Origin of the sequence: Paraburkholderia guartelaensis (assembly GCF_004353905.1) — a bacterium.
Lineage (GTDB): Bacteria > Pseudomonadota > Gammaproteobacteria > Burkholderiales > Burkholderiaceae > Paraburkholderia > Paraburkholderia guartelaensis.
Genome location: NZ_SMOD01000045.1, coordinates 1 through 55063, shown reverse-complemented (window position 1 = coordinate 55063; position 55063 = coordinate 1). Strand labels below are relative to the sequence as shown.

At 61.2% G+C, this 55063-nt stretch carries 56 protein-coding genes and 2 pseudogenes (1 of these 58 cut by a window edge); 32 read left to right on the top strand and 26 right to left on the bottom strand.

Features of this window, described 5'->3' with window-relative positions:
- Nucleotides 1-227 carry the beginning of an SDR family NAD(P)-dependent oxidoreductase gene (locus E1N52_RS36200; RefSeq protein WP_133188866.1) on the bottom strand. It extends 508 nt beyond the left edge of the window, so the window shows 227 of its 735 coding nt (coding positions 1-227); its start codon is at nt 225-227; the stop codon falls past the left edge of the window.
- A gap of 103 nt (nt 228-330) precedes the next feature.
- Between E1N52_RS36200 and E1N52_RS36195 the strand changes: the two genes are divergently transcribed.
- Entirely contained in the window at nt 331-1296 is a 966-nt protein-coding gene (locus E1N52_RS36195; RefSeq protein WP_133188864.1) for a LysR family transcriptional regulator, read from the top strand.
- Between the two features lie 102 nt (nt 1297-1398).
- Here the strand turns inward: E1N52_RS36195 and E1N52_RS36190 are convergent, their stop codons facing one another.
- The 8 genes from E1N52_RS36190 to E1N52_RS36155 form a co-directional block, all read right to left on the bottom strand.
- Nucleotides 1399-1686 carry a BON domain-containing protein gene (locus E1N52_RS36190; protein WP_246089370.1) on the bottom strand — a complete coding sequence of 96 codons (288 nt, stop codon included), beginning with the start codon at nt 1684-1686 and terminating at the stop codon, nt 1399-1401.
- Between the two features lie 205 nt (nt 1687-1891).
- Nucleotides 1892-2284 (bottom strand): YybH family protein, encoded by a 393-nt coding sequence (locus tag E1N52_RS36185; protein WP_133188862.1) that lies wholly within the window; start codon nt 2282-2284, stop codon nt 1892-1894.
- Between the two features lie 15 nt (nt 2285-2299).
- Complete coding sequence (locus E1N52_RS36180) at nt 2300-2869, bottom strand: YdeI/OmpD-associated family protein (RefSeq protein ID WP_133188860.1); 570 nt, start codon at nt 2867-2869, stop codon at nt 2300-2302.
- A gap of 146 nt (nt 2870-3015) precedes the next feature.
- On the bottom strand, nt 3016-3732 hold the full coding sequence (locus E1N52_RS36175) for an O-methyltransferase (RefSeq protein ID WP_133188858.1): 717 nt from the start codon (nt 3730-3732) through the stop codon (nt 3016-3018).
- Nucleotides 3733-3800: 68 nt separating this feature from the next.
- Entirely contained in the window at nt 3801-4097 is a 297-nt protein-coding gene (locus E1N52_RS36170; RefSeq protein WP_133188856.1) for a 4Fe-4S dicluster domain-containing protein, read from the bottom strand.
- A gap of 2 nt (nt 4098-4099) precedes the next feature.
- Complete coding sequence (locus tag E1N52_RS36165; protein WP_133188854.1) at nt 4100-4408, bottom strand: hypothetical protein; 309 nt, start codon at nt 4406-4408, stop codon at nt 4100-4102.
- Nucleotides 4409-4420: 12 nt separating this feature from the next.
- The gene (locus E1N52_RS36160) at nt 4421-5002 is read right to left on the bottom strand and encodes an RNA polymerase sigma factor (RefSeq protein WP_205965725.1); all 582 of its coding nucleotides are present in this window, start codon (nt 5000-5002) and stop codon (nt 4421-4423) included.
- Nucleotides 5003-5174: 172 nt separating this feature from the next.
- Nucleotides 5175-6590 carry an alpha/beta hydrolase family protein gene (locus E1N52_RS36155; RefSeq protein WP_133188852.1) on the bottom strand — a complete coding sequence of 472 codons (1416 nt, stop codon included), beginning with the start codon at nt 6588-6590 and terminating at the stop codon, nt 5175-5177.
- 281 nt (nt 6591-6871) lie between these two features.
- Between E1N52_RS36155 and E1N52_RS36150 the strand changes: the two genes are divergently transcribed.
- Together E1N52_RS36150 and E1N52_RS36145 are read left to right on the top strand one after the other, a co-directional pair.
- Nucleotides 6872-8338 carry an NAD(P)/FAD-dependent oxidoreductase gene (locus tag E1N52_RS36150; RefSeq protein ID WP_165979526.1) on the top strand — a complete coding sequence of 489 codons (1467 nt, stop codon included), beginning with the start codon at nt 6872-6874 and terminating at the stop codon, nt 8336-8338.
- On the top strand, nt 8335-9309 hold the full coding sequence (locus E1N52_RS36145; RefSeq protein WP_133188848.1) for an alpha/beta fold hydrolase: 975 nt from the start codon (nt 8335-8337) through the stop codon (nt 9307-9309). The genes E1N52_RS36150 and E1N52_RS36145 overlap by 4 nt, the downstream gene beginning before the upstream one ends.
- 256 nt (nt 9310-9565) lie before the next feature.
- Here the strand turns inward: E1N52_RS36145 and E1N52_RS36140 are convergent, their stop codons facing one another.
- The gene (locus E1N52_RS36140) at nt 9566-11407 is read right to left on the bottom strand and encodes a cytochrome P450 (RefSeq protein ID WP_246089366.1); all 1842 of its coding nucleotides are present in this window, start codon (nt 11405-11407) and stop codon (nt 9566-9568) included.
- A gap of 400 nt (nt 11408-11807) precedes the next feature.
- On the opposite strand from E1N52_RS36140, the gene E1N52_RS36135 reads away from it, so the two are divergent.
- On the top strand, nt 11808-12566 hold the full coding sequence (locus E1N52_RS36135) for an SDR family NAD(P)-dependent oxidoreductase (protein WP_133188890.1): 759 nt from the start codon (nt 11808-11810) through the stop codon (nt 12564-12566).
- Between the two features lie 152 nt (nt 12567-12718).
- On the opposite strand, the gene E1N52_RS36130 is transcribed toward E1N52_RS36135, so the two are convergent.
- Nucleotides 12719-13003 carry a DUF3303 domain-containing protein gene (locus tag E1N52_RS36130; RefSeq protein WP_133188846.1) on the bottom strand — a complete coding sequence of 95 codons (285 nt, stop codon included), beginning with the start codon at nt 13001-13003 and terminating at the stop codon, nt 12719-12721.
- A 231-nt stretch (nt 13004-13234) separates the two neighbouring features.
- Complete coding sequence (locus tag E1N52_RS36125; protein ID WP_133188844.1) at nt 13235-14095, bottom strand: ion transporter; 861 nt, start codon at nt 14093-14095, stop codon at nt 13235-13237.
- 415 nt (nt 14096-14510) lie between these two features.
- Between E1N52_RS36125 and E1N52_RS36120 the strand changes: the two genes are divergently transcribed.
- Both E1N52_RS36120 and E1N52_RS36115 read left to right on the top strand, forming a co-directional pair.
- Entirely contained in the window at nt 14511-15275 is a 765-nt protein-coding gene (locus E1N52_RS36120) for a TerC family protein (protein ID WP_133188842.1), read from the top strand.
- A 167-nt stretch (nt 15276-15442) separates the two neighbouring features.
- Entirely contained in the window at nt 15443-17314 is a 1872-nt protein-coding gene (locus E1N52_RS36115) for a sensor domain-containing diguanylate cyclase (RefSeq protein ID WP_133188840.1), read from the top strand.
- Between the two features lie 49 nt (nt 17315-17363).
- Here the strand turns inward: E1N52_RS36115 and E1N52_RS36110 are convergent, their stop codons facing one another.
- The 4 genes from E1N52_RS36110 to E1N52_RS36095 form a co-directional block, all read right to left on the bottom strand.
- Entirely contained in the window at nt 17364-18008 is a 645-nt protein-coding gene (locus E1N52_RS36110; protein WP_133188838.1) for a hypothetical protein, read from the bottom strand.
- A gap of 397 nt (nt 18009-18405) precedes the next feature.
- Complete coding sequence (locus tag E1N52_RS36105; protein ID WP_133188836.1) at nt 18406-18948, bottom strand: hypothetical protein; 543 nt, start codon at nt 18946-18948, stop codon at nt 18406-18408.
- Nucleotides 18949-18993: 45 nt separating this feature from the next.
- Nucleotides 18994-19416 (bottom strand): RidA family protein, encoded by a 423-nt coding sequence (locus tag E1N52_RS36100; RefSeq protein ID WP_133188834.1) that lies wholly within the window; start codon nt 19414-19416, stop codon nt 18994-18996.
- 131 nt (nt 19417-19547) lie between these two features.
- A complete protein-coding gene (locus E1N52_RS36095) occupies nt 19548-22487 on the bottom strand; it encodes a GH92 family glycosyl hydrolase (protein WP_246089365.1) in 2940 nt (979 codons plus the stop codon).
- Between the two features lie 410 nt (nt 22488-22897).
- On the opposite strand from E1N52_RS36095, the gene E1N52_RS36090 reads away from it, so the two are divergent.
- Entirely contained in the window at nt 22898-23242 is a 345-nt protein-coding gene (locus tag E1N52_RS36090) for a cupin domain-containing protein (protein WP_133188832.1), read from the top strand.
- A 109-nt stretch (nt 23243-23351) separates the two neighbouring features.
- On the opposite strand, the gene E1N52_RS36085 is transcribed toward E1N52_RS36090, so the two are convergent.
- Nucleotides 23352-24998: an AMP-binding protein gene (locus tag E1N52_RS36085; protein ID WP_133188830.1), complete on the bottom strand. Its 1647-nt coding sequence runs from the start codon at nt 24996-24998 to the stop codon at nt 23352-23354.
- 51 nt (nt 24999-25049) lie between these two features.
- Here E1N52_RS36085 and E1N52_RS36080 point away from each other — a divergent pair, with 51 nt between their 5' ends.
- A complete protein-coding gene (locus E1N52_RS36080; RefSeq protein ID WP_133188828.1) occupies nt 25050-25625 on the top strand; it encodes a PadR family transcriptional regulator in 576 nt (191 codons plus the stop codon).
- Nucleotides 25626-25682: 57 nt separating this feature from the next.
- Here the strand turns inward: E1N52_RS36080 and E1N52_RS36075 are convergent, their stop codons facing one another.
- On the bottom strand, nt 25683-26603 hold the full coding sequence (locus tag E1N52_RS36075; RefSeq protein WP_133188826.1) for a LysR family transcriptional regulator: 921 nt from the start codon (nt 26601-26603) through the stop codon (nt 25683-25685).
- A gap of 140 nt (nt 26604-26743) precedes the next feature.
- Here E1N52_RS36075 and E1N52_RS36070 point away from each other — a divergent pair, with 140 nt between their 5' ends.
- The 4 genes from E1N52_RS36070 to E1N52_RS44650 all read left to right on the top strand — a co-directional run bounded on the left by E1N52_RS36070 (nt 26744) and on the right by E1N52_RS44650 (nt 29644).
- Nucleotides 26744-27508, top strand: coding sequence for an SDR family oxidoreductase (locus E1N52_RS36070; RefSeq protein ID WP_133188824.1), 765 nt, complete (start codon nt 26744-26746; stop codon nt 27506-27508).
- Between the two features lie 74 nt (nt 27509-27582).
- Complete coding sequence (locus tag E1N52_RS36065) at nt 27583-28374, top strand: SDR family NAD(P)-dependent oxidoreductase (RefSeq protein ID WP_133188822.1); 792 nt, start codon at nt 27583-27585, stop codon at nt 28372-28374.
- A gap of 91 nt (nt 28375-28465) precedes the next feature.
- Entirely contained in the window at nt 28466-28816 is a 351-nt protein-coding gene (locus tag E1N52_RS44655) for an acyl-CoA dehydrogenase family protein (protein WP_205965724.1), read from the top strand.
- Between the two features lie 162 nt (nt 28817-28978).
- Nucleotides 28979-29644: an acyl-CoA dehydrogenase family protein gene (locus tag E1N52_RS44650; RefSeq protein WP_205965723.1), complete on the top strand. Its 666-nt coding sequence runs from the start codon at nt 28979-28981 to the stop codon at nt 29642-29644.
- Between the two features lie 86 nt (nt 29645-29730).
- On the opposite strand, the gene E1N52_RS36055 is transcribed toward E1N52_RS44650, so the two are convergent.
- Nucleotides 29731-30165 (bottom strand): winged helix-turn-helix transcriptional regulator, encoded by a 435-nt coding sequence (locus E1N52_RS36055; protein WP_133188820.1) that lies wholly within the window; start codon nt 30163-30165, stop codon nt 29731-29733.
- A gap of 109 nt (nt 30166-30274) precedes the next feature.
- On the opposite strand from E1N52_RS36055, the gene E1N52_RS36050 reads away from it, so the two are divergent.
- Nucleotides 30275-30895, top strand: a complete 621-nt coding sequence (locus E1N52_RS36050; protein ID WP_133188818.1) for an FMN-dependent NADH-azoreductase — start codon at nt 30275-30277, stop codon at nt 30893-30895.
- 164 nt (nt 30896-31059) lie between these two features.
- Here E1N52_RS36050 and E1N52_RS36045 read toward each other — a convergent pair whose 3' ends face one another.
- Together E1N52_RS36045 and E1N52_RS36040 are read right to left on the bottom strand one after the other, a co-directional pair.
- Nucleotides 31060-31494 (bottom strand): PaaI family thioesterase, encoded by a 435-nt coding sequence (locus E1N52_RS36045; protein WP_133188816.1) that lies wholly within the window; start codon nt 31492-31494, stop codon nt 31060-31062.
- 19 nt (nt 31495-31513) lie between these two features.
- Complete coding sequence (locus tag E1N52_RS36040; RefSeq protein ID WP_133188814.1) at nt 31514-32131, bottom strand: TetR/AcrR family transcriptional regulator; 618 nt, start codon at nt 32129-32131, stop codon at nt 31514-31516.
- A gap of 337 nt (nt 32132-32468) precedes the next feature.
- Between E1N52_RS36040 and E1N52_RS36035 the strand changes: the two genes are divergently transcribed.
- Together E1N52_RS36035 and E1N52_RS36030 are read left to right on the top strand one after the other, a co-directional pair.
- Complete coding sequence (locus tag E1N52_RS36035; RefSeq protein ID WP_133188812.1) at nt 32469-33578, top strand: alkene reductase; 1110 nt, start codon at nt 32469-32471, stop codon at nt 33576-33578.
- Nucleotides 33579-33664: 86 nt separating this feature from the next.
- Nucleotides 33665-34315, top strand: a complete 651-nt coding sequence (locus tag E1N52_RS36030) for an NAD(P)-dependent oxidoreductase (protein ID WP_133188810.1) — start codon at nt 33665-33667, stop codon at nt 34313-34315.
- Between the two features lie 126 nt (nt 34316-34441).
- On the opposite strand, the gene E1N52_RS36025 is transcribed toward E1N52_RS36030, so the two are convergent.
- Complete coding sequence (locus E1N52_RS36025) at nt 34442-35035, bottom strand: TetR/AcrR family transcriptional regulator (protein WP_133188808.1); 594 nt, start codon at nt 35033-35035, stop codon at nt 34442-34444.
- Nucleotides 35036-35157: 122 nt separating this feature from the next.
- Here E1N52_RS36025 and E1N52_RS36020 point away from each other — a divergent pair, with 122 nt between their 5' ends.
- Both E1N52_RS36020 and E1N52_RS36015 read left to right on the top strand, forming a co-directional pair.
- Nucleotides 35158-35583 (top strand): tautomerase family protein, encoded by a 426-nt coding sequence (locus E1N52_RS36020; protein WP_133188806.1) that lies wholly within the window; start codon nt 35158-35160, stop codon nt 35581-35583.
- Nucleotides 35584-35718: 135 nt separating this feature from the next.
- Nucleotides 35719-36018 carry a DUF4148 domain-containing protein gene (locus tag E1N52_RS36015; protein ID WP_133188804.1) on the top strand — a complete coding sequence of 100 codons (300 nt, stop codon included), beginning with the start codon at nt 35719-35721 and terminating at the stop codon, nt 36016-36018.
- A gap of 24 nt (nt 36019-36042) precedes the next feature.
- Here E1N52_RS36015 and E1N52_RS36010 read toward each other — a convergent pair whose 3' ends face one another.
- The gene (locus E1N52_RS36010) at nt 36043-36876 is read right to left on the bottom strand and encodes an oxidoreductase (RefSeq protein ID WP_133188802.1); all 834 of its coding nucleotides are present in this window, start codon (nt 36874-36876) and stop codon (nt 36043-36045) included.
- Between the two features lie 93 nt (nt 36877-36969).
- Between E1N52_RS36010 and E1N52_RS36005 the strand changes: the two genes are divergently transcribed.
- Nucleotides 36970-37941 (top strand): AraC family transcriptional regulator, encoded by a 972-nt coding sequence (locus E1N52_RS36005; protein WP_133188800.1) that lies wholly within the window; start codon nt 36970-36972, stop codon nt 37939-37941.
- 33 nt (nt 37942-37974) lie between these two features.
- Here E1N52_RS36005 and E1N52_RS36000 read toward each other — a convergent pair whose 3' ends face one another.
- The gene (locus E1N52_RS36000; protein WP_133188798.1) at nt 37975-39306 is read right to left on the bottom strand and encodes an aminotransferase-like domain-containing protein; all 1332 of its coding nucleotides are present in this window, start codon (nt 39304-39306) and stop codon (nt 37975-37977) included.
- Between the two features lie 90 nt (nt 39307-39396).
- Here E1N52_RS36000 and E1N52_RS35995 point away from each other — a divergent pair.
- Together E1N52_RS35995 and E1N52_RS35990 are read left to right on the top strand one after the other, a co-directional pair.
- Nucleotides 39397-39993, top strand: a pseudogene (locus E1N52_RS35995) (DJ-1/PfpI family protein).
- A gap of 102 nt (nt 39994-40095) precedes the next feature.
- Nucleotides 40096-40530, top strand: a complete 435-nt coding sequence (locus E1N52_RS35990) for a MarR family winged helix-turn-helix transcriptional regulator (RefSeq protein ID WP_133188796.1) — start codon at nt 40096-40098, stop codon at nt 40528-40530.
- A 45-nt stretch (nt 40531-40575) separates the two neighbouring features.
- On the opposite strand, the gene E1N52_RS35985 is transcribed toward E1N52_RS35990, so the two are convergent.
- Entirely contained in the window at nt 40576-41352 is a 777-nt protein-coding gene (locus tag E1N52_RS35985; protein WP_133188794.1) for an enoyl-CoA hydratase-related protein, read from the bottom strand.
- A 780-nt stretch (nt 41353-42132) separates the two neighbouring features.
- Between E1N52_RS35985 and E1N52_RS35980 the strand changes: the two genes are divergently transcribed.
- The 12 genes and pseudogenes from E1N52_RS35980 to E1N52_RS35925 all read left to right on the top strand — a co-directional run.
- The gene (locus E1N52_RS35980) at nt 42133-43221 is read left to right on the top strand and encodes an ABC transporter ATP-binding protein (protein ID WP_205965722.1); all 1089 of its coding nucleotides are present in this window, start codon (nt 42133-42135) and stop codon (nt 43219-43221) included.
- Complete coding sequence (locus E1N52_RS35975) at nt 43211-44137, top strand: carbohydrate ABC transporter permease (protein ID WP_133188790.1); 927 nt, start codon at nt 43211-43213, stop codon at nt 44135-44137. The genes E1N52_RS35980 and E1N52_RS35975 overlap by 11 nt, the downstream gene beginning before the upstream one ends.
- On the top strand, nt 44134-44997 hold the full coding sequence (locus E1N52_RS35970; RefSeq protein WP_133188788.1) for a carbohydrate ABC transporter permease: 864 nt from the start codon (nt 44134-44136) through the stop codon (nt 44995-44997). Before E1N52_RS35975 ends, E1N52_RS35970 begins: the two co-directional genes overlap by 4 nt.
- Before the next feature lie 114 nt (nt 44998-45111).
- Complete coding sequence (locus E1N52_RS35965; RefSeq protein ID WP_133188786.1) at nt 45112-46443, top strand: extracellular solute-binding protein; 1332 nt, start codon at nt 45112-45114, stop codon at nt 46441-46443.
- A 74-nt stretch (nt 46444-46517) separates the two neighbouring features.
- A complete protein-coding gene (arfA, locus tag E1N52_RS35960; RefSeq protein ID WP_133188784.1) occupies nt 46518-48029 on the top strand; it encodes an arabinosylfuranosidase ArfA in 1512 nt (503 codons plus the stop codon).
- Between the two features lie 17 nt (nt 48030-48046).
- The gene (locus tag E1N52_RS35955; protein WP_246089364.1) at nt 48047-48811 is read left to right on the top strand and encodes a FadR/GntR family transcriptional regulator; all 765 of its coding nucleotides are present in this window, start codon (nt 48047-48049) and stop codon (nt 48809-48811) included.
- A gap of 318 nt (nt 48812-49129) precedes the next feature.
- Nucleotides 49130-50263: a branched-chain amino acid ABC transporter substrate-binding protein gene (locus tag E1N52_RS35950; protein WP_133188782.1), complete on the top strand. Its 1134-nt coding sequence runs from the start codon at nt 49130-49132 to the stop codon at nt 50261-50263.
- Nucleotides 50264-50500: 237 nt separating this feature from the next.
- Nucleotides 50501-51385, top strand: a complete 885-nt coding sequence (locus E1N52_RS35945) for a hypothetical protein (RefSeq protein WP_246089363.1) — start codon at nt 50501-50503, stop codon at nt 51383-51385.
- Between the two features lie 392 nt (nt 51386-51777).
- Complete coding sequence (locus E1N52_RS35940; protein WP_133188780.1) at nt 51778-51963, top strand: hypothetical protein; 186 nt, start codon at nt 51778-51780, stop codon at nt 51961-51963.
- Nucleotides 51960-52205: a DUF6726 family protein gene (locus E1N52_RS35935; protein WP_133188778.1), complete on the top strand. Its 246-nt coding sequence runs from the start codon at nt 51960-51962 to the stop codon at nt 52203-52205. Before E1N52_RS35940 ends, E1N52_RS35935 begins: the two co-directional genes overlap by 4 nt.
- Nucleotides 52206-52219: 14 nt before the next feature.
- Nucleotides 52220-53050, top strand: coding sequence for a hypothetical protein (locus E1N52_RS35930; RefSeq protein WP_133188776.1), 831 nt, complete (start codon nt 52220-52222; stop codon nt 53048-53050).
- Nucleotides 53051-53206: 156 nt separating this feature from the next.
- A pseudogene (locus E1N52_RS35925) lies at nt 53207-53680 on the top strand (flagellar basal body L-ring protein FlgH); the annotation flags it as partial.
- Between the two features lie 69 nt (nt 53681-53749).
- On the opposite strand, the gene E1N52_RS35920 reads toward E1N52_RS35925, so the two are convergent.
- The gene (locus tag E1N52_RS35920) at nt 53750-55009 is read right to left on the bottom strand and encodes an IS256 family transposase (RefSeq protein ID WP_133188772.1); all 1260 of its coding nucleotides are present in this window, start codon (nt 55007-55009) and stop codon (nt 53750-53752) included.
- Nucleotides 55010-55063 lie beyond the last annotated feature (54 nt).

Sequence of the window (55063 nt, the reverse complement as noted above, 5' to 3'; positions counted from 1 at the left end):
GCCTTCACCTCAGCGTAGAGTCTGTCGAGGTCGGCCGGAACGGAGACCGAGCCCTTCACCGCACGGGCATGGGTCCCGAGGTCGGCTACAGCGGCGTCGAGCGCGTCCTGCCGGCGGCCGAAGATGAATACGAAGGCACCCTCCTCGATGAAGCGCTTTGCTGCGGCGCGGCCAATGCCGGTCGCGCCACCGGTTACCACGGCGGTCTTTCCATTCAGTCTGTTCATGCCATGCATCCTTCAAAAAAAAGACAGACTCGATTTTGAAGCGCTTGATTCATGAAGCCAATTGACTAAATATCTATAGGTGCCATCTACTTTTTAGATATGTATGCTCGACAACGTCACCATCAATCAACTGCGGGCCTTCGTCGCCGTGTGTGACCAAGGAAGCTTTTCAGGGGCTGCACGGGAGCTGAGGCGTGCACAGTCGGCGATCAGTCACTCCATCAACGCGCTCGAGAGTGCGTTTGATGTGTTGCTGTTCGAGCGCAACACGCGCAAAGCGACGCTTACGGCCGCGGGCCGCAGTCTCCTGCCGGATGCTCGTGGGGTGATCTCACGCACCGAGGAAATGAAGATGCGCGCGGTTTCGATTGCTGAAGCCGGGGTCCCACAGGTCTCGATTGCCGTCGATACCTATTTTCCGCGTACGCACCTGATCGAATGCCTGCGCACCCTGCAGGCGGACTTTCCGACGGTTGCAATCAATCTGCGCATGACGACCATGCAGGGCGGCGAGCGTTTGGTTCTCGAAGGCACGTGCGCATTGGCAGTGACGATCACGGACGTGCCGGAACTGAGCCCCAACACCATAGAAAGGCAGCATTTATGTGAAGCACAAATGGTGACCGTCTGTGCGCCATCGCATCCGCTGGCCGCAATCAAGGGGTCGATCCCGCGGGAGGAATTTGGCCGGCACATCCAGCTCGTCGTAACCGACAATCAGCCCGATGCGGACAAGACACAACTGGGGGTCGCCAGTGAACGCCAGTGGTTGGTGAATGACCTGGGCGCGAAGCACGATCTGCTCAGAGGAAGCTTGTGCTGGGGACACATGCCGCATCATCTGGTCGCGGAAGACCTCGCGAATGGAACACTTGTCGAACTCCAACGGCGCGCATGGCACATGCGCCCCCTCACGTTCATGATCTCGCAGCGGCGCGGTTACGCGTTTTCCGAATGCGAGACACGGCTGGTCGAGCTACTCGGCAATCCTCATCGCATCTCGAAGGGTGCCAGCAAGCGCTCCGTCTCACGCAAAGGCAAGACAAGCGTGAAGGCTCGCCACGCGTGAGCAACAGTCAGCAAGGCTTGCCGCATCGGACGGTATTCGGCCACGAGCGGTCATCGCGTGACCTACCCGTGATGTACTCACTTCATTTTCTCGAGTCACTGGCTAACGGCTGTTCCGCAAGATCAACTGATTCGTCACCGACCTGACTCCGCGCACCGATCTTGCCGTGTTGCCGGCGAGCGCGATCTGCCTGCGCTCAGGCACCCATCCCGTGAGCGTCACGACGCCGAGGCGCGCCCTGACCCGAATCCCTGAAGCATCCAGGCGTGGCGCTCGCCAAAGGGCGCTACGGACGTCACGAATCACGGCACTATCCGGCCTGTTCTGAAGCCGCGACGTCGAGTACGCCACCCGTTGCGCTGTCGCGCCGGCACCCGTGTTCTCACCCATGTGCGCGCCAGCGTGGATCGAGGCACAACTCATGGGGACCATCACCAGGATCGCGCAGATTTTTACGCTCGCACTACTCACGTTCATGCTCCCGTTCAGCAAAAGCTGATAGACCCACAAGTCCGATCTTCGTATAGGTTCGTCGTTATCGGTGAATGACTCAAGGGGCTATGCCTTCTGCATGGAGCGAGGCGATTCCTGCGCCTCAGCTTGCCACCGGGGACAGCGTGTTGGCGTCTCGGGCCAGAAGCCAGCGGCCGTCGGGCTGTTTGCGGTATATGGTGACCCGATGACCAGCCAGCGCCGTTGCTTCTCCGCCAGCGCGTGGTGTCACAGACAACGAGTCCCGGCACAACGTGTAGGCGACTTCGCCGGCTATCACGATCTCATCCAGTTCGCTGATGCAACGGATCTGGAATTGTTGGTGCGCGGCCGAGAAGCCGGCGGGAAATCCCTCCCGGCCGAGCGGCGCTCGACCCGGATTCAAAAACACGACATCGTCCGCCATCAAGGTGAGCAAGCGGACAAGATCGCCCGCGTTGACTGCTTCAATCCACGTTGTGTGCACCTCACGAATGGCTCGTTCATCGGATCCCATCTGCAACCTCCTGGTTTAGGGATAAATGGTTTCGCCCCGATTCAGCATGCCGATGAACTCCTCGATCTTGCGCACCCGTGTTGCGGGCCTTTTGGCATTCTGTATCCGAAACAGGATGGCGTAACGGTTTCGGCCGCTCAGCGTCGCAAAGAACGCGCTGGCCTTGGGATTGGCATCCAGTGCGGCCCGCAGGTCGTCCGGCACGACCGAGTTGCTGGCGGACGTATAGGCAGCCTCCCAGCGTCCATCCTCTTTGGCTTTCTCGACCTCTCGCATGCCCGAAGGAAGCATTCTGCCTGCGGCGATCAGCGCTTCGGCGCGGTCTTTGTTGAGCCTGGACCAAATACTTTTTGCAGAGCGTCGAGTGAAGCGTTGCAACCAGTATTCCGCACTTTCCGTCTGTTTTTGACCGTCGATCCAGCCATGACAAAGGGCACTTTCCAGCGCTTGTTCGTAAGTCAAGGTTGGCTGCCCGGCGCCCTTCTTGGCAAGGCGCAGCCATATCCCGGTCGAGGAACCGCCGTTTTGCGTCAACCAGTTTTCCCATTCATTCTGGTCAAGGAATGTCAGACGAGGCTCAGTCATGGAAGATCCGAACGGTTGCATTCAGGCATCGAGGCTTTTTCATTCACTGATACCTCGCAGATTACCGATTTGCGCGGATTTTCGCGAATTTGCGAATACTCGATTTATCGACAGTTCAGCGCGGCGACGCAACTGACACACTGCGCTCACGAAACGACGACGGTAAATTCGACCCCTGATTCAAAGTCCAGCGTCGTGGTCGAAAAGCGTGGATCGTTGTCGAGGTAGCGCTTATATGGCCGAACAGCGTCCTCGGCTGTGTACATGTTGTCGGCGAGCACAATCGATCCCGCGTGTAGCAAGCGCTCAGTCTGCTTGAATAGATTCAGATAGGTGTTGGCCCATACGTCGATAAACACCATGTCGAAAGTGCCGTCCAGCTCAGAAATGGTCTGGAATACATCGCCCTCCCGCAGGTCAACATAAGCGTCTAAGCCCGCCATTCTGACGTGAGACCGAAGATGCGCGCACTTGCCAGCATCGAGTTCAGTCGCCACGACCATGCCGCTGCCTAACATGCGAAGCGCATCGGCAAAATACAGCGTGGACACACCACACGAACTGCCGAGTTCGAGGATTCGAGCCGGTTTGTGTGCAAGCACCATGTTGTGCAGAAACCTTCCCGTTTCCTCCGAGACAGCCAACGATAGCGGTGTGCCTTGCGAGGACTCGAAATCTTCGCTGGATAGCCCTAGCGTTTCGAGAAACCTTCCGCGCAGTCGCGGCGCGAGCGCTTCGTATTCATCCGCGAGCGTCAGAAACTCCTCACTCGATCCATGGAACTGCGCGCGTGCGCGGGCTATCACTTCTCTCTGGCTCTGCTCGTGAAGCTGCCGCAGAAGAACTGTAGTTGATGATGCCATGTGCGCTCCCTGACGAAATCGATAGTTCTGCTGACGCGTATGACCGCCACCAGCAAAGCCGTGTCATGCTATGCGGATCTAGCGAGCTTGATCGCGTGCTCAGGGCATGCCGTCACGCATAGCCCGCACGAGCGGCAAGCGTGCGCGTTCGGCGTATAGGCGACTTTCATGCCGTGCACGCGCAGCTTGAAGCGATGCATCAAATCGAGGCTGCGGTAATCGGCCTCATCGATGCGCCGGATCTCAAACACATTCTCGGGGCAGACCGCGAGGCAATCGCCCTTGCCTTCGCAACGCTTCAGGTCGACAACCGGTGCGATCACGCCCGGTTGCTGCTTGCAGTCGGCGGCTGATTTCTCGCGCATGTTCAATCTCCCTCGCGCCGATCGCGCCTTGATCGCCATGCCGACTGGAAATGCTCCCGTTCTTCAGGCGTCATCGCTTCCCATTTGCGCCAGCGACGCCTTTCGCGCCAGCCACCGTGCCCGCGGAATCCGCCGAACAGGATGCGGCTCAATACGAGCAAGCCCAAGGCATGCGCGAAGTCGATCGCACGGGCGCCCACGAATAGCGCCGGAATTACCCAATTCCAGAGGGTCATGACCACCCAGCCGAGCACGCCTATGGCGACCACCACAAGCAGCGCTTTCCCCACGCATCTGATTCGAAATTTCACTCGTTGACTCCTCTAAATACCCAGTTCGTCGTACATGGCCTGCAGCCGGGCGCGCAGATGCAAGACCGCGTAGCGTTTGCGCGCGAGCAGCGTATTGAGCGTGACGCCGCTTTCCGCCGCCATATCCTTGAAGGACCGCCCCTCCAGTTCGTGCGCGATAAACACTTCACGTTGATTCGGCGGCAACTCATCGAGCGCGTCCTGCAAGGCCTTGAGCAGCAGCGCGCGAGCGTAAAGAGCCTCGGGACCCGCATCGTGCGCCGGTAGCGCCAGATCGAGGCGATATTCGCTGCCGGCCTCGTCGTCGTCCCCCGGCAGATCCGGCAGCGGCTGTTCTTTCTTCTTGCGAAAACGATCGATGATGCGGTTACGCGCGGCACGAAACAGCCACGCGCTCGCCTGTTCGATCGGAGCCGGGAGCCGGTAGGCCTGCACAAATTCGGAGAACACATCCTGCAGGATGTCCTCGGCATCGTCCGCGTCGCCTATTCGGCGCCGGATAAAATTGACGAGCCTGGTGCGCTCACGCACCACGGTCGCCGTGATGTCGCTGTCTCGATCGGTCATCGGATGCGAGGTGGGTGGCGGTTCCATGCACCTGAAGACGTTTCAGGAACGCGAATATTGTGGCGAAGGCAAAAAAATCGCTCTGTGAGCTGCCGGTTCGCTCGAAGCAGCGCGCAACAGGATCGTGATCCGTTACGTAAAGGGATGAAGTGGGGCCGCTTCTGTTGCGCTGTCGCTCCACCGCCGCTCAATGGACAAACTACTTTGTGGCCCAGACAACATCACCGTCCACGGAATAAACGCGGCATTCCTCGTGGCCGCTTGCACACTGCAGCAAAGCAGCGTTGATCGAGTCGATCCCGGAGGCCTGCCCCCATCCACCATCGCGTGCGATCGCAAATGCCCGAGGCCGTCTCGCGGTCAGATAATGCGTATATGCCTGCCGCCCATCGGCGTGTAAATAAGGCACCGCGTCGACGTCCTGAAGCGATGCGAAATTCGTCGTCGGCGGAGCCGACTCCTGACGCGGCCACACGACAGTATTGTCGACCGCGTAGAGCTGGCAATACTGCGAGATCTTCCAGCATTGCTGCATCGCGCTGCGCGCAGCGTCGAATCCACCGGAAGCCCATGTGCCGTTCGTACTGCCGATGGCGAGCGCTTTAGGCAGCGGCGCCGCCAGATAGCTGGCATAGAGCTTGGCCTTCTGCAGCGCACTGAGGTAGGGAACGGCATTGAGGTCGTTGATGCGCGCATAGCCGCTGGCCTGCAGCTCAGGATGCGGAAGGTACTCCTGATTGACTTCGCTGCCCGGCATGCCGATGCTCGCCAGAAAGGCGTCGGCCTTCGCAATCCATAGCGGAAGCCCCGCACCCGAGGCTGTCATGGCGTGAGCGTCCTGCTGGAAGCTGCCATAGTCCACCAGTTGCGCGTGACCGCCCGCGCCCGTGTAGTGGGCATACATGCCTTTCCACGTCGCACTGGAGAAAATCTGGTCGTTGTCGCCGTAGAACCAGATCGACGGCACGCGCGTATGTGCGCCGAGTTCACCGGCAGCTGTAATCAGGCTCTCGTCGGGCTTGCTGCAATCGCCCTCTTTCACGCCGCCCGCAAAATTGAGCAGCCCTTTCACGTCGGCAGGATTCTGTGCGCCGAATACGAGCGTATTCCAGCCTCCCATGCTCTTTCCCGCGACGACGATGTGTGTGGCGTCGATGCCCGGCATGTCTTTCACATAGTCGAGGACCTTGCGAATGTCTTTGGCGGCATCGGTGCCGATGGCAAGCACGTCGCATCCGTGCGGTGTGAGATGGCCCCAGGAATGCGCGTAGCCACGCATCATCGGCATGGCTACGGCGTAGCCTCGCGAGAGGAAGTACCAGACGATGAATTCATCGCCCACGCGTGGCGCGTTCATCGGATCGTGCGACGCGCCATGATTGATGAGCGCGAGTGGAAAGGACCCGCCGCCTGCAGAGTGTGCAGGCATATACACCGTCACTTCCAATGTGACTAGCGGCGACGTTTGAACGGGTACGCGAACAACTTTCTCGTTGAGCGGCGCCTCTGGTTCGACCGCACTGCGGTCTGCCGCCCATGCGGCCTGCGGCAGCAATGAAAGCAGAACGAAAGCACCCAGAAGAAAGGAAAGCGAAAACTTTAGACGTAGCGGCATCTATTCTTTTTTGTTAGGGAATTCGCTGCGGGTTGCCCTTACGGCAACGCGTCGGTACGTCGTGGTCAACGGCACATCACACAACAAACTTTAAAATTGACTGTATATGTCATTGAACGAGCGCGACTGCTCCAGTCCCTAAAAGCAGTCCTGCATGTCGATCACGCCAAGTATGTGCGGTGTCGCACCAAACGACATCAATGCTTGAGGGACCATCGGATATTCCTCGCCCTATTCGAGCCGAGGGTGCGCTAGACGTGCATCTATCGGGCGAGGGGCTAATGCGCCGGGATCGCTATGACGCGGCTCCAAGGTCTCCCAATAAGGAGGGTGACATGGCATCGATCGAGTCCGACTACTTCGTGACGGGGACAGGCGCCACCGCCATGGCATTCGTCGACACGTTGCTCACCGAGTCGCCAGATGCGCGAGTCGTGATGGTCGATCGCCACCATCGTCCCGGTGGCCATTGGAACGATACCTATCCGTATGTACGGCTGCACCAGCCATCCGCCTGGTATGGCGTGGCGTCGCGCGAACTGAGTGACTGGTCGCATGAAGCGACGGGCTTTAACGAAGGCATGCTTGGTCTCGCTTCGGGCGCCGAGGTGCTCACGCATTTCGAGCAGGTGATGAAGCAACGCTTCATTCCCTCTGGCCGCGTGCAGTGGTTCCCGAAATGCGATCACTTCGCGAGTGACGGCCGCACGCACCGCTTCCGCTCGCTGCTGACCGGCGCCGAGCACGAGGTGCGCGCGCGGCACAAATGGGTGAATGCCACGCTTGCGAAAACCGAGGTGCCGTCCACTCACCCGCCAAAATACAGCGTGGCCGCGGGTGTGCAATGCGTTCCCTGCAACGAGTTGCCGAAGGTTACGCGGCCTTACTCGCGCTATACCATCGTCGGCTCCGGCAAGACCGGCATGGATGCGTGCATCTGGCTGATCGAGAACGGTGTGCCGCACGAACGGATCCGCTGGATCATGCCGCGTGACGCGTGGGTGATGGACCGTGCCAACATGCAGCCCGGCCCCGCTGGCTGGCGACGTTATTTCGAGAACAGCGCGATGCAATTCGATGCGATCCGCGACGCGCGCGACGTCCCCGATTTGTTCCGGCGACTCGAAGCGGGCGGCGCGCTGATGCGGATCGACCCTGCCATCCAACCCACGACCTACCGCTGCGCACTCGTATCGCGCGGCGAGATGACCCAATTGCGCAAGGTCGGTGAGATTGTGCGACTGGGTCGTGTGCGCGCGATCGAGGCGTCGCGCATCGTGCTGGAGAAGGGTGAACTCGCGGCCGATCCTGACACGCTGTACATCGATTGCACTGCCTCCGCGATCCAGCCGGTGCCAGACGTGCCGGTGTTTCAGGACGAGGCGATCAACCTCCTGATGGTCCGCTGGTGCCAGCCTGTCTTTTCCGGCAGCATAATCGCCTGGGTCGAAGCGCACCTGAAGAATCTGCAGGAACAGAATGCGATGTGCATGCCGGTGCCCCCGCCCGAACTGCCGATCGATTACCTACGCATGTGGCTGCCGACTCTCGCCAATGCCGCGCACTGGCAGCAGCACCCCGACCTGAGCGCCTGGCTCAGGCAGTGCCGCCTCAACGGGCAGGTTGTGGTTCTCAAAGGCGTGGCGGTCGACGCTGCCGTGCAGGATCTTCTCAAGGCCGTCGGCGCCAAGGCTTTTGATGCCGCGCAGCGCATTCCTCAATTGCTGGCAGCAGCGGAGGCAGCATGAACATCCCCCGCGAGGTGCAACTCGAAACGCTGCAGGTCGGCGCCATCCGCATGCGAGTCGCGCTGCAGGGCGATGGGCCGCTCGTAGTGTTTTGCCACGGGTTTCCGGAGTCGTGGGTGTCCTGGCGCGCGCAGATGGCTGCGGTCGCGGATGCGGGCTATCGCGCCGCCGCGCCGGACATGCGCGGCTACGGTGGTACCGACGCCCCGCCCGACCCTGCTCAGTACACGATGCTGCACCACGCAGGCGACATGGTGGAACTGGTCAGGGTACTCGGTGCCGGTTCGGCGGTGATCGTGGGCCACGACTGGGGAGCGCCGGCGGCCTGGAACAGCGCGCTGCTACGGCCCGACGTCTTTCGCGCCGTCGTCGGCCTGAGCGTACCTTACGTGCCGCCCGCGAAGCTCGACTTGCTAACGGCACTCGAGCGGCAAGGCGTGACGACCTTCTACATGCAGTACTTCCAGCAGGAGGGCGTGGCTGAGGAAGAGCTTCAGGCCGACGTCGCAGCGACCATGCGCCGCCTCACGTTCAGCATGTCGGGCGACGGCCCGGACCGCATGGTGGCCGGCATCCTCGCGCCGGGCGCCGGGATCCTCACCAACACCGTCGACCCCGACGTGTTACCGGATTGGCTTCCTCAGGACGACCTGGATTATGTCGTTGGGGAGTTCCAACGCACCGGCTTCCGTGGTGGATTGAACTGGTACCGCGCAATTCGCAGGAGCGCGGAACTGCTCGCCCCCTGGTATGGTTGCCCGATTCGCCAGCCATCGCTCTTCGTCGGTGGATCGCGCGACGATGTACTCAGGTTTCCGGGCATGCAGCAGCGCGTCGCTGCGTTGCCGCAAGTGCTGCCGGGGTTGCGCGGTGCTCACGTACTCGAAGGTGCGGGCCATTGGCTGCAGCGCGAGCGCGCCGGGAAAGTGAACCGGTTACTGCTCTCCTTCCTGAACGAACTCGATGGGTGAGCTAACCACCACAACATTGACGTCCCAACGCCCCCTCGGCACAGCAAGCGGTCATCGGAGTCGATAGCGCACCAAACGCCCAATTCGATCGCGCAACATATGTCGTCGAGCAACTAGCCCGGCCAAGGGCGAACGGGCGCCATGTTCAACGGCGAGCCGACGACGCGATTTCCGAACTCTCTCGCGTTCTTTGCGAGTGGTGCGCGCACGATGCACGTGATGCAATGGGCGGTCGAATCACACTCGGCAGCGGCGATCACAAGTGACGAACAGGATGGTCGTCGCGTCGACCGAGGACGACGCGCAGGTTTCGCGGCATCATCGAAAATGCGAACACCTCTTCGACTTCCGACGTGCCTTTGGCGAGCGATACATTGAAGTTGCGGCACAGCATCGCTATCGCTGATCTAACTTCCATCGTAGCCAGACTCCGGCCCGGACAGAGACGAGGACCAGACCCGAACGGCATGAATCCGGCCCGATGATGACTGGCGGCGTTGGTGCCGGTCAGCCAACGGTCCGGGTCGAAAGCCTCGTCCGCTGAGTTCCCTCCTTGCGGCAATCCTGCCAGGCGAGTCAGCAACGACACTACCGTTCCCTTGGGGATAGCAAGGTCGCCCACCTGAATGTCGCTATTCGCCTCGAGCGCAATGACCGGCGCCACGGATTTGAGCCGCAGGGCCTCATGGGTCACCGCGTCCAGATAGACAAGCGCATTCGCCTCATCGATTTCTTCGAGCGTTGACCTCGATTCGAGAACGGAATCGACCTCCTCCTGCATCTTCCGCTGTACGTCGGGGTAGGACGACATGAAATAGGCTATCCACGCGATGGTGTTTGCTGTCGTGTCCTCGCCGGCCAGCAGGATCGTGAACACATTCGCGAGCACTTCTTCGTCGGTTAGCGGCGTCAGCCCTTCGTGTTGGGCGGTAAGCAGTGCCTCCAGAAGATTCGCGTGACGGGAGTCGGAGTCGGGCCGCTGCGCCAGACGCGCACGGCTACTCGCTATGAGGTCCCTCGTTAGTGTCTGAACGGCGATCAAGGCGCGATCCAGCGCTTTATCGGCCGGTAGCTTGAAGTAATGCCAGTACGGAAAAGGCGCATTGATGCGCCGGTTAATCATCGGGAACACGACTTCGAGATGGCGCTGGATCACGTCTCCCCCGCTCTCGATAGTGTCCATGTCGTATCCGAATGCGAGGTTCGTTGTCACATCCACCGTATAGCGCATCAGATCACTATGAATATCGACGGACTCCTGGTCGCGCGCGGCCTTCTCCCAACGCTGCATCAACCGCCGGGTCATCGTGCACAGCGTGGGGAAGAATGCGTGCAGATGTGCGGGGTCCAGTGCTTTGGCGACGAGCTGACGTTGTCTTCGCCACGTTTCGCCTTCCGTGGAAAACACGCCGTTGAGACCCAACTCCTGTGCAACCGTCTCTATCACATCCCAGCGGCGCCACGCGCCCGGCCGGTCGCGCAAGATCTGACCGATGAGAATCGGATCGGCAATGCCAACAAAGGGGCGACCCATCAGGCTGAATGCGTACACCGGACCGAACTTCCGGCTCCATTGTTCCAGGATGAGATGAAGCCGGCTGGGCGCGACCTGGAGCGTGTTTCCAAAAAGAGGAATACCTGTGGGGCCCGGAAGCTGCGCGAGAGTACGGACTGGAGATACGCAAGCCTGCGATACAGGGTCGCCTGAATCGGCTGGCTGCTGCGCGCTCCATGCGAGAACCTCGCTCCGGTCGACCTTGACATCGTGGCCGTCGACGATTGCACCGAATCGCTTCAATTGCGGCACGCGCTCGCCGATCTTGCAACCGGACGCGCAAGCAAACTGCCAGCCGTGCGCGCGACAGGTCAAAATCCCGTCCTTAACCGTTCCTTCCGATAGCAGGGTACCCTGATGCGGACAACGGCCCTGGAAAACCGAAATGCTACCTGCGTGCAGGACAGCGATCAGTTCGATTCCGTCGATCTGTACGGCCTTGACGTCATTTTCCGTGAGTTCGTCCGTCCGGGCTACGACCACTGTTTCTGGGGAGCCCGGTTGCTTTGCGTCCAGCCTCACGTCCATTTCGTTCTCCTTCATTTACACGGGTCGATTCCCAGGAAGCCAACCGAGCCGAGTCGAACGCCCTCCACGTCGTCAAGGACCGGCATCCCAGTCCGCCATTGATTGCGATCGTATGCGTGATGGATTGATTTGGCCTCCATCATTTGATGGAGACGCTCAAAAGGACCGAAATCCCGACTCTGTGCGACTACGCGGCCACGCGCAGCTAGCGAAACGCCGCGGCGATATTCATCGGGTTGAGATAGGAAGCCGCGTTTGCGCCCCTCGAATTGCGAGGGGCTCTCATAGCCGACTTTTGCGGCGGCTGCGCGAGAACGCCAGCTATGTCGCCGCATGTCCGTCGCACGTACATTTCCTCCTGCGTTTTCGAGCCGATCATCAGCTTGACGAACAATTCAACTTTGAGGAAATAGACATGTACGGTACTGAAGAAGTCAAAGGCAAGTTCGCCATCGTCACTGGCGCGGCAAGTGGCATTGGGCGCGCGATCACGGAACTGCTCGTGGCACGCGGTGCGAAAGTGGTGGCCGAGGATATCGATCCCGCGGTCGAGTCGCTAGCGGGCCCCAACGTCGTGCCGCTCGTCGCGGACATCTCCGCAGACGGCAGTGCCGAGAAGGCTGTTGCGCTCGCCATCGAACGATTCTCGCAGCTAGACTTGCTTGTGAACAACGCGGGCATCATCATCAACAAGCTCGTGGTGGACATGTCGCGCGCCGATTGGGAGCGTATCATCGACGCCAACGTAACCGGTGCCTTCCTGCACTCACGCGAAACCATGAAGGCAATGATTCCCCGGCGTTCAGGCGCTATCGTCAATGTGGCTTCCTATGCGTCGTACTTCGCATTCCCAACGATTGCAGCTTATACCGCATCCAAAGCTGCGCTTGCACAACTCACGCGAACGCTTGCGCTGGAGGCGATCGAGCACGGAATCAGAGTGAACGCTGTCGGTTCCGGCGACGTACTCACGAATATCCTCAACACCGTGGCGGCGGATGGCAATGGCGTCGCCGCGCTGGCCGCTCACGGGGAGAGCGCGCCTATGGGGCGCGCAGCCGATCCAAAGGAAATTGCGGAAGTTGTGTTGTTTCTTGCCTCCGCGCGAGCCAGCTTCATGGTTGGATCGGTCGTGATGGCAGACGGCGGAATGAGCGTGAAGGTCGATTCGTAGCGCAGACGTCGTAGAACGTGGAAACGGCGAACGGCGGATTCGGGTCCGCCGCTCGCCGTCTGACGTCGGGTTGGTGGCAAAGGTATGACGTGAAGATGCTCTGGGCGCGCCCCTGACGCGCGCCAGGCCCGGCCATCCAACGCCAGTGGATTTCAGGTTGCCGGCCGTTGCTGAGATGCCAGAACAGCACCGAGTTCCTCGTCAGTGAGTGCAGGCGACGTTGTGAAGGAGAAGATATCCCCCCACTGGACCGTCATCGCCGCGACTGCGCTGGCGTCCGCCGCTTCGACGATCGCAACGCCCCTAAACTCGCCGGCTGCATGCCAGCGGCCCAGCATCGTGACGTTATCGGGCGGCTGGCCGCCTGTTTTTATGAAGCGCTCAATTGCAGCCTGCTGCGTTGCCGGCTCACCTTTCCATTGAACAATAAATTTCATGGCGAATGTCCCCTCCACGATGGCGATGCCGACTCGTGGCACGCCCGCTCTTCATGGTGGACGCCCCGACATCGCGACGGTTCGTCGCCCACTTGCCGGCATGGATTCATCGCATCGTCCATGCCCTCGGGCGAAGCCACGAGATACCATCGAGGATAGGTAAACCAGATAGGTCTCGGCTCCAACGGGTGAGCGTAGTGTGCGAAGCCGCACATACGGAAAAGCCGACTATTAACCGTCGATCGGGGGAAGCGGCTCGCCGCAGTGCCTGCAAAACGCTGCATCAGCGTCGTGCCCCTCAGCATGGCATCCGGGACAGACACGAGGAGGACGCTGCAATTGGCGCGCCGCCGTCACTGCCCCGGCACCAACCATCGCCGCGGGGAACGCAATTACGCCATACCCGAGCATGATCGCCAGCGAAGTGATGAATTGTCCGAGCGGCGTCTTCGGATGAATGTCGCCGTAGCCCGTGGTGGTCATTGTGACCACCGCCCAGTACATGCTTACCGGGATGCTGGTGAAGCCGTTCGATGGCCCCTCGACAAGGTACATGACGGTGCCGAGGACCACGACCAAAATGAGCACGACACCAAGAAACACCATGATCCTGTGCCGGCTCCTGACGAGTCCGCGCCAGAGAACCTGGGACTCCTCGAAGTAGAGAGGCAGCTTGACGATCCGGAAGATGCGCAGCATACGCAACAACCTGACATCGACCAGAACATGAAAGCCAGGCAGCAGTACGCCCAGATAGGTTGGCAGGATCGACAGGAGATCGATGATGCCAAAGAAGCTCAAGGCATAGCGCAGCGGGTGCTCAACGCACAGGAGCCGGACAATGTATTCCGCGGTGAACAGCAGCGTAAAGAACCACTCCAGAATATCGAGTATCAGCAACTCACGGGCACGAACAGCCTCTACGCTGTCCAGCATGACGACAGCGACGCTGAGAATGATCGCCGACAGCATCACCGCATTGAAGCGCCGTGCGGCGTCAGTGTCGGCTTCGACTACGACGGTATAGAGGTGCCGCCGCCAGCCGCGATCGGGTTTGCCAAAATCGCGCTTGATTGGGTGAACGATGTCCATGAGCGGGGCCGAGTGATTAGAGAGGGCAGCGCTCCGGCCTGTGGAGTCGCTCGAGTTGCCCGCGCTCACTCGATACAAGTTGACAGCCTGTTCAATGAATGGCTCGTGGTCCGGGTTCGGTGCAGAACTCCGGCAAAGATTATAGGCAGGAGTCGGTTGCACCAGACATCGGACTTTGGTCCCATGCCTTTGAGCGTCGATAGACGACTTGCATGATGGTGTTCGACGGATCCCGCCCCGACTGCATCATTATCGAACGCCACCCTGCACGACCGCCCGCCTCATATCAGACCAAGGTCCGATGTCACAGACGAGGCAGGCGATCTAGCCTATGTGGTGGTGCAGAGAATTTGCCACGCATGCACACGTGCTGTGGAAGTCGACCCAGCGACTTGCTCACGGAGAACCGTAGATCGTGGACTCCCTTCCCGCTCTTGCGCGCGACCCCGCTGCATGGGCTGCCCTTGTGACGCTTATCGTCATGGAGGTCGTGCTGGGGATCGATAACCTGATATTCATTTCCATCCTCAGCAACAAGCTGCCCGAAGCGAAGCGCGCACGTACGCAGCGCATTGGTATCGGCCTGGCCCTCGTCATGCGTTTGGCGCTGCTGTCAACCGTCGCGTGGATCGCACGGCTGAGCGAGCCAGCGTTCACTATCGCCGGCCATCCATTTTCGTGGAGGGACATCATCCTGCTCGGTGGCGGTGCGTTTCTCGTCTGGAAGGCGACACGAGAAATCCATCAGCACGTTGCCGACGACGAAGTAGACGAGCTGTCTCCCGCCGACGCCGTCAGTATCACCGTGCGCGCGGCAATCCTGCAGATTCTGATGCTGGACATTGTGTTCTCGGTCGACAGCATTATCACCGCCATCGGCATGACCTCACATGTCGCCATCATGTACGTCGCGGTCATCGTCGCCGTCGCTGCAATGCTATTTGCCGCGGGACCCCTCTCCCGCTTCATTGAGCGCAATCCAACCATCGTGATGCTCGCGTTGAGCTTCCTGCTCGTCATCGGTATGACGCTGGTTGCCGAAGGCTTTGGGTCTCATGTGCCCAAGGGGTACATCTATGCCGCGATGGCCTTCTCGGCCTTCGTCGAAGGCATGAACATGCTCGCGAGGCGAGTGAAGTCCAGAAAGATTCAGGCGCAGGCGTCCAGGGTCGTCCGGTAGCCTGCGGGCTCGCGCCTGCATGAAGTGCCGTGGCAAGAACCCCTTCTCCGCGAGAGGTTCGCAGTTCTTCTCTTGTGCAGGGGTGTTCCCGATGTATGCATACACACTGGAGGGGCCCCTAATCGCCTGCGATGCTTGACAAGCGAGGCACGGGTAGCCATGACATCATGGCACGTTCGTTAACCACTACCGTTCGCTGGACGCTCGACTACATCGCCCGCAAATCGTGGTTGCGACGGGCGCTGATTGTCCTTGCCCTGCTGGTCACCCTGGATATCCTGATCAATTCCTGGCAATCCTGGCACGACCTCCGGGCCGCAGATGCCGTAGCTGCGCAGCGGCTGAACGCCGAGGCCTCGCTTATCGCCGCACGCATCCTGGACCGCCTGCAGGCGGTTAGCGTGTCGATGACACAGATTGAGAACATGCTGGACAGCCAGACGCTCGCCGACGTCGAGTTGACGCGGCTGGCGACGGTCATGCGCCCCGCGCTCGGTCATGGGCGCATCGCTGTCTTCGCGCCTGACGGCCGTTTGCTCGCAAAGTCGTCTTCAGATGCCGGCAATCAGGTGCCGGACCTCGATTCGTTGCTTGCCCGTATACGCCACGATCCGTCAACCCTGGTCACAGACCTCACTGCCTGGGCACAAGAGGTGGTCTTCACTTTCGCAAAGGGGCATCGTAACCAGGCAGGTGAACTCGACGCGGTCATCGTTCAAGTAATCAACGTCGAACAGCACCCACTGGAAGGCATGGATTTGCCGGCAGGCAGCGCTGTTCTGTTGCTCGACAGTGGGGGGCGGGTCATCGCCCGCTATCCGGCAGACCTCGCGATACCGGCAGGCCTGAGGCTGGCTGACGGCACGGCGACGGCAGGCCCCGCGCCGATGACCCGCTTTTTGCGCTCCCCGCTGGACGGCACACAGCAGCTGGTGGCCACGCGCAAGATCCCGCTCGGATCCACCGCAAACTACTGGACACTTGATGTCGGCCTTGCGGTCAACGTATACCGTGCGAGCGTGCGCCAAAGTTTGTACTTCAATCTCGCTGGCGCGGCCACGGTCCTTGTCATGCTCGCGAGTGCGGCGCTGCTCGTGCGCCGTGAGCGTCAGCTATACGATCAGGTCGAGCAGTTCGCCAGTGTGATTTCGACCATTGTAAAAAGCATCCCCACACCGGTCGTTGTGGTCCAGACTGGTGCAGGCAAAATTCTGGTCGCCAACGAAACCATGCTCGCTGCATTCGGTGCGCTTGCGGACAAGGGACAACCGTTTGCCCGGCTGTTCGTCGCCCCCACTGCGTGGACAGAGAACCATGCGTTCAATCCAAACGAGGCGGTCGCGATGCTCACGCGCGACGGACCCCGACACATGCTGCTGCACAGCACACGACTCCGCGCCGACATGCAAGCCGACGCATCCGACGCGCTCCTGGTCTCACTCGTCGACGTCAGTCATCAACAGCAGCAACTTACGCAGCTACGCACCGAGGCCGAAGTGGACGCGCTCACGGGACTCCCAAACCGCCGCAGCTTCGCGAAGGCCGCTGCCCAAGCGGTTGGCCACGCCCAGCGGCGGCACAGTCCGCTCTCGCTGCTGGCACTGGATCTGGACTATTTCAAGCGCGTCAACGACACGTACGGCCACGCAGCCGGTGATTGCGTTCTGGCGGCCGTGGCGCGCGTCCTTGAAGGCGCATTGCGCGAGCATGATCTGGCCGCTCGCGTCGGAGGCGAGGAATTCGCCGTTATTCTGCCCAACACCACAACAGAGCAAGCCCAGATTGTTGCGGAACGCATTCGCACCGCCATATGGAATACGCCGATTGTCGTGGAGGGTGGACAAACCATCTCGCAGACCGTCAGCATTGGCATCGCGTCATATCGCGAGGTCGAAGATGACCTCGCGGGCGCTCAAGAGCGCGCCGATGTCGCGCTCTACGCCGCCAAGCGTGCGGGACGCAACTGTGTCCATCTCGCTACGCCGCATCCTTCGGGGACCACGGAAGAGGAGCCACCGGCGCCATCAGGTTCTGAATGAAAATCGCACGCGGCCGCCTTCATCGCCGCTATCGCCGTGCTCATATATGTCATCGGTGGCGCGCGAATGCATCCATGGCGCGCAGCACCACAAGATCCGCTTTCGGCCAACAGGAAGGCAAGCCGGCGGCCGCGTCAGCGCCTCCCGTATCGGGAACCGCAAGCGCGAAAATGCGCGCCGGGCGCCCGCCTGCACACCGCGGGGTGCGTCGTACGACGCGCACCTCCTGACCGGCCAGCATTTCGCGCAAGGCGCGCTGCACTTCGCGCTGCCCGGCGTCGACTTGCTGCGCCATCTGCATCGCAGTCATTTCCCTACCGTCCGCCAGCAGTCCTGCGATTGCCCCCGTCAGCGCTGCCGATTCTCTGCGCGTCGCGGGGACGCGGGGTCGTTGCCGGCGACTACTGGCCAACGGGCGAGACGACGCCGGCATGGCCCGTTCCGCGAGATGCGACGTGATGTGCTTCGCATTGTCATCCGCTCTCGTGCGGGCGGCCTGGCAGCGCTGGTCGATATCCATGCGGCAGAACGGGCTTGAGAATATCTGATGCAGGTGCGCATCGTGAAAACGCGCATTCAGTACCCGCTTGACCGCTTCACAGTCGTCGAAAATGCCGCTGTCCGCAAGCTCGAATGCCCTTTTTCGAATGACCTCCCGACACTCGACCGGGTTGACACCATCGTTCGCCTTCATCTCACCTCCTTCGGACCGCGAGCCCTGTGCATTCCACCCGGTGTCCGTGCGGCGTGCCCGGATATCTTCGGGACGCGCGTCGCGCCTGCGACGACCTGAGGCGCACGAACGGAAATGCGAAACGGGCTGAAAGCGTTTTCAGGAACACGGTCGGTCTGATTTTCATCGCGCTGACAGGCAAATAACCAGCTTCCTGGATCAGGTTACGCAACCGGAATCCGAGGGGATATCGGACTTTCGTCCGATAGGTTCACTGGAGCCGCGAAAAGGCTTGCAGGAACGAGCTATATTGCAGCGCATTACGCCTGCGCGGTGTCTCGCGCGTCAAGGGCGTGTCGATAGCGGATCCTGTGGTTGCGCTGTGCTCACCGGAGCGGCCGTCTCTCAAGCATCTCGCTTAATTTGCCAACGCGAGGCGGAAAGCATCGACAGCCCATACTGCGTCGAGCTGGAGAAGCGGTTGCGAACGCACGAGCCAATCGGCAAGCGGCGTCAGGCTGATTCCCGGCCGCACAGGGTCGCCGAACGATTCCGAAACGAACGGCGCATCGTCTTGCGGGCGACGCACGATCTGAACAATGTGCGTGATACCGCGAACCCGTGGATGGTTGGCCGCCCAACCTGGCGCGCCCATCTTCAGCCCGATGGTGGCGCATCGAGGAAGGCTGTGTGCGTTGATCTCGGCTCCCGCAAGAATGTATCCGGTCCAATCTGCGATTTCCTGAATGATGCGGTCCGACCACGCTTTCATCGCGTGAATATCAGCATCGCCAAACACTGTACGGCCCACCGCGTCATTTTCCGCACGCATGGCCTGTGTAAGCAGCAGGCCAATCCACCCCGAACAGTCAATGACCGGAGGGTGCTTCAACAGCCCTTCGGCCTTTGCGCCTCGCTGGTATCCGACTCGCCCCGTATAGCGTTGCACGAGCCGCCACATCGCGGTTTCCGTTGTCGATAAAGTCACGATGACAAATAGTGAGCGTCAGTTGCCTGGCCCCGGACGGCGAAACCGGGAGCGCGGGATTTCTGCAATTGAAGCGATCTCAATCATCAATTCCGGGCGGTACAGGCGCTCGACCTGAACGGTAGTCGTAACCGGATAAGGTGCAACGAAGTATTCTTTTCGAATGTCTCCAGCAGCCATGAATGCGTCAATATCCGTTGCGTAATGAACGAGCGAAATCACGTCAGTCATTTGCCCACCCATCGCCGCCAGCACGTCGCGAATATTCTCGAGGACTTTGCGCACCTGCACTCGCATGTCGCCGGGTCCAACGACTCGCCCTTCCCGGTCGAGCGATACCTGGCCCTTCAAATGAACCACCTGGCCGTCGCCCTGGATAACTGCCATCGAGAACGCACCGAACGGCGACCAGACGTCTGGAGGATTCACTGCCTCTACCATTTCCGGACTCCTGTAGTCATCGCTCGATTATGCGCTTGCCCATCAGCCTGCATCGACGATATCAGGTGATCGGTGCGCTGCTGTCGTACCAAGCCCGACGTTGGGCGCCGCCTGCGCGGCGCCCAACATGCTCAAGGCGCTGCCGCGATACCGAAGACGTGCAACTTGCCTTCGCTGGACTGCCTCGGCAATGTGACGCTCGCCACCAGCTTGCCAGGTGTCAGCGGCACCGACTCCGCAAACAGATAGGTCTTGACGCCATCGGTCGAACCGTTGCCGGCATTGCGGTGTGCGGTGGTCAACGCGATCGGGTCCACCGGCGCGGCGCTGCCGCCATTGAGGGTCCAGTCGTCAAAGGCCAGGGTGAACGGCGTAGTCGTGCCGTCGGTATAGGTCACGAGCGCGGCGCCCGAACCAGGCCCGTTGTTGGCCGATCCCAGCAGAACCAGCGAATGACCGGTCGTGCCGGGCGGCATCGCAATCGTCTGTCCCACCGCCACCGCGTTGTCGAGCGGTCCACTGGACAGAACGAAGCTTGCTCCGCCAACGACGAATGGTTTGCCCGGCGCCGCGCCAGCCGCCGCCAACGCAGTCGACGAGTAGCTGAACAGAGAGCCGTCGAAGTCCGAACCAAGGCCGTCGGTGTCGGTGCTGCCGTCGGTGCTGATGCCGTGGTTGTTAAAGGCATCCGCCACATTACGCGCGACCGGCACCGCATAGGACGGGGGCACCTCGGCCGGGCTCGAACCCCACTGCGAAGGTGACGAACCCATCGCGAAGTTCAGCGTCGCGCCGTTGGCGAGTGCGTCGACGTCCAGCCAGGAACTATTGTGAGCGCTGCCATTGACGGTGAGCCCCTGCACATAATTCGCGCTGGGCGCGCCAGGTGCATTGATGCGCAACGTCTTGCCGTTCCCGAGATGAACGACGATCGACGAAAATTGCGGACTGCCGATCGCAAAGCCCCCGACACCCGGGATCTCCGGATAGAGGCCCAGCGCGCCCCACACATACCAGCCCGACACGGCACCCAGGTCGTCATTGCCGGGCAAACCGTTCGGCCCCGTGCCAAAGGCGCTTGCCATGATCTGCTGGACGACATTCTGCGTGCCCGACGGCGAACCCGCCCAGTTATACAACCAGGGCACCTCGAAAGTCGGCTCGTTGCCCATATAGAAGTTAGGCAACGTCGTCCCCGCGTTCAGCACGGTAAAGAACGTATTCAGCCGCGACACCACCGCCGTATTTCCGCCCAGTTGCGCGAACAGGCCGGTGGGGTTGAACGGCACCATCCACGTGTACTGCTCAGCGTTGCCTTCCACGTAGTTGTCGGTGCTGCTCTGGTTCTCCGGAATCCACGTGCCGTCGGAGTTGCGTGCGGCGATTATCGGTGGCGTCAAGGAAGTGTTGAGCAGGTTCTGCCAGTAGGCCGAGCGGCTACGCAGCATTTTCTGGATCGCCGTGTTGCCGAGTGCGCCGGCAAACTGCGAAATCGCAAAGTCGCTGCTGCCGTACTCCAGCGTGGACGAAGCCTGCCCCCATTCACCGTTCGTGATATAGCCGAACTGTAGATAGCTGGCGCGCCCGCCATTGGTCGTCACGCCGTTGCACGCGGTGCCGGGAATGTTGGCCATCTGGATCATATGGCTCAAGGCGCCCGCAGTATCGAACTTGCGCGCACCGAAGGCGTACGCGCCCGCCACGATAATCGAGCCCGCGTCGCCCGGCATCACGCCATCTTCGACGTTGTCATTGACCCAATGCGGAATGGCCCCGCACTGATCCGCATCGTTGACGAGCGACTGCGCCATATCGCTCGTTTCTTGGGGAAACAGCGTGGCTTTGAGCGGTATCAGCGAACGATAGATGTCCCAACCCGAAAAGCTCGTGTACTGCGCAGCATGGCCAGCGCTGACCTGATGGACCTTCTGGTCGAAGCCGATATATTGGCCGTTCACATCGCTGAATACGCTCGGCGCCCATGACGCGTGATAGAAAGCCGTGTAGAACTTCGTCAACGCGGTGGCATCGCTACTGCTTACCTGAATGGTGTTGAGGCGCTGATTCCATATCGCATCAGCAACCTTCTTGACACCTTCAAAATCCCATGAAGGATTTTCTGCCTGGAGATTATTTTCGGCGTTTGCGACGCTGACATACGAAATGCCGATCTTCATCAAGACTGTGGCGCCTTTGCCGAAATTCATTATGGCAACGCCATTGTTAAAAGTAGATGTGTTTACAAATGGCTGACTGAACTCGGCATAAAAATACACAGGGACATTCGTTGAATTACCGCAAAAATGGCCACCCGTGGTAGTGCCCGAAATGGTTCTCGCGTCGACCTGCGTGACTGAGCCGGCTACGCTCGTCTGCGTGTTTGTATACGTCGTATTGAGCACGAGCGTCGAAGGCTGATTGTCAGGATACGTGAAGCGGCCAAAGCCGGTGCGCAGGGTTGCAGTCAACTCGACCTTGACCTGGTTATCGAGCACGACGGAATAGGCTCCCGCTACCGACTTCTCGTTGGAATGACTAAACGTTTGCGCAAGCGGCTTGGTGGCATCGAGCGTCGGCATGACGGGGAATTCGCCGTCATTTCCGGAACAACCGGCGCCACTCATATGCGTGAGACTGAAACTCTGGATCGAGCCGATGTCGTAGTAATAACCAGCCGGCGAACCGGGCTCCGCGCTGTTCGATGGGGCCGAGGTGGTATTCGTATCGGGTGCCCACTGCACCATGCCGTTCGGCAGGCCCGCTGCGGGCACCACGCTGCCAGCCTGCCCTGCTGGCACCGGGTTCGGAGAGTTGCTGGCCAACGTGCCGATCAGCGGATTGACATACCGCGTCAATTGCATGGTGCCATGATCGGAAACGGGAATTTGCTCGGCGGCAGCGACAGCCGCGTTTGCACTGCTGGAACCGGCACTGGAACTACCTTGAGCTGCTGCTTTAAGCTGGTCAGCCGCGACAGCGGCGGAGCCGGACTGGCCTGGACTATCTCCTCCACAACCCGCCAAAGAACCAATGATGATCATGGCGGCCGCAAGACGGCGTAAATCTATCATGGCTGTCTCCTGAGTTTCACTACGTGTATCTGGGTTTTGTTTAGTTTTCCTATTTATCCATGCAGCATGAGGTATCCGGCTTGAAGTCATGCTATACGAGAGATTTGAATGGCGTCAATTGAATATCTATTGCCATTCTCTGTTTATCAAAAATTACTAAACACGCGAATTCTTGACGCAACTTCGCGTGTTAGTCGCTTCGCATAATCAGTCCAACATGTGAGAGCATGTTCACGGCGAAGACGACTAAGTTCAGGCGCGTCAGATTTTCACGTAAGCGTGCGTTTGCACTAAAAGTGCCTGAACCGTTTACGAGGATCGTATGAATGAACTCAACGGGACGAGCTGGAAATCGATCAGGAACGACCGATGCGTGCCGTATTTACCAGTCCATTAGCAGGAGCGAGCGCATGATTCAACCTACTGACTTTCTGGCCACAACAGCCGCATTACGCGACGGTTATCGCAACGAGGTCGTCACGACGGTCAACAATCACGACATTCACGTCAGCGTGATGGAGGTTCCGTACTTCTGGCATTTTCATCCCGATTCCGATGAGACGTTCATCGGAATCGAGGGCGTATTGATCATTGATTTTGAAGAAGGAGCAATAGAGTTGCGTGCGGGTCAGTTGCTGACCATCCCCGCAGGCGTACGCCACCGCACTCGTCCCGGTGGCGTACGCTCGATCAACCTGACGGTGGAAAAAGCCAATGCTACGACGATCCGCTGTGACGCTCCCCTGGAAGAGTGACTACATTGCCGGTCGAACGACGGAGCAATCGAGCCCTGCACGTCGTCCGGCATGTCTGAAACCAAATGGCTGGCAACCCAGGGATCGACGCCGAAGAAGCGTTCGTTAGTCAGCGTCCCTCCTGCGAGGATTGCCCGTGTCCGGTCGACGCCATGTATTCGTCCCGCAGCACGAATTTCTGGATCTTTCCGGAGGCCGTCTGCGGGAAGCGATCGACAAAGCGCCAGACCCGTGGCGTCTTGTAGGAAGCGAGGCGTGCGCGACAGAACTCGGAGAGTTCGTCACTGCTCAATTTGCAGCCCTGTCGCGGCTGGACGAAAGCGACGACGACTTCACCCCATTGCGCGTCAGGAACCCCGATGATCGACGCAAGGGAGACGCCCGGGTGTGTACACAGCACGTCCTCGATTTCCCGTGGATAGATGTTCTCTCCTCCGCGAATAATCATGTCCTTGATGCGGCCCTGGATGCGCAAATAACCCTGTGCATCCAGGCTACCGAGGTCTCCGGTATGCAACCATCCTTGCGTGTCGATGGCTTGTGCTGTTGCTTTGAGGTCGCCGAAATACCCCTTCATCACGCAGATGCTCTTTGCGCAGACTTCTCCGGTCACACCAATCGGGACAGTCTCCCCAGTAGCAGGATCGACGATCTTGACTTCGGTCTGAGGTAGTGGCCGCCCCACGGTATCGATCCATTGCGGATTGCTGTCGCGCGGCAGCGTGTGGGTGATATACGGCGACGACTCGGTCTGACCGAACCCAATTGCGACGTCGATATTGAAATCGGTGACCGCGCGATGCACGAGTTCCGGGGGCACGGGTGCGCCCCCTAACGTGGCCAGTCGCCATGAGGAAAGGTCACGATCTTTAGCGCCAGGGTGATCCAGCATCCGGATCAACATCGTAGGCACACTCAACACCAACGTGCCGCGATAAGCCTCAATCAGATCGAGCATGAGCCCGGGATCGAATCCAGCCGGCAGTACGTGCATACCGCCCGTCTGCAATGCGCCCAGGGTGGCGAGGCCGCAACCAGCCGTATGGAACATGGGCATTGGATTGACCCAGACGTCTTCGGCATTTGCGCCAATGACGTCGGCATAGAAACGGCCATTGTTCACGAGCCCGCGGTGCGTCAGCTCCGCACCCTTCGGAAATCCAGTCGTGCCTGAGGTGTATTGGATCTGCGCGACGTCGTCTGGGGACACCTTGGGTAACGAGCGTGTGCTATCGCCCGAATCAAGAAAGGCGGACCAATCTGCGAGCGAGATCACTTCGCGCACATCAGGGATATCCGCCTTGACTTCATTCAGTACTGCGATCAAATCGCGCCCACGGTACTCGGGACACAGAACGATGCCAGCGGCGTTAGACCGCTTGAGGACATAGACGAGTTCTTTGGGGAGATACGCGGGATTGACGGTGACCAGCGTGATTCCAGCCAACGCTGCGCCGAACTCGAGCAGAACCCATTCGGGGCGATTGGGGCTCCAGATGGCAACGTGCTCGCCAGGAGAAAAGCGCGCCAGCAGAGCACGGGCGACGAGGGATGCGTCCGCATACAGTTGCTCGAAGGACCATTGACGGCGAGCCTCTGTGATTTGCGTGCCCTCGACAAGCGCGATTCGATTGCCCCAATTCTCTGCCGCTACGCGCAGGGCATCTCCAATCGAAAGCTCTATGACAGGGCCAGAGGTGTCGCCTTGACAGTGCGATAGCCCAGCCTGCGAACAGCTTGCAATCTTTGTTGCCATGGGACACTCCTTCAAGTACCATGGTTCTAAATGTACCGTCCGAAACGGACTATGTCAACGAACCCAAAAACCTCACACGCAGAAGCACCCGTTCGGCTGAGTCCGATTTCGTATGTCGTCTTGGGAGTCATCGGGTTGCGGGGCCCGTCGACTCCGTATCAACTGAAGCAGGCTATAGAGCGCTCAGTCAGGTACTTCTGGCCTTTTCCGCACTCACAGCTTTACGGCGAGCCGGAGCGACTGGCGCGCGAGGGCCTGCTGGACCAGGAGGTGGAAGAAGGCGGGCGCCGTCGCCGGGTCTATTCATTGACATCCAGCGGCCAGGAAGCGCTCGAGAACTGGTTGAAAACCCCGCCGGGTGAAGTGTTCGAGATGCGGGATATGGCGGTGCTACAACTCTTTTTCAGTGAGTTCACCAGTACCGCCGAGCTTGTAAAACTGGCGGAAGATCAGGTGCGCCTCTACAAGGAACGCCTGGCAGTCTACCAGGCCATTATTGAGCATAACGAAGGACGAGAACGGGCCGCTCGCCGGCTGGCACCGTTGAATCTTGGTGTGCGTATGGCAACGGCGTGTCTGGAGTTCTGGTCCGACATCGCTGAAAATCCGCCACCTGGGCGCGAATAGCCGAGTGGGATTTCATGCGCCTATTGAAAATAAGGCGCAATGGAGCCGCATTGGCATCTACCTGCTCAGACTGCCTCGATCCCACGGAGGCACTCCGCTGAACGCATCAACCAGGAAGTCGATCACTACGCGCACTCTGGCGCTCAGATGTCGACGACTCGGGTACATGGCGAGTATGTCGATCTCGGGCAGCCGATACTCCGGCAACACGTGAACGAGTGTGCCTGCACGTAGTTCGTCGCCGATCAGGAACGTCGGTTGCCAGATCACGCCTTGCCCCGCGAGCGCTGCTGCGCGTGCCGTGTCTCCGTTATTGGTATGCATGTGGCAGTCGACCCTCACAGCGTGGGTCTTGCCACCACGGTCGATGAGTTGCCACTCATCGCCAGTGGCCGCATAGGTGTACCCGATGCAGCGATGCTGCATCAAGTCCGCCGGCATAGCCGGATGTCCGAAGTGGGCCAGATACGCCGGCGACGCGCACAGGATGTTTTGCGATGTCGCCAGCTTGCGGGCTGCGTGGCTGGTGGAGCCGGCGCGTGAGATGCGAATCGCGAGATCGTAGCCTTCATCGACGATATCGACGACGCGGTCAATCAGCGCGACGTCAAGCTCGATACCGGGATATTTGCGCATGAACTCGGGCCACAGCGGCGCCAGATACAGAATCCCAAAACTCACGGGCGCATTGATGCGCAGTCTTCCACGCGGTTCGACCGACCCGGACGAAACGAGCCCTTCCGTCTCCGCGACATCGTCGAGAATGGACTTGCAGCGGGCGTAAAGCGTCTCGCCGCCCTCGGTCAGAGATAGCGTCCGTGACGTGCGATTGAGCAGGCGCGTGCCCAGGTGCGCTTCCAGTTCATTCACATAGCGGGTGACGTTGGCAGGCGACGTGTCGAGCGCATCGGCTGCGCGCGCGAAGCCGCCGCGGCTCACCACCGTTACGAAAACTTCAAAGGCGCGCAGGCGATCCATAACCCTCTCCGAACATTCATAAAAGCTGAATGATAGGACCATGTTTTATGCCTTTCTGCAAGCAGAGCTGAAGCCTATATTTGCGCTCACGGGCCGGGGCACAGGGCAACTGGCCGACGCAGGACTTCAGGAGATTCAAAATGCAACGTTTGACAGGAAAAGTGGCCATCGTGACCGGCGCCAGTTCAGGGATCGGCCGAGCAACGGCGAAGCTGTTCGCGAAGGAAGGCGCCAAGGTGGTTCTTGCGGCGCGGCGCGCGGCGGAACTCGAAACGCTCGCTGCGGAGATCGTCAGCGAAGGCGGCGAAGCCGTGTATCTAGCCGGCGACGTTCAGTCGGAGGACTTCGCGAAGGCGCTGGTCGCGCTCGCAGTGGATCGCTTCGGCCGCTTGGACATTGCCTACAACAACGCGGGCACGCTGGGCGAAATGGGCCCGAGCACCGGCATTTCGGAGGCTGGCTGGAACGCGGCGCTGGCGACCAATCTGACCAGTGCCTTCCTCGGTGCGAAGCACCAGATTCCCGAAATGCTGAAGCACGGCGGCGGATCGATCATCTTCACGTCGACGTTCGTCGGCTATTCGTTCGCGTTTCCGGGCACCGCGGCCTACGCGGCGAGCAAGGCCGGGCTGATCGGCCTGACCCAGGCGCTCGCCGCGGAGTATGGCGCGCAAGGCGTGCGCGTCAACGCGGTGTTGCCGGGTGCCGTAGACACGGACATGTATCGCGGCATGAACGACACCGACGAGTCGCAAGCGTTCGTGACGGGACTGCATGCGCTCAGGCGCGTCGCGAAGCCGGAAGAACTCGCGCGTTCGGTCCTCTACCTCGCGTCGGACGATTCGTCGTTCGTAACCGGCACCGCATCTCTCGTCGATGGCGGCGCCTCGATTACGCGCACCTGAACGTCCAGGCGGCATTCTGCGGTCAAGATCCGATGCCGCCCTTCTCTACTTCATGCTTTGGAAGGCAGTCACTCATGGACCTGAAACTGAAAGGCAAACTCGCACTCGTGAGCGGCAGCACGGCCGGCATCGGCCTCGCTATCGCCAGCACCCTGGCGCAGGAAGGCGCTCGTGTAATCGTGAACGGACGCTCCCAGTCATCGGTCGATGACGTGGTCGCACAGTTGAAAGCGAACACGGGCAGCGACGTTTATGGATACGCGGGCGATCTGGGCACGGCCACCTCAGCCGACGAGCTCGCGCAACGCTATCCCGACGTGGAAATTCTCGTCAATAACCTGGGCATCTTCGAGCCCAAGCCGTTTGAAGAGATTCCCGACGCGGACTGGCAACGTTTCTTCGACGTCAACGTCTTGAGCGGCGTGCGCCTCGCCCGCCTGTTTCTGCCCGCGATGAGGCAGGCGAATTGGGGGCGAATTATTTTCATTTCGAGCGAAAGCGGAGTGCAGATTCCCACCGAAATGATCCACTACGGGGTGACGAAGACCGCGCAGCTCGCGGTTTCGCGTGGACTCGCCGAAGCCGTTGCCGGCACGGGCATTACGGTCAATAGCGTCTTGCCGGGCCCGACGAAATCGCGCGGCGTTGGAGAGTTCGTGGAGCGTCTCGCAGAGGCCGACGGCATCTCGTCTGAAGCGTTCGAAAAGGCTTTCTTCGAGAAGGTCCGTCCCACGTCGCTCATCAAGCGATTTGGTACGCCGCAGGAAATTGCGTCGCTCGTGGCCTATATCGCCAGTCCGCTTTCGTCGGCCACGACGGGCGCTGCGCTGCGGGCCGATGGGGGTGTGATCAGGAGCGCGTTCTAGGCGTAACGCTTTCCATCGCGTGGAATAACTCGTGGATCAAGGGCGTTCTGAATAGGTCGCTCAGCGATACTCACATCAGAGGACCCACGCCATGACCCATGAAGTCGACCGTATGCTTGATGAAATCCGCAAACTGGCGCCGAGCATTCGAACGCGCGCAGCCGAAATCGAGGCGGCGCGCCGAATGCCTTCAGACCTGGTGGAGACGCTAAAAGCGATTGGCATTTATCGCATGTTTGTACCCAGGAGTCACGGCGGAATGGAGCTTGATCTGCCGAAGGGGCTCAGGGTGATCGTCGAACTCGCGAAGATCGATGGGTCGTTGGGCTGGACCGCGATGATTGCCAGCGGAAGCGCATTGATTGCATCCCTGCTGAACATTCGGACATATGATCAGGTCTACGAAGGAGGTCCGGACGTCATTCTCGCCGGTTCATCCTAGCCTGCGGGCACCGCGCAGGCGGCGCCGGGCGGCTGGCGCGTGAGCGGGCGCTGGCCGTTCGCTAGCGGTTGTCTGCAGGCCGAATGGATGGTGGGAGTCTGCATGATGACGAAAGACGGGAAGCCGCTTCCCGGTTGCGCCGGCGAAGACGGGCCGCCGCTGATGCGCGGCTTCATTCTCCCGGCGTCCGAATGGCGGATCGAGGATACATGGCACGTGGCAGGGCTCAAGGGTTCCGGTAGTCATCACATCGCGATCGCCGACAAGATCGTGCCGGAAAGCCACTTCTTCGATCTCGAGAGCGGCGTGCCTTGTCTACCAGGGCCGCTCTATCAACGCGTGCTGGAACTCATTCCCGTGATGCACAGCGCCTTCTCCGTAGGTGTGGCCAAAGGAGCGTTGGAGGAACTCGTCGCATTCGCGAATACCGGCCGCAAGCAGCTTCGCGCGGTGACAGCAATGCGTGATTCGGAGTTGTTCCAGGCAGAACTCGGCCGAGCCGGAGCCGACCTGAGAGCGGCGCAGGCGTTCATGGACGCACAAGCCACCAGCCATTGGGGCCATGCGCTCGCGGGAACAATCAAAGACGACGCACTGCGCATGCAGAGCACGCAGAACTCCGTGTGGATCGCTTCGACGTGCGTGCGTGTTGCCGACGCGTGCTTCGCGCTGGGTGGCGGGAGCGCGCTCTACGACGCCTCGCCCTTGCAGCGGCGATTGCGCGACCTTCACGCCGGAGCCCAGCACGTCGTGGCTCAGCAACGAAATTATGCGGCGGTTGGCAGGCTGCTTCTGGAAAACCAGGTCTCGACGGCAGTCGCCGGCTAGTCGAGCAATGCCACTGAATGCCCGCCGGTCGGCATCGATGAATAGAAGCTAATTTCCTGCGGGCTGCCTGACACGACCTCTACTCGTCAGCGTCGCTGGTAGACGACGCCCTGCGGTGAAAAGCGATCCGGTTCAGGTTCTTCGTCGAAGCGTCTATGCGCTTCGTCGATGGCCAACTGATTGTTGTTCGCCCAGTTGACGAGCGCCATGACCGGCTCGAGCAGCGTCCGCCCCATTTCAGTAAGTTCGTAATCGACACGCGGCGGAATCGTCGCATACATCGTGCGGGTAACGAGGCCGTCGCGTTCAAGTCCACGTAACGTCAGCGTCAGCATGCGTTGCGAGATGCCGTCTATTTTCCGCTTCAGTTCGTTGAACCTGCGCGGCTCGCTCGCCAGCGTCGCGATGATGTAAAGGCTCCATTTGTCGCCGATACGATCGAGGATTTCGCGGGTGGCCTTGCAGCCCCCTGCGTTGGGTTCGGGCAACTCCCTGGGGAGATCAGTGTGACTCAGTGACATGCGTGTGCCTTCTTGTGGAGCCAGGACAGGAACAATACCATCCTGCGTATGGATAGGTAATCGACAAACCAAATGTTACCTAGTTCTTCTTATATACCTGGGAGCAAACATGAGCCACATTCTGCTGATCACTTCGAGCCCTCGCGGTGCCGACAGCGTTTCGACCCGATTCGCCGGGGAGTTCGCCCAAAAACTGCGCGAGCAGCGCCCCGGCAGCACACTGACGATTCGGGATCTCTATTCCGATCCGCTGGCCCACATTGATGAAGCCTATGTCGTCGGACGCACGCTCGCACCAGAAGCGCGTACCCCAGCGCAGGCAGACGCTGTCCGCGTGGCAGAAACACTGATTGGCGAGGTGGCGGCCGCCGACACCATCGTGATCGGCTCGGGCATGATCAATTTCGGACCGCCCACGCAACTGAAAGCATGGTTCGATTACGTGACCTGGCCTGGCGTGACTTTCTCGTATGACAACAGCGGCGTAAAAGGTCTGCTGACGGGTAAGAAGATCTATTTGTTCACTGCCGCCGGCGGCGTTTTCTCGGATGGTCCTTACGCGCCTCTGGACTATCAGTCAGGCTATCTGAAACATCTTCTGGGCTTCATCGGGCTGACCGACGTCGAGCATCTACGCGTGGAAGGCATCGCTTACGGACCCGAAGCCGCAAAGACGGCAATCACTAACGCCGAGGCCGCAGTGCAATCGTTGCTGGCAGAGGCTGTTTGATTTTTTGCCGACCCAAAGAACCCTCTTTGGGCGCTGGAAGCTGACATGTGCGACCGTTGCACCATCATTCGGTCGCACTACTGATTTATCTCGTTGGAATTTGCCGCGAGATACGCGATGTGTTGGACGATAAGCGGGTTGGCATGGGCTACACGCGACAATTCCTACACTCTCTTCAAAAAGCAGGTTGCGGTAGCCGTCGCTAACAGCTTTCCATCGGAAGATTTCAACGCGCCCTCCGAGGTCGCGATGTTTCGCGAGATGTGGACCGAGCGCGCCTCGGCCACCAGATCCTGATCGATCGGTACGGGGCGCAACATCTTGACTTGCAGATCGATGGTGCCGTATCCGACACCCGCCTCCAGCATCGAATGGACCGCGCAGCCCGTCGCGGAGTCGAGTACGGTTGCAGCGAAGCCGCCGTGAACGCCGCCCAGGGGATTCAGATGTTGTTTCCCTGCGCGGGCTGAAAGCTTCACATAGCCGGGATCGACGTCCAGAAACGTCATGGGTACCGTCTCCGCCATTGCCGAGCGCGGCAGGTCTCCGGCCACGAGTGCACGCAGCAAATCGAGTCCGCTCATTTCAAGTGGATTCATTTTTATCCCTTACGCTGAGTCAAGCGAGAACCGATCGGAAGACGACTTCCATGAACTCGTACAGCGGGGCGTCGCTTTGCTCCGCGCGCATGCGTAACAGCGCGCCTTCCCAGCTGTTCAACATGAATTGGGCGAGCAACGGCGCGGGCAGACGGGTGCCGATGGCCCCCGTCGCCTGAGCTTCGGCAATGCAGTTCTCGAAGAGAGCGGCCCATGTCTTGAAATGCGTTGCGAGCCGCTCGCGAATCAACGCGCTGTGATCCGCGACCTCGAGACTGAGGTTTCCCATCAGGCACCCTCGCAAATAGCCACCTGCGCGATAACCGCGAATCCGCTCGTCGAAATAGGTACGCAAGCGCACGAGCGGCGGCATGCTCTCGTTGGTCAGCAGCGCACGCAGTTCGCCGTGGCCTCGCTCGAAATAAGCGTCGACCACTTCGCCCCCGAAGTCTTCCTTGCTGTCGAAGTGGTTATAAAAGGACCCCTTGGGCACCTGAGCTGCATCGACGATTTCTTTGATACCGGTCGCGGCATAGCCGGAATCGTGCAGCAATCGGACCCCTGCCCTAAGCAGATCGTCGCGGGTATGCAGGTTGGGCTTGGGGCCTCGGCGGGCCGGAGTCGTCTTCGATTCCATCGACGCAGATTCCATCAAATATAAATGACCGGTCGTCTCTAATTCTAACAATCCCGAGCCTGCTGTCAAGTGCATTGGCGCCGGCATGCCTGACGCGCACCACCTAGTCATCGAATCGCCGAGAAATACTAGCCAAACGGAATATTCAACGTAGGCCGCCAGCGCTACGCGAATCCGGTAACGCGTCGAGCAACTCAGCTTTCGTTGACTAATATAAGACGACCGGTCATAATTAATTCAGCCGTTTCCACCCGATGCACCTCAACTGCACCGGCCCTGATATTTCCGTTCGGGTTCGCGCCACCTGCGGCCGAGCGAACGTTCAAAGGATTCTCCGATGCCCCAGTTGTCGCTCTTCACGCCGCTTCAAGTCGGACGCTACAAGCTGGCCCATCGTGTCGTGATGCCGCCGCTCACGCGCATGCGCGCTGGCGCCGGGAATGTTCCGAACCCGCTCGCGCCCGAGTACTACGGCCAACGCGCTACCGAAGGTGGACTCATCATTGCCGAAGCCACCCAGGTCAGCCCCTATGGGCAGGGTTATCCGGCGACCCCCGGCATTCATTCCGAAGAGCAAGTGGCTGGTTGGCGGAAAGTGACCGACGCGGTGCATGCCAAGGGAGGCATCATCTTTCTGCAGCTGTGGCATACGGGGCGCTCGTCCCATTCGAGTTTTCAGCCGAATGGCGAACTTCCTGTTGCTCCATCGGCGATTGCGATCACAGGTCAAACAGCGCTGACTCCGGAATGGAAGCCAGTGCCTTACGAGACCCCGCGTGCACTCGAACTGGACGAGATTCCCGGGATCATCGAGGCGTATCGCAAAGGCGCGCGCGATGCCATGGCAGCCGGCTTCGATGGTGTCGAGATTCACGGCGCGAACGGCTATCTGCTGCAGCAGTTTCTAGACGACAGCTCGAACAAGCGCACCGACATTTACGGCGGATCGGTCGAGAACCGAGCCAGGCTGCTCATCGAGGTAACGCAAGCGTTGATCGAGATCTGGGGCGCCGATCGCGTCGGCGTTCGCCTGTCACCGTTCGGCACCTACAACGACGTGGGCGATTCCGATCCGGTCGGGCTTTACGGATATGTGCTGACACGCCTGAGCGAACTCGGTATCGCCTACGTCAGCCTGATCGAGGCGCGCACGAGCGCCGGAATGGAGATCGATACCCCGCAGGAGATCCGCCAGCTCCGCCCCTTCTGGCCAGGGACGCTGATCCTCGCCGGCGGATTCACGGCGGAGTCAGCGGACAAGGCCATCCAGACGGGGCTCGCCGATGCGGTGGCGTTCGGCAGGCAGTTCATCGCGAATCCCGACCTGCCTGCGCGGCTCCGGCTGGGTGCGCCGCTCAACCGTTATGACCGCGCGACGTTCTATGGCGGCGGCGCAGCAGGCTATGTCGACTACGCGGCGCTGGAGACAGCGGCTCATACGGATTGACGCAGAGACTCGCGGTGCCTCCGGCATCGCGGGCCGGCCGCGCCATTCAACCAACGCAATGCCAATCCTCAAGGAAAACACCGAACATGAAAGTCGTCGTTCTCGCCGCCACCGGTCAGGTCGGCCGCACGGTCCTCAGTGAACTGATCAGCCGCGGGCATGAAGTCACGGCTGTCGCGCGCAACCCGGACAAGCTTCCCAGGAGCATCCATAGCGTGCGCGATGATCTCAGTAGTGCAGACAGAATTGCGGAGATCATCGCTGGGGCGGATGCCGTTGTCAGCGCCTTCGGACCTCCGAAGGACGACGCGCGTTTCTTCAGCGACGTGAGTTACACGGATCAATTAGCCCACGTGACCGAGCGCGCGATTGCCGCGGTTCGCAAGGCCAGCGTTGCGCGCCTCATCATGGCAGGCGGTTGCGGCTCGCTCTGGTTCTCGCCCGGCGTAACGGTGCTCGATTCCGGTCACTGGCCAGAGAAACTGATTCCGATTGCGACTTCCCATATCAAGGCTTTCGCGGCGTTGAGAGCATCGGATATCAGCTGGACCTATTTCAGCCCGCCGATGCGGATTGATCCGGGCGTGCGCACGGGCAAGTTCCGCCTTGGCGGCGATGATCTCCTCGTCGACGAGCAAGGCAAGAGCTGGGTCTCGTTTGAGGACTACGCGGTTGCTCTGGTCGACGAACTGGAACAGCCTGCGCACGAACGCGCGCGCTTCACGGTTGGCTACTAGGGAGTCCGCATTCGGGTGTCGTGTTCGGCGCCCGAATGCATTGCCGTGCCGGCGGCGACGTAACTGGCACGGCAGCCTTCGTCTGCCTCTGGCAAGCGAACGGCCTCTGGGGCAAGTGCCCCCGCTTCAGCCTTGCTTGCGGGGAGCCGAAGTCAGCACGAGCGCCGCGCGCTCGACGGCCTCGGCGATCCGCTTCGACAGCGCCGGGTCCGGCACCGCCCGCGCCAACGTGACCCCGCCCGACAACATCGCAAGCAGCGCAATCGCCTTGTCGTCGCGCGCCGCGCCCGCTTCGTCGGGCAGCCCCGCCGAGACCTCCTCGATCAGGCGGCGCAGTTCCGCCTCGTACGCTTCGCGAGTCTCGGCGTCGGAGCGAACCATCTCTGGCGAAAAGCTCGGCAGCGCGCAGCTTTCGCCGATGTCGCAAGTGCGCTTTGGGCCCAGATAGACCCCGATGAACGTCTTGAGCCAGCGTTTGCCGTGGCTCGTCTTCAGGTCGGCGACGGTGAGCCGCAACTGTTCCATACCAGCCAGAACCACCGTGCGGAACGCCTCGCTTTTCGACTTGAAGTGCCCGTAGAACGCACCGTTGGTGACGCCCGCCTCCTTGGTCAACCCGTCGATGCCGGAGCCGCCGTAGCCCTCGCGCCGGAACAGGCGGCTCGCCGCGTCGACGATGCGTTTGCGGGTCTCGATTTTGTGCTCGGCAGTGTAACGCATGGGATCTCGCATTCGGAGCGATCGCTCTTTTTCTTGCATAAAGAGCGATCAGTGTCTATATATAGAGAGCGGTTGCTACATATATACCACTAACCGCTGCCACTTACCCATGAGGAGCTGACATGCCTATCACGCTGACCGTATCCGAAGGAGTGCTCTCCACCGGGGCCGAAGCCCCTACTTTCGCCGCCTTGACGCAGGCGCTGCTGAGCGTCGCGCAACTCGAAGGCAATGCGTTCATGACGCCCAATGTGATCGGGACGCTGAACGTCATACCGGCCGGCCGCGTGTTCTCGGCCGGCAAGCCTGCCGCCGCGGCGTTCGTCGAACTCACACTGCCGCAGATCGCGCTCGCGACGCCCGAAGCCAAACAAGCATTCACCGAAAAGGCGACCGCGATACTCGAACAGGCAGGCGGCGGCCGCCTTGCGCGGGATCACATCTGGACCAACATCGTCTACGCGGCGGACGGCTCCTGGGGAATCGCGGGCCGCGCCCACAGTAACGCGGACCTCGTCGAGGCGATACAGGAAGCCGCGATCGGGTGATCTGGGCGCTTGCACGCGTTCGTGAGATGCACTTGCGCGAGACGTCCGCGCAGGTGCACCGCGCGCTTGCGCTCTACTCACGCGGCCTGGGGCAAAATACACGCGGAAGTCATATCAGACGCGTGGAGATGCGCCATGAAAAACCGCCCGTTGCTGACAGCATTGGCACTCCTGCTGGCTGGATGTGCCGCCGGCGGCGTGCCACCGCAAAGCGGGCCACATCTCAGTCCAACGGAGTGCCGAGATCTGGCTGCGCTTAAAACCAACGCGCCGCCGACGATGGCACAACACCAAAGCGAAGTTGCGGCGCTGAGGAAGGCGGGCTACGACCCATCACCGTGGGACGCCCCCTACTACCCCGAGGATATTCAGGCGGCGCAGCGCCTCGTCGACCATTGGTTCGATACGGAGTGCAAGCAGATTCCGCCCAGTTGAGAGCCCTCGCTGCGCCCGCGATCCTCAGCAGTCCGTCGAGACCGTCACGCTCTCCCAGGCACGGATTTCGTCTTCCAGCGTCGACAGCTTGTCCCTCACGAGCCCGAGTGCATCGCTGCCGAGCAAAAGATGCGTGGGTGGGCGGTCCGCGGCAATTGCGGCAAGCATCGCGCGCGCTGCCTTTTGGGGATCGCCCAATTGTTTGCCGCTTTTCTCCTCGCGTGCTTTGCGGATGGGGTCGAAAATCGCGTCGTAATCCGGGATCGAACGGGGCGTTCGTCTCATCGAGCGACCGGCCCAATCCGTGCGGAAAGAGCCAGGCGCCACGGCTGTCACAGCGATACCGAAAGGCTTGACCTCTTTACCCAGCGCCTCGGAGATGCCCTCCAGTGCGAACTTGCTTCCACAGTAATAGGTGATGCCCGGCATGGTGATATGGCCGCCCATCGACGTGATATTCAGAATGTGGCCACGTCTGCGCGCACGCATGAAAGGCAGCACGGCCTTCATCATGGCGACAGCACCGAACACGTTGACATCGAACTGTTTGCGCATTTCGGCAAGCGGCGATTCTTCCATGACGCCTTCGTGCCCATAGCCGGCGTTGTTGACCAACACGTCGATCGGCCCGACGCTCGCCTCGATTTCCTCGACGACACCGTCGATCGCATCGAAGTCGGTTACATCGAGCACTCGTGCGAATGCGGCATCTGCGGAGAGAGACTCGAACTCGCGCTTTGCCTCGACACTTCTCACGGTACCGACGACTTTGTGGCCTGCCGCGAGCGCCTCTTGCGCGAGCGCGCGGCCAAAGCCGCTGCTGACGCCTGTAATGAGCAGAATTTTGCTGGACTCCATGAAGCTTCTCCCGAAAGTTGTCTGGTGAGTGCATACTAGTCTGAGTAGCGAGGCGACCTAAGCCAAATTCCGCTATTTTTCTTGCCTAAAACTATGAGCGCGAAGCGGGCCTCCACCCATAATCTGAACCTCTCATCGCGAAGCCGCAACCGCATCATTGCGTTGCTTCGCGAGTTGGCGCCCGAAGAGGGCTACAACCTCACAGGGCTGCCGAGCGTCCGCATCCTGCGTTCAAACCGGCCGCTGTCACGCACGCCGGTGCTCTACGACCCCGGCATCGTGATCGTTTGTCAGGGGCGCAAGCGAGGGTATTTCGGCGACCATCTCTACCTCTACGATGAAGAGCACTATCTGGCCGTGTCCGTGCCGGTCCCGTTCAGCATGGAAACCGACGCAACGAAGGAGCGTCCGTTGCTTGCGCTCTACCTGCACCTCGATTTCACACTGGCCGCCGAACTGGCGGTACAGATCGATCGCGAAGACGTAACGGAGCGCGTGCAAGCGCCTCAGAGCATGATGTCGACGCCGATGGACGACGCGATGCAGCTCACAGTGTTGCGCTTGCTCGAAGCGATGCACCGGCCCCTCGAAGCTACAGTATTAGGCCCGTGTCTGCTGCGTGAACTGTATTTCCGGGTGCTCACCGGAGCACAAGGCAGCTCGATGCGCGAGGCTTTGGCGATGCGAGGCCAGTTCGGCCGGATCGGGAGATCGCTACGCATGATCCACGCCGGCTACGCGCAGCCGCTGGACGTGATGCAGTTGGCGCAGGAAGCGGGAATGAGCGTGCCGAGCTTCCATAGCCACTTCAAGGCGATCACACAGGTTTCGCCGATGCAGTACGTGAAGTCGACGCGTTTGCATCAGGCTCGCCTGTTGATGCTCCGCCAGGACCTGACCGCGGAGGCGGCGAGCCTCGCGGTGGGCTACACAAGTGCGTCCCAGTTCAGCAGGGAGTTCAAAAGACTCTTCGGCCTGACGCCTGCGGCGGAAACGAAACGGATGCGCGCAAGCTTTGCGATTCCGGCACCGTTTGCAGATGCGACATACGTTTCGTCACACTAAGTTTCTCGCGCTTCGAACTGACTCGCGCGCGATTCAATAGGTGTGTTCGGCAACCACACGGGCCACCGTCTCCAGCGACCGTTTGAGCGTGGCCAGATCGACGGAACCGATTGCCAGGCGAATGGCGTGAGGCACGTGGGCCGCCGTCGAGAACGGCTGCGCGGTCGTCACGGAAATCCGCTCGCGCATCAGCGCCATCGCGATCGCGTCGGCGCGGACCTCCTGTTCGAGCGGAATCCATATGAAGTACGACGCTGGGTGCCCTATTCTCTTGAGCGGCCCCAGAACCTCGGCGGCGAGACGCTGACGTATCGCGGCGTCGCTGCGCTTCTCGTCTTCGAGCCTTGCTGCCGTGCCGTCTTCCATCCAGCCGCAGGCGATGGCCGTCATGGTCGCAGGCGTGTTCCACGTTGTTGCCCGGATCGCCCGTTCGAGCCGCGGCACCCATTCGCGCGGTGCGTGAATGAAACCGATGCGCAGACCCGTCGCAACACTCTTCGACAAGCTCGATACATAGACCGTTGTCTCCGGCGCGAGCGATGCCAATGGCGGCGGTGCATCGTCTGCCAGGAACGCATAGGCGGCGTCCTCGATCAGAATCAGCCCATGTCGTCGTGCGATGGCGACAAGCTCGCGGCGCCGCGTCGCGCCCATCACCCAACCGAGCGGATTATGCAGGGTCGGCATCGTGTAGACGGCGCGCACCTTTCGTCGCTTGCACAGGGCCGCCAATGCGTCCAGGTCCGGGCCGCGCCCGGCGGCCGGGATCGGTGCGAGTTCCAGCCGGCTAGCCTCGGCGGCGAGCTTGAACCCCGGGTAGGTCAACGCGTCCACGGCCACCACGTCGCCCGGTTCGAATAGCGCCATCGCCGTCGTCGTCAGTCCATGCTGCGCGCCGCTCACGAACAGCGTGGTTTCGGCGGTGGCTTCCGGAACCCGGTGGGCCAGGAATCGCGCCGCGGTCGCCCTTTCGTGTTCGCGCCCGCCGTGAGGCTGGTATCGGAGCAGCGACTCCAGGTCACCGGCCGCCGCGAGATGGCGCAGTGCTGCCCTCAGCAGGTCGGTCTGATCGGGCGACGACGGATAGTTGAAGCTCAGGTCCACGGCGTCCGCGCTCCAAGCATGCAGATCGACCCCTTGTCCGCGCGGCAAAGGCTCCTTGACGAACGTGCCGCGGCCGGTTTCGCCGCTGACGAGCCCCATCGCCTGCAGCTCCGCGTAGACACGCGTGGCCGTGACCAGCGCCAGCCCCTCGCGCGCAGCCAGGTCACGGTGCGTGGGCAGACGCGTGCCGGGTCGCAGACGGCCTGCACGAATTTCGGCCGCGAGCCGATCGACCAGTTGCTTGTAGCGGGGTTCAGGCATGGCCCAATGTATCCATGACAATAATTTGATTGTATTGATTGTCGGCCCTACCATGGCTCGACACAACCACTTCAACCGTATGAGGGCGCCATGCACATCGCCATCCTCACTTTCGAAGGCTTCAACGAGCTCGACTCGCTGATCGCATTCAACCTCCTCAACCGGGTCCGGAAACCCGGCTGGCGCGTTTCGATTGCGAGCCCTGCGTCCACAGTGCGTTCAATGAACGGCCTCGCACTGGAGGCGCAAGTGTCGCTGAAGGATGCATGCGATGCCGACGCGGTGCTGTTCGGCAGTGGAATACGGACGCGCGACGTGGTTGCCGATCCCGCGCTGATGTCGCAGTTCAGGTTCGACCCGGCGCGCCAGTTGCTTGGCGCGCAGTGCTCCGGCACGCTGATACTCGCGAAGCTGGGCTTGCTGCGGGGGGTTCCCGCATGCACCGACCTGACCACCAGGCCTTGGGTCGAATAGGCCGGCGTACCCGTGCTCGATCAGCCGTTCGTGGCCAAAGGCAATGTCGCGACGGCTGGCGGGTGTCTGGCATCGCACTATCTCGCGGCCTGGGTGATCGCGCGCCTCGCTGGCATAGAGGCCGCACGCAGCGTGATTCACCACGTAGCGCCAGCAGGCGAAAAGGACACCTACGTGACACGCGCGATGGAAAACATTTCGCCATACCTCTAACCGGAAGCCGCTGAACATCTGCGCGCCCATTCAAAAGTGCCGGTCACAGCGCATGATATAATTCGCACGCGAACTAAATCGCGCAATTTTATCTGCCCGGAAATGAAGCATCGCCTCGTCTATCTATTGAATGTCGGACAGCGCCGGCTGCAACGGTGGTCGCAAACGCGCTCGGCCAGCGGTGGCGTCACAGCAGCTCAGGCGGGGCTGCTGTTTTTTTTGGGTGAGCGCAACGGCGCACTCATGAGCGAAGCCGCTGCCGCGCTCGATTTGGGCGCACCAGGCATGAGCGGTCTCGCTGAGCGGACAGAAAAGGCTGGGTTGATTGAACGCCGCGCTGACGAGACCGATGGCCGCGTGTCGCGCCTGTGGTTGACAGAGGCAGGACGTACCGCGCGCCAGAAGGCAAAGCGTCGTATGACGGACTTGAACGCCAGATTGACCGAAGGCTTTACGGAAGAGGAAATCGACGTCGTGGCGCGATGGCTGACCAGCCTGCAGTCCAAATTTCCGCTCGCCGAAGACGGCGACACGTAGTCTGAACCGCGGCCGGTCAGCAAGGCATTGGCTAGCCGCGAGTGGCTAGTGCTGGGCAACCCTGGAGAAGTCCGGCTTGCGTTTCTCGGCAAAGGCCGCAAAGGCTTCCCGTGCCTCGGCGCTCGTCAGCCGCTCCTGAAACTTCGCGCTCTCGCTGTCCATCTGCGCAACCAGCGTCTCGGCTTCGCGCATCAGCTTTTTCATGGCGCTCAGTGAACCGGCCGGCTTGGCGGCGATTCTTTCGGCCATCCTGCGCGCATCGTCGCGTAGTTGATCCTTTGTGCAGACCTTGTTGGCAAGGCCCCACGCGACAGCGGTTTGCGCGTCGAGCGGCTCGCCCATTGCAAACATCTCGAAGGCCCGGACGTGGCCGACGCGCAGCGGAAGCAGGTAGCTGGACGCCGCCTCGGGGACAAGCGCGAGATTGACGAACGGGGTGATCAGTTCCGCGTCTGACGCGAGCAGGACGTAGTCGCAGTGCAGTAGAAGCGTGGTGCCAATACCGACCGCCTTGCCCTGGACCGCCGCGATGATGGGCACGCTCGACTTCGCCAGGGCATGCAAAAAGCGATGCACATGTCGCTCACTGGGTCCCCTACCCGATGCAATGGCGGCGAACTCGCCCACATCGTTGCCCGCAGTAAACATGTCTCCGTCCCCTTGCACCAGCAATACGCGGACCTGGCTGTCGTGCTCCGCGTTCTCGATGATGTCTGCCAGCGTGCCATACATCCCGTTCGTCAATGCATTCTTCTTGTCCGGTCGGGCAAGCGTAATCGTCAGAATGCCGTCGGCTTGATCGACGTGAATCTCCGCGCTCATCGTGCTCTCCTGAAATTTAGTTTGCATGCGAAGTATATAGGTAGTTCGCATGCAAAGTAAACCTGAGTGCCGATGCGAAGAGAGTCGCGCCAGCGGATGGCCCATCGCGCCCCGAAAGCAGCGACTGGCAGCCTTGCGTTTGCCCGGTAAGCATAGGGAGAGAGATTGCGGCCGCAGCCTGGTAGCGCCGATACTCCTCCGCTCAAAATTCGACCAGGTATTCCATTCGCGACGCCTCGCCACTCCTCTCCCGCATGCGTACACCGTAATGTTGAGGGGACACGAAACAGACAAGCAATCGGAGGACTAAAAATGCTTATTCTTACTGCCGTTGTGGTGATCGCCGCCGTGGCGATCTGGAGCGTATACGGGCGTTTGCGCCGGCGCGAGGACTGACGCGCTGGTAGGTGTTTCGCCATCCTCGTTCCCGCCCTCCCCGTTCTGATAGGTGTGCGCTGCAACCGTAAGCGCTACAGTTTGCACTGAGGGTGCCCCGCGTCCTCTCTTAGTGTCTCCTCAAACCTCTTGCCCGCCTCGTGCGGGTATTTTTTTGCCTCGGCAATGCATTGCGCAGTTCACTCGCACGCAATACGCATTTGCTACGGATTCCTATCAATAGCACACGGCAAAATCGCCATCCTCCATCGACGCAATTCGCATAAAACCCATTATTTGGGATACCAGAGGATCAGTGTTTACACGAATGGGTTCGGGCACCGCTCTTTTCATAATATCAACGCACTAAATGCGGCGGTACGAGACTACTCCACAGGAGGCACCGTGACGGGCATCCGACTGAGCGGCGTAACGAAGCGGTATGGCGAAACCGAGGTGATCACCGGCCTCGACCTCGACATTCAATCCGGTGAGTTTCTTGTTTTCCTTGGCCCGTCGGGCTGCGGGAAATCCACCTTGCTGCGCATGATCGCCGGGCTCGAAACTGTGAGCGACGGCCAGATCAGCATTGGCGAGCGGCGCGTGAACGACCAGCCGCCTGGCAAGCGCGGCGTGGCGATGGTGTTTCAGCACTACGCGCTCTACCCGCACATGACCGTGTACGACAACATGGCGTTCGGCCTGCGCAATACGGGCGTGAGCGCGGGCGAAGTCGACCAGCGCATCAACGAAGCCGCGCGCATGCTCGAACTCAGCCCGCTGTTGCAGCGCCGCCCTGCCCAGCTTTCGGGCGGCCAGCGCCAGCGCGTCGCAATCGGCCGCGCCGTCGTCAAGGAACCCGAAGCATTTCTCTTCGACGAGCCGCTCTCCAACCTCGACGCCGCGTTGCGCACCCGCACCCGCCTCGAGCTTGCGCGCATTCATCAGCGCCTGCACTCCACCATGGTGTTCGTCACGCACGATCAGGTGGAAGCCATGACGCTCGCCACACGCATCGTCGTCATGAACCGCGGGCGTATCGAGCAAATCGGCGCGCCGCTCGACATCTACAAGCGGCCTGCCACGCGCTTCGTCGCGGGCTTCATCGGCACGCCGGCCATGAACTTTATCGATGTCGAGCGCGTTGGCGACAATGGCGGCCGGCTGATCGTTGCGCTGCCGTTCGACGGCGCGGAGACGCCCACCGCGATTGCCGCGGCGAGTCTGCCAGCGGGCAAACTCACGCTGGGCGTGCGCGCCGAGCACGTGCTGCTGGACCCGCAAGGGCCGCTGGTTGGCCGCGCCGAAGTGATCGAACGGCTAGGCGACCGTTCGCTTGCGCACGTGAGCATGCCCAACGGTCAATTGCTCGTGGCGGAGTTGCCGCGCGCACGTGAACTCGAAATCGAGACTGGCGACGCCATCCGCATGAGTCTCGACGTGTCGCACCTGCATGTATTCGATGAAACCGGTAAGGCCTGGCATGGCCTCTAACCGCTCGCTCGCCATGCCGTTACCGGAAACGCGCGAGGGACGGCGGCGCAACCTGCGCGCACCCTGGTCCAACGCGCTGTTCGTGCTGCCGTTCGTGATCGTCTACGTGCTGTTGCTGATCGTTCCGTTGTGCCTTGGCTGGTGGCTCAGCCTGCAACGCGTGGACCTGCTCGCCGGCACGAGCGAGTTCATCGGCATCCGCAACTATCTCGATCTCACCCTCGACCCGATTTTCCGCGGCGCCCTGCGCAACACGTTCTACTTCGTCATCCTGACGGTTCCTGTTTTCGTGCTGCTCGGCCTCGCGCTCGCGCTGGTGCTGAACCGGCCCGGGCGCTTCGGCGCCGCGCTGCGCGCGCTCTTTTTCGGCTCTTCCGTGTTATCGGTCACAATCGTCACGCTAGTCTGGAAGCTCGTGATGATGCCCGGCAACGGCCTGCTCGCCGACCTGAGCCACGCGCTCCATTTGCCGGAATTCGTTCCGCTGATGCACGAAGCCACCGCGCTGCCCGCTATCGCCGTCGTCACGGTCTGGTGGATCATGGGCCTGCCGATGATGCTGTTCCTGGCCGCGCTCCAGCAGATTCCGCAGGAGCTTTACGAAGCCGCGGCGCTCGATAGCGCCTCGCGCTGGCGCACGTTCACGAAGATCACGCTGCCTTCCATCTGGCGCACCGTTGCGCTCGTCGCCGTGATCGAAGCCGTGCTGCAGTTCCAGTTGTTCGGCCAGGCCCAGTTGCTCACGGACGGCGGCCCGAACAATTCCACGCGCCCGCTCGTGCAATTCATCTACGAAACCGGCTTCCGTCAATGGTCGTTCGGCTATTCCGCAGCCGCGGCGCAAGTCCTGTTCGCGCTGATGCTGATCGGCGTGGTTGCGCAAGCTTGGCTTCTGCGCAAGAAGGAGAAGGCATGAGCACGCTCGCTTTCGAAACACGCTCGCGCGGTTCGCTGACGGGCCGCATGGGCGACCGTCTGATGCTGGCCGCCGTGGTCGTGCTCGCGCTGCTTTGGATCACTCCGCTCGTCTGGGTGCTGTGCCTCTCGTTCAAGCCCAATGCGTTTCTTGAACAGCACACCGACGTGCTCTTTTCGCCGCCCTTCACGCTGCAGAACTACACGAACATCGTCAACACTTCGGCGGTGGGCGGGTGGCTCGCCAACAGCCTGATCGTTTCAATTGGGCAGACGCTGCTCACCCTCGTGATCGCCTCGCTCGCGGGCTATGGCTTTGCTCGCACCGAGTTTCCGGGCAAGCGCTATATCTATGTGCTTTGCCTCTGCGGACTCGCGGTGCCCGAGCAGGCGCTCGTGATTCCGCTGCACCATATCTTCGCCACGCTCGACTGGCACAACACCTATGGCGCGCTGATCCTGCCGCGCCTCGCTTCGCCATTCGGCGTGTATCTCATGACGCAGTACTTCAAGGCCGTCCCCATCGAGATCGAAGAGGCGGCCTTGCTCGACAATGCCTCGCGCTTCAAGGTGTTCTGGCGCGTCGTGCTGCCGCTCTCGCTGCCGGCGCAGGCTACGCTCGCCATCTTCACGTTTCTCAGCGCGTGGAACGACTATCTCTGGCCGCTCGTCTCCGCGTCGAAGCCCGAGATGTACACGCTGACGATCGGGCTCGCCTCCACGCAAGGCAATTTCGCTCAGTCCGAAGGCATCGGCTACCTCATGGCGCAGGCCGTCTTCGCCGGCTTGCCCATCTTCGTGCTGTATCTGTTCTTCCAGAAGTACATTGTGGCGGCCGTAGCCGGCACCGCAGTTCGGTAAGCGTTCACCCCGAATCATCAATCGACCAGTCGCGTTTAATTCGCAGTACAAACAAAATGATCCACTGGTAGCGCGTGAACAGCGCGCCAGCGGGGTCTTGTACAGGAGAGAGACATGAGAAGATCATTGGTGCGCGGCGTACTCACGTTTGCTGCGCTCGGCCTCGCGGCGACCTTGACCGCGCCGGCACACGCCAAAACGGAAATCACGCTGTCACGCTTTTTCGGTGCCTGCGACGCCGAATACGGCAAGGTCAATGACGTGAGCCAGGCCTCGGGCGAGTGCGGCATCATCACGACGCTCGTGAACCAGTTCAACGCGACGAACAAGGAAGACATCGTCGTCAAGCCGCAGATCATCGAGTGGGCGCCCTACTATACGCAGCTCGACGCCCGCATTCTGAGCCGCGACGTGCCGACCATCTCGGTCATGCACGAGGCCGTGCTCGGCGACTACGTGAAGCGCAATCTGGTCGAACCGCTCGACGACGGCTTCAAGTCGGTCGGCGTGGACACCAACGATTTCACGCCCCAGGCCCACCGCGCCGTGACGTTCGGCGGTAAGACCTATGCGCTGCCGTTCGACACGCATTCGTGGCTCTGGCACATCAACGTCAACCTGTTCAAGAAGGCGGGACTCGTCGACGCGAGCGGCAAGCCCATCCTGCCGAAAACGCCCGACGAACTGCTTGCGCAGGCGAAGCAGTTCAAGGACAAGACGGGTCTGCCCTACTTCGCCGTGCCGATTGCCAATGAATCGGCCGCGCAAACGCGCACGTTCGACACGTGGGTCTATCAGCAAAACGGCACGCTGTTCCCCGCCGGCCCGACGAAGATCGACATGCACACGCCGGCCGCCACCAACGCACTCACACTCTACGACAAGCTCATGAAGGCGGGCGACGTTACGCCGGGGCTCGACTATGGCGCTGCCAACCAGGCGTTCGAGAACGGCAAGGCCGGCGTGCTCATGGTCGGCACGTGGATGATCGAGGACTTCACGAATCTCGCGAAGAAGCCTGATTCCCCGCTCGCGAATGGTTACGACGTGGTGCCGTTCCCGAATCTGTATCAGAAGAAGGCGGTCTGGGCCGACGGCCATTCGTGGGTCATGCTCAAGGGCGGCGCGAAGGATGAAAAGACGCGCCACGCCGCGCTCGTGTTCCTCAAGTTCCTTTACGACCACGATGGCGACTGGGCGCGCACCGGCCATCTGCCCGCGCGCCAGTCGATCATCACGAGCGCCACGTTCAACGCGCTGCCGCATCGCGCGGAGATCAAGGAAATCTCGACTACCGGTTACGCGCTGCCGAACACGGTGCCCCGCCAGTTCGCAATCCAGCAGATCGTGGGCGAAGAGATCAGCAACATGCTCTCGACCGGCAAGTCGGTCGCCGACGTGCAGAAGGAAGCCGAACAACGCACCAACGCCCTGCTCGCGCGATAACGCCACCGCAGGTCCGCGCCCGCCCGGCGCGGCCGCCTCACTTCACACCGCTACAGGATGGATAGAGGAACACCATGATCGCTTCCCGCCTCATCGTCGATCGCGACTTTGTCATTTCGGAGCTAGACCGGCGCCTGTTCGGCGTCTTCGTCGAGCACATGGGCCGCTGCGTCTATACCGGCATCTTCGAGCCCGGCCATCCGGACGCCGACGAGCGCGGCTACCGCAAGGACGTGATGGCGCTCACGCGCGAGCTCGGCCCGACGATCGTGCGCTACCCAGGCGGCAATTTCCTCTCGGGCTACAACTGGGAAGATGGCGTGGGCCCGCGCGAAAAGCGCCCGCGCCGTCTCGATCTTGCGTGGTACTCCACCGAAACCAACCAGTTCGGCACGAACGAATTCATCGAATGGTGCCGCTCGCTCGACATCGAACCCATGTACGGCGTGAACCTCGGCACGCGCGGCCCCGACGAGGCGCGCCGCTTCGTCGAATATTGCAATCATCCGGGCGGCACGGCGCTTTCCGACCTGCGCCGCGAGCACGGCCATGAAAAGCCCCACGACATCAAGTTCTGGTGTCTCGGCAATGAAATGGATGGCCCTTGGCAGATCTGCCGCAAGACCGCAGAGGAATATGGGCGCGCCGCGCTCGAAACGGCCAAGCTCATGCGCTCCGTCGACCCCACCATTCAGCTTGCCGCGTGCGGCTCCTCCACGCACGAAATGCCCACCTATGGCGCGTGGGAGGACCGCGTGCTCGACCACTGCTTCGAGCAGGTCGATTTCATTTCGCTACATACTTACTTCGAAAACCGGCGCGACTCGACCGCGGAATTCTTCGGCAACATCGAAGTGATGGATCTGTTCATCAAGGAAATCGTCTCGGTGGCCGACAGCGTGGCCGCGCGCAAGCATTCATCGAAACGCATCATGCTTTCGTTTGACGAATGGAATGTCTGGTACAAGGCGCGCACCATCAACGATCTGCGCAAGCCGGGCTGGCCCGAGGCGCCGCGGCTCATCGAAGAGGTCTACAACCACGAAGACGCGCTCGTGGTGGGCGGCGCGCTCATCACCATGATGAACAATTCGGACCGCGTGAAGACCGCCTGTCTCGCGCAACTCGTCAACGTGATCGGGCCGATCATGACGGAGCCTGGCGGCCGCGCGTGGCGCCAGACCATCTTCCATCCATTCGCGCAGGCCTCGAAATTCGGCCATGGCCGCGTGCTCAAGCCGGTGATCGACTCGCCCACCTATGAAGCGGAAACCTTTCCGGAGATCCCTTATCTTTGCGCAGCGGTGGTGGACGATCGCGCCACAGGCACGACGACCATCTTCGCGCTCAATCGGCACCTGAGCGACGAAATGGAACTCGATATCGAGCTGCGCGGGCTCGGCAAGGAACGTACGCTCGATCACGCGCTCGAGTTGTATCATGCCAACATGAAAGCGGTGAACACGGTGGAAGCGCCAACGACGGTGGCGCCAGCGGCAAACAACGCCGTGTCGGTCGAGGGGGAACGCGTGCGCGCGAAGCTCAAACCGGGCTCGTGGAACGTGATTGTGACGACCGCCCGATAACACAGCACGGACACGCTGTGCACGACGTCCATGAAGGGGAAGTGATGTTCGAGCGCGAACCGATCGTTGGCAATATAACAACGCAGATCGCCAAGATTATCGGCATGCGCGTGGTCTCGGGCGAGTTCGCGCCCGGCGACGCGCTGCCGGTCGAAAGCGAACTGTGCAGCGCTTACGGCGTGAGCCGGACCACGCTGCGCGAAGCAATCAAACAGTTGGCGGGCAAACGGCTCATTGCCGTTTCGCCCAAGGTCGGCACACGTGTCCTGCCCTTCTCCGACTGGAACCTGCTCGACCGCGATGTGCTCGCGTGGCGCCTCAATGCGCAGTTCGACTCGAAGATCGTCGAAGACATCTTCGAAATGCGCATCTGCTTCGAGCCGCGAGCGAGCTTTCTCGCCGCGCGCCACGGCAAGGAAGAAACCTTCCAGATCATCGAGCGCCGCTACCTAGAACTGGCGAGCGCTTACGGCCAGTCGGCCCAGACCGGCGCCTCGGACATACGCGCCGCCGCCGACGCGAATCTCGAGTTTCATCTCGCCATCATCACGGCCTCGCAGAACGGCATGTTCATCACGATCGGCAATGCCATCAAGGCCGCGTTGCGCGTGTCGTCGGAAATGATGCAGCGCCAGGCCGCGAAACCTAGCGAAGATCTCGAACTGCACGATGCCGTGCGCCGGCATATCGTGGCGCGCGAAGCCGACGCCGCAGCCGCTGCCATGACGCGCCTGCTCGAACAGTCGCGCGACCGTATTCTGCGTTATACGATCGCGCCTTGAAGAGAACGTAGGCACGCGCTGACGCGCTGTGCCGATTGCGCCATACGCTACTGCGCACGGCTCGCGCGCTGCCGCTACCCGTGCGCACCCTGGTCGGTTTCCCCTTCCGGCCACTATGCAGAAATCGTCACGAGTCGTACCGTAATCGACCAAGACGCTTCTATTTTCGCTACCTAGACTCCAATCGCCGATCCCGCCACGTTACGCTGCAACGCGAAACTCTCAGGCGTGTTCCGCAACAACTCAAGACCGCACTCGCCGGCGCTGAAGCACGGAGCGTCCGGCATTGCCCACCATGCACCTGAGGGGAAGTGAAAAGTGAAATTGAAGGTTACGCACTCCGCACTTGTAGTCGCCTGGGCATTCTCATGTGCCGCCGCGCACGCCGATGTCGTCAAGATTGGATTTGCAGCGCCGCTCACGGGCGCACAGTCGAACTATGGCACTGACATGCAGAAGGGCGTGCAGCTGGCCATCAACGATTTCAACGCCACGCATCCCACCATCGGCGGCAAGCCTGTCTCGTTCGAACTCGACTCACAGGACGACCAGGCCGACCCGCACACGGGAACCGTGGTGGCACAACGCCTGATCGATGACGGCGTAAGCGGCATCATCGGCCACTTCAATTCGGGCACCAGCATTCCCGCTTCGGATCTGTACAACCGCGCCGGCCTGCCGCAAATTTCGATGGCGACCTCGCCGGTGTATACGGCGCGCGGCTACAAGACGACATTCCGCTTGTTGACGAGCGACGCGCAGGCCGGCCGCATCGTCGGCTCCTATGTCGTGAAGACGCTGCACTACAAGCGCATTGCGATCATCGACGACCGCACGGCATACGGTCAGGGCATTGCCGACGAGTTCGCGAAAGCCGTCGAGGCCGCCGGTGGCACGGTGATCAAGCGCGACTATACGAACGACAAGGCGCTGGACTTCTCTGCAATCCTGACCAACCTGAAGGGCCTCAATCCCGATGCCGTGTTCTACGGCGGCGGCGACGCGCAATCGTCGCCGATGATCCGCAAGATGCGCCAGCTTGGCATCAAGGCGGCGTTCGTAACCGGCGAAATGTCGCGCTCGCCCACCTTCCTGAAGATCGGCGGCAGCGCGGCCGAAGGCGCGATCGTGTACATGGGCGGCCTGCCGAAGGAAAAGATGCCAGGCTTTGCCAGCTACGCTACGCGCTACAAGGCGCGCTTTGGCGAAGACCCCATCACGTACTCGCCGTACTCGTACGACGGCACGATGGCGCTTCTCACCGCGATGAAGGATGCGAACTCGACCGATCCAAAGGTCTATGGCCCGTACCTCGACAAGCTGTCGATCAAGGGCGTGTCGGCCGCGATGATTTCGTATGATTCGAGCGGCGACCTCAAGGATGCGCCCGTGACCATCTACAAGGTCCAGCACGGCGATTTCAAGCCGGTCGACACGATCGCGGGCAATTGATGTCGTTCGCGGGTCCCGAACGGACCCGCTAAATACGCACCGATCGGCCTCGGCCATCGGTGCGCATTGGTGCACATTGGTGCGTCTCCCAACTGGCCCCAGGCGCTCGCCCTCGGGTGCCAGATCGCCCGTGTCCCGTGCTCCCGCAATCGGGCATGACCGTTGCGCCCCGGCCCCGTACGTGGCGACACCGCCGCACGTCGAAAGCGAAGGGAGACAGTCATGAGGCAAACCGTATTGGGCGTCTACGACAGCTATGGGAGCGCACGTTCCGCGCAAAAGGCGCTAGGCGAAGCAGGCGTCGCGCAAGCCGATATCGCCATCTACTCGATGTCGGTCGAGGCCCCTATGGATAAAGGGCCGCGTGTTTACGCATCCGGCGCGAGCGATGCAGGGCAACCCACGCCAGTATTCGATCAACTCGAACGCCTGTTCGCTCGGCTCTTCACGCACGGCGCGTATCCGCCGGAGACCGAAGACTACCGGGAGTTCATCCGTCGTGGCGGAACCGTCGTCAGTGCGGACGTTTCCGAAATGCAAGTGAACCTGGCGCGCGAGGTGATGCGCAGCGCGGGCGCGGCGGACATCGAGGAACGCAGCAGTGCCTGGCGCAATGCTTCGTCGGGCATGGCGCGCTCCCGGAGCACGGCCGGAGTATCCGGCAATTTGCGCGAGCCATCGCCCGAGGCGGCAGCCGAAACGCGGCATGCTGCATTTTCTTCTGCAGTGCCAACCGTAGTTAGCGGCATGCAGCAGGTCACAACGCGTGCAGCAACGGAGCCCGAGCGAACCTCGAGCGCGGCCAAGGCGCAGCCGACATCGGCGAGAGGCCTGGTGGGTGATCCAGTCATGGGCACCCCGCTCGACGACGCATCCTACGAGACGGAAGTCCGCAAAGACTACGACACAAATTATGCGGGCTCCGGTATGTCCTACGAAGAATATTGCGCAGCTTACGAGCACGGCGCAACGCTGGGGCAAGACGAACGGTATCGCGGACACGACTGGCAAGGGGTTGAACCGAGTGCTCGCGAGGATTGGGAGTCGCGCTACCCCGAAAACGGCTGGGAAAGATTCAAGACCGCCGTGCGCCACGGTTGGGAGCGCATGAGGCGGGTTTGAGGCAGCCGGCTCTCTCCTGCTTCGATTTATTCCCAGGCTGCCGGCCCCGGCAGTCTGGAAACACTCGCCCAATTCCCCTTCCTCTCCCTCCCCTCCCGATCTAGCGCGCGCAAATTGCGCTTGCGGAATTCCTTTCCTTTTATCCCAATTCATTACCGCATCTGCGGCCGCGCCCGCATTCCCGCCATTCAGTCTTGCACATTCGTATACCCCTGCAAGGACTCGTAAGCGATTGGCCAAAGGCCACGCTGATTCTTGCTTCATGCAGACGCTCTGGAAGCGAAGATTTGCCTCGCCGCACGCCGATTGCCCCCCGATCGGCGTAAGGCGGGGCGCGCTTCCCCCTTCTCGGCGCGCCCCTTTTTTGTCCCATTGCGCCAAGGAGGCCCATCATGACCAGCCCTATCGGTTCGAGCAGTATCGCGCACACGTCCTCGTTGACGACGCTGGGCGAAAACCGCAACACCAAGAACTCCAGCACGGAAGGCACCGCAGGCAACCCCTTTCCGCAGCAGGAAACCGTGCATCCGGCCACGCCGATCGGCCCGCTCGGCCACAACATCAATACTTCCGCATGACCACTTCGCTGTCACGGGAGACGTCGACGCTGCGCTCGTCCATGTGCCTGACACCCCGGTTGTCAACGCATCTGACGCGCGCCGCGTCGGCCATTGCCCTCGCCTGCCTCGCCCTGCCGCTCGACGGCTGTGCCGTGGTGGCCTTTCCATGCCGGGTCGCATCGGCCACGCTGAAGATCGTGCCGCTGGTCGGTCACCCCGCAGCTGTGCCGTTCGACGCTTGCGCGGCGGCGGTCGACTGATCGAGGTCCAGCCGATGAAACGGGCGTCATTGATCGCTTTCGTTTTGAGCGCGGCATATCTGGCCGCGCCGCTCTCGCCCGCGCACGCGGACACGCACTACGAAGGACACGTGCAAGCGTACGTCGCGCCGAAGGCCCCCGCGCCAGCGAACCCGCCGGGCGCGGCGAGCGCTGTCAATACCGCAAGCGTGGCGCATGCGGCAAGTGAAGCAAAACTGGCCGCAGCGCCAGCGAAGAAACGCCGGGCGGCACCCACCGCACCGGCCCCTCGTCCGCGTGTTCCGACGCCGGATGACTCGCCCTTTGCGTTTCGCGGCATACCGCTCGGCACGCCGCTGAGCGCGCTGCGGCAAACGGACATGGTGCGCGCTACGCCGCACGAGAGCGAGTTGCTCTGTGAGACCGACATTGCGGGCAGCGACATCGGCATGATGGTGAAGAGTTACACGAGCCTCACTGTCGCTTGCCGGTGGGCGCACCACACGGCGCAAGGCTGGGCGCCCTCGCGCGCCGTCGTGGACGGCGTGCCCGCGGTGGACCATATCCTGCGCTTTGCGCACACCTCGGCTGGCGACCCGCTGCGTCTTTATGAAATGTCGTTCGTCGTGGACTCGACAACAGCCCTCGACCTGCGCAACCTGCTCGCCTCGCGCTACGGCGCGCCGCACGTGCTTGGCGCACCTTCGCTGCCGCTGCTCGTGTGGGAGAACGCATCGAGCACGATCACCATCTGCCTGCTGCCCGACAGCCAACGCGCGACGCTCACGTACTTGCTCAAGCCCGCCATGCTGCGCGCCAAAGCCAGCGATAAGACGCTCAAGCTCAGCCAGTTCGATGAAGGCTGAAGCGGTGTCCGCCAACCGGTCGCCCTGACGAACACAACGAATTCGCTGAATTCGCTCAATCCGATGAATCACTCTTGCACACGCCCCACCTCCATGCCACTCGTTAAATCGGAATCCTCAATTTCCAGTGCTTGCCGCAGGACCCGCTCGAGAGGCCTGCCGTACGTGTTGCTGTGCGCATCGCTCGCCACGGCGCTCGCTGGCTGCGCGACGCCGGAGTCGATCGTCAACACGCCCATGACGCCGCCGCTCGCGGAGCCGCTGCTGAACGTCAACACCAGCGGCGCGATCTACCAGTCGGGCACCGCCATCTCGCTCTACGAAACACCGCGTGCGCAGCGAATCGGCGACGTGCTCACGATCCGGCTTTCCGAAACCTATAGCGGCAACGATGTCGCGAGTGCCGCCGCGAAGCGCGACAGCAACATCACGGCCACGGCAGCTGACCAGTCGACCGGCGCAGCGGCGCGGCTTGCGCGCCTGTTCAATATCGGCTCGGCTTCGACCTCGTTCAACGGCAGTGGCAGTCACACGCTTTCGAGCGACATGACCGGCACGCTGGCCGTCACGGTCATCAGCAAGACGCCTACGGGCAATCTGGTGGTGTCGGGGGAGAAGATCATCGCGATGAGGAAGTGTCTGAATTTTTGTGTGCAAGGCAGATAAAAACCTGCCGTCTGGCAGGTCATCAATTGCATTCTACAAATGATTCCTGGTGAAGCGATCCTCGTAGAGGATCGCGAACTGGTTCATCGCGGCTTTCCAGTCATGTGCGGCACGGCTCCAGTCAGCCGTGATATTGCGCAAGGCCAGCCACAGCAGTTTGGTCGCGGCCTCGTCCGTGGGGAAGTGCCCACGCGTCTTGACGATCTTGCGTAGCTGGGCGTTCACGCTTTCAATGGCGTTGGTCGTGTAGATCACTTTGCGCACCGCTGGCGGAAACGCGAAGAAGGGGATCACGCGATCCCAGGCCCGACGCCAGGCGGCCACCACGGTCGGGAATTTCTTGCCCCAGTCACCCTGTTCGAATGCGTCCAGTTCGGCGAGAGCTGCCTCAGCGCCCGCAGCCGTGTAGATCGGCTTGATGGCCGACGCAAGTCCCCGCCGGTCCTTCCAGCTCGCGTAGTCCAGCGAATTACGGATCAGATGGACGATGCAGGTTTGCAGCGTCGTGGCTGGGAACACCGCACCCAGCGCCTCGGGCATACCCTTCAGGCCGTCGGTGACGGCGATCAGGATATCCTGCACGCCTCGCGTCTTCAGGTCGCTGAACACCTTCATCCAGAACTTCGCGCCCTCCGTGTTCTCGATCCACAACCCCAGGATGTCCCGTGTGCCGTCCGGCAGGATGCCCAGCGCCAGATAGATCGCCTTGTTGCGCACCAGCCCTTCCTCGCGGATCTTCACGCGCAGCGCGTCGAAGAACACCACCGGGTACATCGGCTCTAGCGGACGTGCCTGCCAGGCGCTCACCTCGTCCATCACGGCGTCGGTCACTGAGCTGATGAACTCCGGCGACACCTCGGTGCCGTACTGCTCGGCTAGAAACCCCTGGATCTCGCGCACCGTCATGCCGCGCGCGTACATCGCGATGATCTTGTCGTCGAAACCCGTAAAGCGCCGCTCGTGCTTCGGAATCAGGATCGGGGCAAAGCTGCCGTCACGGTCACGCGGGATCTCCAGGCGCAGCGGACCGTCGTCGGTCAGCACTGTCTTGCCGCTCTTGCCGTTGCGCTGGTTGGTCGCGTTCTCGGGCCGCACGGCGCCGGCCGGATAGCCCAGATGGTGTCCAAGTTCGGCGCCCAGCGCCCGCTCGATCAGCGCCTTCTTGAACGCCGCTGAGGCGGCATGCACCGCTTCGGCCGTCATCGGCCCCTTCACGAACTGGTCGATCAGTTCCTTCGGAATGGACGGCAACGCCGTCAGGGCCTCGGGGGACGTCTTGGGTTTGCGTGGCATACATGCTCCTTGAGCTACATGTTATGCCTTACACACAAAATTTATGACAGGCCC

What these genes read in the sequence shown, in the direction of transcription:
- E1N52_RS36195 (WP_133188864.1), top strand. Translation starts at nt 331, where the DNA reads ATGCTCGACAACGTCACCATCAATCAACTGCGGGCCTTCGTCGCCGTG.
- E1N52_RS36190 (WP_246089370.1), bottom strand. Translation starts at nt 1,686, where the DNA reads ATGGGTGAGAACACGGGTGCCGGCGCGACAGCGCAACGGGTGGCGTAC.
- E1N52_RS36185 (WP_133188862.1), bottom strand. Translation starts at nt 2,284, where the DNA reads ATGGGATCCGATGAACGAGCCATTCGTGAGGTGCACACAACGTGGATT.
- E1N52_RS36180 (WP_133188860.1), bottom strand. Translation starts at nt 2,869, where the DNA reads ATGACTGAGCCTCGTCTGACATTCCTTGACCAGAATGAATGGGAAAAC.
- E1N52_RS36175 (WP_133188858.1), bottom strand. Translation starts at nt 3,732, where the DNA reads ATGGCATCATCAACTACAGTTCTTCTGCGGCAGCTTCACGAGCAGAGC.
- E1N52_RS36170 (WP_133188856.1), bottom strand. Translation starts at nt 4,097, where the DNA reads ATGCGCGAGAAATCAGCCGCCGACTGCAAGCAGCAACCGGGCGTGATC.
- E1N52_RS36160 (WP_205965725.1), bottom strand. Translation starts at nt 5,002, where the DNA reads ATGGAACCGCCACCCACCTCGCATCCGATGACCGATCGAGACAGCGAC.
- E1N52_RS36155 (WP_133188852.1), bottom strand. Translation starts at nt 6,590, where the DNA reads ATGCCGCTACGTCTAAAGTTTTCGCTTTCCTTTCTTCTGGGTGCTTTC.
- E1N52_RS36150 (WP_165979526.1), top strand. Translation starts at nt 6,872, where the DNA reads ATGCGCCGGGATCGCTATGACGCGGCTCCAAGGTCTCCCAATAAGGAG.
- E1N52_RS36145 (WP_133188848.1), top strand. Translation starts at nt 8,335, where the DNA reads ATGAACATCCCCCGCGAGGTGCAACTCGAAACGCTGCAGGTCGGCGCC.
- E1N52_RS36140 (WP_246089366.1), bottom strand. Translation starts at nt 11,407, where the DNA reads ATGAAGGAGAACGAAATGGACGTGAGGCTGGACGCAAAGCAACCGGGC.
- E1N52_RS36135 (WP_133188890.1), top strand. Translation starts at nt 11,808, where the DNA reads ATGTACGGTACTGAAGAAGTCAAAGGCAAGTTCGCCATCGTCACTGGC.
- E1N52_RS36130 (WP_133188846.1), bottom strand. Translation starts at nt 13,003, where the DNA reads ATGAAATTTATTGTTCAATGGAAAGGTGAGCCGGCAACGCAGCAGGCT.
- E1N52_RS36125 (WP_133188844.1), bottom strand. Translation starts at nt 14,095, where the DNA reads ATGGACATCGTTCACCCAATCAAGCGCGATTTTGGCAAACCCGATCGC.
- E1N52_RS36115 (WP_133188840.1), top strand. Translation starts at nt 15,443, where the DNA reads ATGGCACGTTCGTTAACCACTACCGTTCGCTGGACGCTCGACTACATC.
- E1N52_RS36110 (WP_133188838.1), bottom strand. Translation starts at nt 18,008, where the DNA reads ATGAAGGCGAACGATGGTGTCAACCCGGTCGAGTGTCGGGAGGTCATT.
- E1N52_RS36105 (WP_133188836.1), bottom strand. Translation starts at nt 18,948, where the DNA reads ATGTGGCGGCTCGTGCAACGCTATACGGGGCGAGTCGGATACCAGCGA.
- E1N52_RS36100 (WP_133188834.1), bottom strand. Translation starts at nt 19,416, where the DNA reads ATGGTAGAGGCAGTGAATCCTCCAGACGTCTGGTCGCCGTTCGGTGCG.
- E1N52_RS36095 (WP_246089365.1), bottom strand. Translation starts at nt 22,487, where the DNA reads ATGATAGATTTACGCCGTCTTGCGGCCGCCATGATCATCATTGGTTCT.
- E1N52_RS36090 (WP_133188832.1), top strand. Translation starts at nt 22,898, where the DNA reads ATGATTCAACCTACTGACTTTCTGGCCACAACAGCCGCATTACGCGAC.
- E1N52_RS36085 (WP_133188830.1), bottom strand. Translation starts at nt 24,998, where the DNA reads ATGGCAACAAAGATTGCAAGCTGTTCGCAGGCTGGGCTATCGCACTGT.
- E1N52_RS36080 (WP_133188828.1), top strand. Translation starts at nt 25,050, where the DNA reads ATGTCAACGAACCCAAAAACCTCACACGCAGAAGCACCCGTTCGGCTG.
- E1N52_RS36075 (WP_133188826.1), bottom strand. Translation starts at nt 26,603, where the DNA reads ATGGATCGCCTGCGCGCCTTTGAAGTTTTCGTAACGGTGGTGAGCCGC.
- E1N52_RS36070 (WP_133188824.1), top strand. Translation starts at nt 26,744, where the DNA reads ATGCAACGTTTGACAGGAAAAGTGGCCATCGTGACCGGCGCCAGTTCA.
- E1N52_RS36065 (WP_133188822.1), top strand. Translation starts at nt 27,583, where the DNA reads ATGGACCTGAAACTGAAAGGCAAACTCGCACTCGTGAGCGGCAGCACG.
- E1N52_RS44655 (WP_205965724.1), top strand. Translation starts at nt 28,466, where the DNA reads ATGACCCATGAAGTCGACCGTATGCTTGATGAAATCCGCAAACTGGCG.
- E1N52_RS44650 (WP_205965723.1), top strand. Translation starts at nt 28,979, where the DNA reads ATGCGCGGCTTCATTCTCCCGGCGTCCGAATGGCGGATCGAGGATACA.
- E1N52_RS36055 (WP_133188820.1), bottom strand. Translation starts at nt 30,165, where the DNA reads ATGTCACTGAGTCACACTGATCTCCCCAGGGAGTTGCCCGAACCCAAC.
- E1N52_RS36050 (WP_133188818.1), top strand. Translation starts at nt 30,275, where the DNA reads ATGAGCCACATTCTGCTGATCACTTCGAGCCCTCGCGGTGCCGACAGC.
- E1N52_RS36045 (WP_133188816.1), bottom strand. Translation starts at nt 31,494, where the DNA reads ATGAATCCACTTGAAATGAGCGGACTCGATTTGCTGCGTGCACTCGTG.
- E1N52_RS36040 (WP_133188814.1), bottom strand. Translation starts at nt 32,131, where the DNA reads ATGGAATCGAAGACGACTCCGGCCCGCCGAGGCCCCAAGCCCAACCTG.
- E1N52_RS36035 (WP_133188812.1), top strand. Translation starts at nt 32,469, where the DNA reads ATGCCCCAGTTGTCGCTCTTCACGCCGCTTCAAGTCGGACGCTACAAG.
- E1N52_RS36030 (WP_133188810.1), top strand. Translation starts at nt 33,665, where the DNA reads ATGAAAGTCGTCGTTCTCGCCGCCACCGGTCAGGTCGGCCGCACGGTC.
- E1N52_RS36025 (WP_133188808.1), bottom strand. Translation starts at nt 35,035, where the DNA reads ATGCGTTACACTGCCGAGCACAAAATCGAGACCCGCAAACGCATCGTC.
- E1N52_RS36020 (WP_133188806.1), top strand. Translation starts at nt 35,158, where the DNA reads ATGCCTATCACGCTGACCGTATCCGAAGGAGTGCTCTCCACCGGGGCC.
- E1N52_RS36015 (WP_133188804.1), top strand. Translation starts at nt 35,719, where the DNA reads ATGAAAAACCGCCCGTTGCTGACAGCATTGGCACTCCTGCTGGCTGGA.
- E1N52_RS36010 (WP_133188802.1), bottom strand. Translation starts at nt 36,876, where the DNA reads ATGGAGTCCAGCAAAATTCTGCTCATTACAGGCGTCAGCAGCGGCTTT.
- E1N52_RS36005 (WP_133188800.1), top strand. Translation starts at nt 36,970, where the DNA reads ATGAGCGCGAAGCGGGCCTCCACCCATAATCTGAACCTCTCATCGCGA.
- E1N52_RS36000 (WP_133188798.1), bottom strand. Translation starts at nt 39,306, where the DNA reads ATGCCTGAACCCCGCTACAAGCAACTGGTCGATCGGCTCGCGGCCGAA.
- E1N52_RS35990 (WP_133188796.1), top strand. Translation starts at nt 40,096, where the DNA reads ATGAAGCATCGCCTCGTCTATCTATTGAATGTCGGACAGCGCCGGCTG.
- E1N52_RS35985 (WP_133188794.1), bottom strand. Translation starts at nt 41,352, where the DNA reads ATGAGCGCGGAGATTCACGTCGATCAAGCCGACGGCATTCTGACGATT.
- E1N52_RS35975 (WP_133188790.1), top strand. Translation starts at nt 43,211, where the DNA reads ATGGCCTCTAACCGCTCGCTCGCCATGCCGTTACCGGAAACGCGCGAG.
- E1N52_RS35970 (WP_133188788.1), top strand. Translation starts at nt 44,134, where the DNA reads ATGAGCACGCTCGCTTTCGAAACACGCTCGCGCGGTTCGCTGACGGGC.
- E1N52_RS35965 (WP_133188786.1), top strand. Translation starts at nt 45,112, where the DNA reads ATGAGAAGATCATTGGTGCGCGGCGTACTCACGTTTGCTGCGCTCGGC.
- arfA (WP_133188784.1), top strand. Translation starts at nt 46,518, where the DNA reads ATGATCGCTTCCCGCCTCATCGTCGATCGCGACTTTGTCATTTCGGAG.
- E1N52_RS35940 (WP_133188780.1), top strand. Translation starts at nt 51,778, where the DNA reads ATGACCAGCCCTATCGGTTCGAGCAGTATCGCGCACACGTCCTCGTTG.
- E1N52_RS35935 (WP_133188778.1), top strand. Translation starts at nt 51,960, where the DNA reads ATGACCACTTCGCTGTCACGGGAGACGTCGACGCTGCGCTCGTCCATG.
- E1N52_RS35930 (WP_133188776.1), top strand. Translation starts at nt 52,220, where the DNA reads ATGAAACGGGCGTCATTGATCGCTTTCGTTTTGAGCGCGGCATATCTG.
- E1N52_RS35920 (WP_133188772.1), bottom strand. Translation starts at nt 55,009, where the DNA reads ATGCCACGCAAACCCAAGACGTCCCCCGAGGCCCTGACGGCGTTGCCG.